Raw genomic sequence first — 57,671 nt, forward strand, 5'->3', positions numbered from 1 at the left:
ACTCTGCATGCCAATTTCTTTGCCTTTTTTCATCGCCTCTTTTAATCCACCAATTTCGTTTCTTTGGATAAGATCTGTTACTAACGGTGAGTTAAGCAATATTTCAATAGCGGCGACTCGCCCAGTACCATCGGGGGTTGGAACCAACTGCTGGGCAACAATTGCTCGCATGTTTAAACTTAAGTCAAATCGTAATTTTTCATGTTGATCGGGAGGAGCTAGATGCATGATACGTTCAATGGCTTGGTTGGCATTGTTCGCATGTAAGGTCGCGACACATAAATGCCCAGTATCGGCAAAAGACATCGCATATTCCATGGTCTCCATAGAACGAATTTCCCCAATTAAGATCACGTCAGGAGCCTGGCGCAATGAACTTTTTAAGGCGTCGTCGAACGACTTCGTATCGATACCTACTTCTCTTTGGGTCACCACACAATTACCATGTTCATGTACAAATTCTATTGGATCTTCAATGGTTAAAATATGCCCTTTCGAATTTTGATTTCTGTGGCCCATCAGGGCTGCCAGTGACGTTGATTTACCTGTACCTGTCGCCCCGACAAATAACAGCAATCCTCGCTTTGACATAATCACATCTTTTAATATTTCTGGTAATCCTAACTCTGCAACTTGGGGAATTTGCGTCACAATACGTCTGACAACCATACCGGCCATGTCTCGCTGCCAAAAGGCACTACAACGAAACCGTCCTATTCCTTCCCGCGCTATAGCGAAGTTGCATTCTTTACTTTGTTCAAACTCATCCCTTTGTTTATCACTCATGGCATCATGCACTAAAGCTAACGCGTCCTCTTCTGTGAGACTACTGCCACCAATGGGTGTCATCTGACCGTTCACTTTGGCACTAACCGGAAAACCAACGGTGACAAACAAATCCGATGCGCCTAAACCTTCCATTTCTTCCAAGTAAGGGGTGAGTTCCATAGTAAATTCCTAAAAACTAGAGGTTGGTTTTTTGTCAGTTGACTTAGCCGCGGCGTCTTGCGCAGTAATTAACCCTTGCGCCACTAACCTTTGAAGACATTGATCCATAGTCTGCATTCCGTGGGCTTGACCTGTTTGGATTACCGAGTACATTTGCGGCACCTTGTCTTCTCGAATTAGATTTCGAATCGCTGGGATACCTAACATGATTTCATGAGCAGCCACCCTTCCCCCACCCACTTTCTTCAACAAAGTTTGAGAAATAACCGCACGTAACGACTCTGACAACATTGAACGTATCATAGACTTTTCAGCTGCGGGGAAAACATCAATTAATCTATCTATGGTTTTAGGTGCCGAGTTGGTGTGTAAGGTGCCAAATACTAAATGGCCTGTTTCAGCGGCCGAGATAGCTAAGCGGATAGTTTCCAAGTCACGTAACTCTCCCACCAAAATAATATCTGGATCTTCACGTAGTGCTGAACGTAGCGCATTATTAAAGCTATGAGTATCCCTGTGCACTTCACGCTGATTGAGAACACAAAGTTTGTTTTCGTGGACAAATTCAATGGGATCTTCGATGGTTAAAATATGCTCACGTTTTGTCGAATTTATATGGTCAATCATGGCTGCTAAGGTGGTACTTTTACCGGAACCTGTTGCGCCAGTGACTAGAACAATGCCAGTAGGTTGATTAATAATATCTTTAAATATTTGTGGTGCGCCTAGGTCGTCTAGACTTAGGATATCACTTGGTATGGTTCTCAACACTGCAGCCGCACCGCGATTTTGCACAAAAGCATTGACCCTGAAACGAGATAAATCTTTTACTTCAAATGAAAAATCAGTTTCAAGGTTTTCTTCGTATTCCTTACGCTGCTGATCGTTCATAATTTCGAATATTAAAGCATGTACTTCTTTATGGTCGAGAGCGGGTATATTTAATTTTCGCATTTCGCCGTCAACCCTTATGATTGGGGGTAAACCAGCAGAAAGGTGTAAATCAGAGGCTTTATTTTTAACACTAAAGGCTAAAAGTTCGGTAATATCCAAGCAATATTCTCCGTATATCAAGTTGCAATATGGAAACCATAGCAGAACGACTCAAAAGCGTACAAAATACCGTCGAGCAATCTACCTTAGATGCACATCGTCCATCAAATTCGGTAAAATTGCTAGCAGTGAGTAAAACCAAACCCGTATCTAATATTGTGCAAGCGTATGAAGCGGGACAATATTGCTTTGGTGAAAACTATGTGCAAGAAGGTGTTGAGAAAATACAACATTTACGGGCACTTGATAAAATTGAGTGGCATTTTATTGGTCCATTGCAATCAAATAAAACCCGTTTAGTGGCCGAACATTTTGACTGGGTGCAAACAATCGACAGACTCAAAACAGCACAACGACTTAATGATCAAACCAGTCCGTTTAAAAAACTCAATGTTTGTATCCAGGTAAATATTGACAATGAGGAAAATAAAGCAGGCATAAAAACAGAGCAACTCAATGAACTAGCCAAAGCGATATCAGCTCTGCCTAACCTTATATTGCGCGGGTTAATGACCATACCAATGGCTAATCAAACATCGGAAAAACAAGCGGCTAGCTTTGCTCAAATGAGCAGTCTTTTCAAGAATATGCAAAAGCATTACCCAACAGTAGATACATTATCGATGGGTATGTCGGGAGATATGCATAACGCGATATTAAACGGTAGTACTATGGTAAGAGTAGGTACAGCAATTTTCGGCGCACGTAACCAGTAATGAACACAAGGACAACTATGCAACACAGAAAAATAGCCTTTATTGGGGCAGGTAACATGACAAGAAGTATTATCAGTGGCTTAGTCAATAATGCTTACCCTGCACACTTAATAACCGCTAGTAACCCATCACTTGGTAAACTCACTGCGCTTCAATCGGACTTTGGGATTAACATCACCCAGCAAAACTCAGAAGCCTTAGAGGCTGCTGAGGTAATTGTGTTAGCAGTTAAGCCACAATTGATGGAACAAGTCTGTAAAGAATTGCAGCATCAAATTCTAAACGACAAGCTTTTTGTCTCTATTGCAGCGGGTATCACAACCAGTAGGCTACAGCAGATGCTTGGTGGCGATTTTGCAGTGGTGCGAACTATGCCCAATACCCCCAGCGCTTTAGGTAAAGGAATGACAGGCTTGTTCGCCGATAATAGTGTCGAAGCGTTGGATAAAACCTATGCAGCAGACTTAATGGCTCAAGTAGGTGAAATTGCATGGGTTGAACATGAATCAATGATAGATGGGGTTATCGCTGCAGCTGGCAGCAGTCCCGCCTACTTTTTCCTATTTTTAGAAGCGATGCAAAAAGAATCACAGCGCCAAGGGTTTGATCAGCAAACCGCGCGATTAATGGTGCAACAAGCAATGTTGGGTGCAGCGGAAATGGTTTGTCACAATCCTCACCTTGAATTAAGTGAGTTACGCACCCAAGTTACCTCTAAAGGAGGCACTACTGCTAAGGCCATCGAATCGTTTCAACAGCAAGATTTAGAGAAAATAGTCGCCAACGCCATGCAAGCAGCCGTCACACGAGCCGAAGAAATGGCGCAACAGTTTTAGTCGGTAAAGTTAGATATCATAGATAAAACCGAGGAAAGTCGAGAATATGAGTTCAGTACAGTTTTTAATTGATTTTGTTTTTAACATTTATTTGATGGTGGTGTTATTACGACTGTGGCTACAATTTGCCAGAGCCGATTTTTATAACCCTTTCAGTCAGTTTGTGGTCAAAGCCACACAGCCAATTGTGGCACCAATGCGCAGGGTCATACCAGCAATTGGGCGTTTAGATACCGCAACCTTAATACTAGCGTTACTGGTAGCAGGACTGAAAATTGTGGTTCTGAATTTAGTATTGGGTGGTACGGGATTAAACATAGTGTCTTTAGTCATAGTCTCATTTGTTATTGTACTAAAAGAATCACTCACCCTAGTGATGTATGTACTGATCTTACGGGCTATTATGAGCTGGGTAAGCCAAGGAAGAAATCCAATGGAAATGGTACTCGCTCAACTCACCGAACCTATGCTCGCACCGATACGTAGAAGAATGCCTGATATGGGAGGATTAGATTTGTCAGTAATGGTGGTAATTGTGTTATTACTGTTTATTCAAAAGCTACTCGGTGATTTATTTGGAATATTTTAAAGTGAAGATTAACAAAGGCCTCTCAGCAATTATTTGCTTAACCTTGGGTTGGCTCTTTTTAAGCTCAGCTAGCGCCGAACAAAAGCAACAACTGGGTGGCTGGGATGTGCACTATATGGCTTTGAATAGCACATTTTTAACGCCCCAGGTAGCCAAGGAATATGGCATTGTACGTAGCAAATTTAATGGCTTAATTAACATTTCGGTACTAAACACAGACGACCAATCTGCACAATCAGTGGTACTAACAGGGCAAGCCAAAAACTTACTTGGCGTGGTTAAAGAGTTAAAGTTTAAACAGGTAACCGAAGGCGAAGCCATCTATTATTTAGCCACATTGCCATTTAGTGACCAAGAGCAATACCGCATATCAGTTGACATTAATAATGGGCTCAAATCGAAAACTCTAAAATTTCAACACAAATTTTATGCCGATTAAATCCAGAATTGTAGACTTATGGCTAATAGCGAATGAGGTATTGATGTTTTAAAGTTATGAGCTAAATTTCTTCTATAAAAACTTTTTGAGATATGGCCACCAACAACTTGTCTGCAAAACAGTCCATAAAAGTGAGTCGCCGCCAAGCTCTTAAATCGATTGGCCAAGCGGTCGTGGGTGCGACTGCAATTACCCAAGCCCCTTATGTATTTGCAAGACAACGCACCCAACTCAAAGTTTTGGGTACCCATGTTACCTTACAAAAAGAAATCCGCCACAAAGCAATGGAAGACTTGGGTATCGATTTGATTTTCGAACCTAGAGGCAGTGCTGCAGTTTTGCAAAAAGCATTGATGAACCCTAGTTCGTTTGATCTTTATGAGCAGTGGTCTAATAGCATCAGACCTCTGTGGGCAAGTCGCTCAATACAACCTATCGAAAAGAAGCGATTACAGTATTGGGACGAAATTAACCCTTTATGTAAAACAGGACAAGTCGCTGCCAATGCAAAGTTTGGTGCTGGTGACGCGCCATATAAAATTTTACATGTGCAACCCGATGGCAAATTAGGCACACAACATACCGAAAAAATCAGTTTTTTACCCTATGTCCACAATGTGGATTCATTTGGTTATAACACCAATGTAATTCAACCAGAAGAAGCCTATAAAACCGAAAGCTGGGGTTGGTTACTTGACCCAAGATATACAGGTAAAGTAGGTATTGTAAACGCCCCTACCATAGGTCTATTTGATTTAGTTCTTGCCACACAAGCCCAAGGGTTAGTGAAGTTTGAAGACATTGGTAATTTAACTAAGATAGACTTAGATCGCCTTTTTGATGTACTCATTGATTTTAAACGACAGAACCATTTTGGCGGTTTTTGGAATTCGGTACCTGAATCTGTTGATTATATGCGCACTAATCGTGTGGTAATCGAAAGTATGTTTTCGCCGGCTGTGTCAGCATTAAATGAACAAAACGTCCCCGTTAGATTTGCAGCCCCGAAAGAGGGTTATCGCGGCTGGCATGGAGTCATGTGTCTGTCCTCAGCGTGTAAGGGTAAAAATATCGATGCAGCCTATGATTATATGAATTGGTGGTTATCTGGCTGGCCAGGCGCGTTCGTCGCTAAACAAGGATATTATATCTCCAACCCTCAACGCTCAAAGCCGTTTTTAAGTTCGCCAGAATGGGATTATTGGTACCAAGGAAAAAGAGCCTCTCAAGACCTGCTAGGGGCAGACAACAAAATTTCAGTGCGAAAAAATGATAAACGCAGCGGAGGAAGTTACACCAAACGTTTTAGTAATGTTGCAGTTTGGAATACAGCTATGCCTACCTACGATTATAGCGTGCAGAAGTGGTATGAGTTTATTAGTTCTTAATCAAGTCGAGGGATAACGTGTTCAGAACAATAAAAGCGCAAATACTGATAATTTTAGTCACTTTAGTGTTGTTGTTGTTATCTCAAGTATTTCTATCTAGAAACAGCCAATCCACTTTTGTAGAAGTACTTGATTTAACCCAACAAGCGGTGGTTAAGGTGGGTTTGGTACGAGAGTTAGAAAGAGACGTTATCGATTTACAGCGCAACGTACTCATCTATAAAGAGTCAGCCAGCGGTTCAGCCATTCGCCGTTTTAATATACTTATTGAACAAATTCAAAGCAATTTAGTACGCTTGGAAAGTCTCATTGTGGAAGATGAAAGCAATGAAATGTATTTCGACTACATCACTCGAATGCGAACACGCCTGAATGATTACAATGAGAATTTTAACAGTGTCGTTGCTGGCAGAAGTAAACAGCAAACACTTTATAACTCCGGACTATCTAGCGAGCTTGAAACCCTATTTACAAACATTAAAGATACTCCAAACGAGACACAACCGAGCTTGGATAGCATTGAAAATTCCAAGTACCATATAGCGCGAGCAGAGATTTTTCTGTTGCAGTATTTGCAAACGCCAGACCAACAACTGGTTGAGCCTTTTCAGCAAGAAATTTTAATGGCTAAAATGCAAATTAACCAACAGCTTAGCGTAAATGAAAAATACCAAGCTGTTATCGATCGGCTTAGTCAATTGGAAAATAACTTTTTGCAATTAACTCAGGTCACGCGAGGTTATTTGTTTTTGGTTAATGTAGTAATGGCTGGCACAGCCAATGAATTTTTGTTTTTAGCCAGAGAGCTAAATAAGCTCGTTACCGAGCAGCTCATCGAAACCAATTTGGGGGTGAAGTTGACCCTCGATAATACAAGCTTAAGTAGTAACCTGTTTTCAGCGGTTGGCATAATTCTAGCTGTCGGCACTGCATTGTTTTTAACCTACAAAATAATGTTACCTATCAACATCATTACCGATGTTTTCCAACGCTTAGCCAATGGCAAAGATGTAAAGCGTATTCCTAGCCAGCATCGCAAGGATGAAATAGGGCAGTTGGCGAAAGCTGCCAACGTATTCCACAACAAAAACAAACAAACTGCCAGTTTATTAGAGCAATCACAATCCCTTAATGCTCAACAAGAAGCGCTGAATTCTCAGTTGGTGGCCTCTAATCAAAAAGTTGAACAAGCGACGGCTTCTAAGAGTATGTTTTTAGCTAATATGAGTCATGAAATTCGTACACCAATGAATGGCATTATTGGAATGTTGGAGATTGTTTTACGTTCGAAATTGACCGAATCCCAACGAGAGCAACTAACTAAAGCAGCCCACTCTGGTCAAATATTAATGAGTTTAATTAATGACATTCTTGATTTTTCCAAAATTGAGGCTGGAAAGTTAGATATTGAAAGTACTGAATTTTCAGTCGAGTCATTGTTTGCAAACGTATTAGCCAATATTGGTAATCGAGCTCAAGAAAAAAATCTAAATGTGCGCTTTAACGCCAACCCGAATATGCCCGCAAAATTGATTGGCGATCCGTTAAGGATCAGTCAAGTATTGCTAAATCTGTGTAGTAACGCGATCAAGTTTACTCGAAATGGGCTTGTTTCCATTAACGTTGATTTTGAATTACACGATGATACACAGTTCGTTAGTTTGTTTATTGAAGTAACTGACAGCGGCATAGGAATGACGCCAGAACAAGTCAGTACAATATTCGATTCATTCACTCAAGCCGATGGTTCTACAAGTAGAAAATTTGGTGGTAGTGGACTAGGACTTTCAATAGTAACCCAGCTAGTCGAACTGATGGGCGGCACTGTCACGGTTAACTCTGAAGAGAATAAAGGTAGCACCTTCAAAGTGAACCTATTACTAAATAGCTCACAAAGCCTAGACCAAGTCATGTCAAGGTTACCAGCTCAAAAGGGCAAGCTATATTATTTTAGCGCAGGCCGTAAAGGGTTCTTTAACACTGAATATATCGAAAAATCAGGGTTAAACTACCACCATTTTCCACTGGGCCAGATGTCTGCCACGCTTAAAGACATTGGTGGCGACGACACTATTTTACTCGACATAGAAGATCAAACCGTATTTAGAAGCAACCATGAAACTATCGATAAACTAATCAGAACATCAGCAAACGTAGGCTTTATTACTAACTCTCAACCCAGCAACTTACCCAAGCAATTATTAGCCACATGGCCTGCTAAGTGTTTATCTCACCCTTTTACACCACAACAAGCCAGTACCTTTTTGAAACATTTAATAGACACTAATTTAAACGTCGAACCTGCTGACGTTATCTCCAAACACAACCAGCAAACTGCCCCCTCTCAATATGAGGGACACGTATTATTAGTTGAAGATAATAGTATTAATCAAGCTGTTGCTAGCGAAATGCTGAAATTGATGGGCCTCACCTACGACATTGCCGAAAACGGTTATCAAGCGGTCACTAAAATAGTTAACTCACCGCAATATGATTTAGTTTTAATGGACATACAGATGCCTGTGATGGATGGCTACGAAGCAACACGTACCTTAAGGCAGCGGGGCCACAACAATCTGATTATTTGTGGTTTGTCGGCAAATGCTATGAAGCAAGATTATGCTAAAGCCAAAGAAGCAGGAATGGACGATTATATAGTCAAACCAATAAAACAAGTGGTTTTAGAAGAACTAGTTGCCAAGTATCTATCCAAAAAAGCCATGGTAGATAATGACATTGTTGGCCTAGAACAGTAAACAAATACCTGCGCCTAAGCCAACCTGTCACCCATTCCTTGTGAGAGCGATGAATGAGCCAAAATATTAATGCCGCGTTTGATTAACCTTGCATTTCTTCCAATTCTTTTCCTTTGGTTTCATACACAAATTTAATCACAAAGAAGATTGAAAGTACGGCACATAAAGTATAAAAGCCGTAAGCTCCGGCCAAACCAATACTCGCGAGCATAATAGGGAAAGTCATGGTAATAGCAAAATTTGCAAGCCATTGAGCTAAACCCGCAACCGCTAATCCTGAACCTCGGATTTGATTAGGGAACATTTCTCCCAACATAACCCACATCACAGGTCCCCAAGATAAATTGAAGAAAAACACATAAGCATTAGCTGCTACTAGGGCTAACGTACCCAGCTCACCTAAATCTAGGTTGCCATTTGCGTCTACCACTGCATTACCAAACGCATAAACCAATAAGCCTAACGTCACTGCCATGCCAATTGAGCCAAGGGTTAAAAAAGGTTTACGGCCTACTTTATCGATTAGATACATAGTCAACACTACTGCCGCTATACTCACTGCGCCACTGATAATATTGATAAGCAGTGCATCACCTTCTGAAAAGCCAACAGCTTGCCATAACACCGCACCGTAATAAAACACCACATTGATACCCACTAGTTGCTGAAAGATTGCTAGACCAATGCCAACCCACACAATAGTACGTACCTTCCCGGTTGTTTTTTCTTTTAAATCAGCTAATTTCGGCTGATGGGGTTCCGCCGACAACGACTGCTGAATTTCAAAGAGTTTTTGCTGACCAGCGTTATCACCATATAACTTTCCAAGTACAACTTGCGCTTCATCATTTCGAGCATCTAACACTAAAAATCTTGGGCTTTCGGGAATAAATAACAAAGTGACTAGAAACAGTGAAGCTGGCAGTAACTCTATCCAAAACATCCATCGCCACGCTTCGAACTCCATCCAAAATGTAGCAGTAGAAGCGCCTGCGAAATTAACGATTAAATAGTTACTCACAAATGCAGAGAATAATCCAATCACTATGGCAACTTGTTGAATTGACGCTAGACGGCCACGCAACCTCGCGGGCGCAATTTCGCTTATGTAAGCCGGAGCCATAACCGATGCAGCACCGACTGCTAGCCCCCCTAAAAACCGATATATGATAAACTCTGCTGAAGACTCAGAGACTCCTGAGCCCCAAGCACTGATAATGAAAAAAACGGCGGTAGCCAATAATAACGACTTACGTCCATACTTATCCGCTAACCTCCCTGCAGTAAACGCCCCAACGGCGCACCCTAACAACATACTGGACACGTTAAAACCTGTGCCTATATCTTGCGAGTTAAACGCAGTTCTCAAACCATCAACAGTGCCATTAATGACCCCGCTATCAAAGCCAAATAAAAACCCGCCTATAGTGGCAACACAACTGATTAAAACAATAAACAGCATATTCTCGTTATTCTGCGCCAAAATTATTTCCTCTTGTGCAATTCGTCCAGTTTTTGGTTGGATATGGTGACCCAATAAGATATAAATGTAAACGTTTGCACATTACTATGTTAATTTTTTGTATTACTGTTTTTTGTATAGGGAGCAGCTATCAAAGTGTATTGCGGGAATTGGCATATTTTGAAGTAGCCTTTGGGAAATTAACATTCATATAACACTATCGATATAAAACATGACACTTGAATATTGGTGATAACTATCAAACACTTGTATTCTCGTTGCTATTAATTTGCACTTACCTTTAACTTGAGAAAATCATGCATCCTAACCTTAAACCTAACAACCCTAACTTTTCATCTGGCCCTTGTGCTAAAAGGCCTGGTTATGATGTCAGTAAACTGGATTTATCTGTGTTAGGAAGATCTCACCGGGCGACCATTGGCAAAAAAGCACTAAAAAGTGCCTGTGTCGATACCGCAAGAATATTAGGTTTGCCACAAGGGTATAGAGTTGCAGTGGTTCCTGCTTCTGATACCGGTGCAATGGAAATGGCTATGTGGTCAATGTTAGGCGAGCGCCCCGTGGATGTCGTGTACTGGGAATCCTTTGGTCAAGGTTGGGCCACGGACATCATCAAACAGTTACAAATAGAAAATACCCGCGAGTTCAAAGCAGACTATGGTCAATTGCCTGTGTTAGCAGATGTAAACTGCGACAATGATGTGGTATTTACATGGAACGGCACAACTTCTGGAGTCAAAGTACCTAACGGTGATTGGATTGATGCGAACCGCAAAGGATTGACGTTTTGTGATGCGACTTCTGCAGTATTTGCGCAAAATATGGATTGGGAAAAACTTGATGTGATCACCTACAGCTGGCAAAAAGTGCTAGGTGGAGAAGGTGGACATGGCATGTTAATTCTAAGCCCACGCGCTGTTGCCCGCCTTGAAAGTTATGTCCCTCCTCGTGCGCTACCTAAAATTTTCCGTATGACTAAAGGCGGTAAATTAATTGAAGGTTTATTCACAGGAGCCACGATCAATACTCCTTCCATGTTATGTGTAGTGGATTATTTAGACGCCTTAAATTGGGTAGAATCATTGGGGGGCGTACCGGCCACTATCGCTCGAGCGAACCTCAACTTGGCCACCATTGAAGCATTTGTGGCACAACATCCGTGGATAGAGTTTTTGGCACAGGACAGTAATATTCGCTCTAATACAAGTGTATGTTTAACCCTAGATATGCCCCCTGAGCAAGTTAAATCCGTTATCAAACTACTTGAAGAGCACCAAGTAGCCTATGACATTGGAGCCTATCGAGATGCGCCTGCTGGATTAAGAATTTGGTGCGGAGCAACCATCGAAAACAGTAATTTAGAAGCGCTATTGCCTTGGCTAGAATGGGCTTACCATAGTGTAAAAAAACAAATTCTTTAAACAATCCACCTTGTAAATTTACGCCGAAAAATAGTTAAGGAGCAAGATGTTTAAAATTAAAACCTTTAATCAAATATCAGTCAAAGGACTGGACCGCTTTAGCCGTGAGAAATACGAAGTGAGCTCAGATATAGGTCATCCTGATGCCGTATTATTGCGCAGTCACAAACTACACAATGAAATACTCGCCGACTCAGTTCTAGCGGTAGCAAGAGCTGGAGCCGGCGTAAACAATGTGCCAGTTGAAGATTACAGCAACAAAGGCATAGTGGTATTTAACACTCCCGGTGCCAATGCTAATGCCGTAAAAGAGTTGGTATTAGCCGGACTACTGCTAGGCTCTCGCGGGATAAAGTCAGGTATTGACCATGTCACGACTTTACATGATGTCCATGATGCGACCGAATTGCATCAGACCTTAGAAACTCAGAAAAAGCAATTTGCAGGCAATGAACTCAAAGGCAAAACTTTAGGCATAATTGGGTTAGGCGCAATTGGCTCTTTAGTGGCTGATATGGCACTTGCATTGGGGATGAATGTGGTGGGATTTGACCCTGCTTTGTCTATTGAAGCCGCATGGCGTTTGTCCAGCGACGTACAAAAAGCTGAAAACATGCACGCCCTACTCGCGCGCTGTGATTATGTGAGTCTACATGTGCCGGCTATCAAACCTACCCATCATATGATCAATCAAGATGCGCTGGCTCAAGCCAAACCTGGCATGATTTTAGTGAATTTTGCACGGGAATCTATTGTCGATCCCCAGGCCATAGTCGAAGCACTCGATAGCGGTAAATTAAGAGGTTATGTATGTGACTTCCCAGAACCTGTTTTTTATGGTCGCGGCGACGTGATTGCCATGCCACATATAGGCGCTTCTACTGCAGAAGCCGAAGAAAACTGCGCCATCATGGCGGCAGAACAAATTATGGATTTTCTTGAAAACGGTAATATTAAAAATTCGGTCAATTTTCCTGAAGTCAGCATGGCGAGGTGTGAAGGCCAGCGCATCATTTTTGCAAATGAAAACGTCCCTAAAGTACTTGGCAGCGTGTTATCTGTGTTAGCAGATCACAATGTGAATGTACTCGACATGATGAACAAAAGTCGCGGTGATTTAGCCTACAATATACTCGACGTCGAAAAAATGGAAAACGGACATGTGATTGAAGCAATAAGAAATATTGAACATGTGACCATTGTCAGGTTGATTAATTAACCTGAGCTCGGGTTAAGACGTGCCGCGTCCTATGAAGTAAATCCTATAAAAACAATAGGTTATAATCTTACTATTTATCTAGCCGCCAATTTAATGCATCCAGTGCTGATATTATTGTGTTTATCAAGGCGAGCTTGTGAAGCAATAGCCAGCTATTGAGAGCAAGTTCAACGAAGATAGGCGCAATAATAGCGGTGCTGGACGGTATGGCTTATCCCGAGTTCAGGTTAATTAGTAACGCATTGTGGTTAGTGTGCAGTACTGAGCTAACCATTCGTTATTATTTTTTAGCTACAACACAGACCATTGTTGTTTCAACCCAATCAAATGCACCATTCCAATAATTAAACAAATTACCGAACTCCAAATCCAAAATTCGGGGCTTCTGCCTAAAGGGTGAGTCACAAAATAAAAACCAACTAGGCCTCGCATAAAATAAATACTGGTTATAGCAATTAACACTAGCCGCTTAAAAGGTAAACTCATTAGTATTCCAGCAGTTGACAAAGCATAAAGTGACCAGCAAAGTAGCACAGCTGTGATAAACAAGGTAATAATTGTAGGCTGCAGCAATCCTTGTTCGGCCATCCTTGCCATATGTTCACCGGCTCCAAAAAAGCGATACCAAGGTGCACCAAAAACAATACAACCAATATGTATTATTGCAGCCATGCCGCTCAAACAACCTGCTACTACCAGATAATAATTCACACCTTTCTCCGATTAACACTCTCAGTTCATTGGATCAGCTTACGATGAAAAGATCCAGCCATACACCATAACAAATTACACTAAAGACTAAATTGAATTTTGATAAAGTGTGACCTCTTGCAAGTTCAATATTCGGGTAAAGCCTCATGACGATACAAACAGCAACACTTTTTGCCGATAAGTCAGATTTATACGCATCGGCTCGCCCTCAATACCCTAGCGCTTTATTTACCTTTATATCTGACTTGGTCAAAAACTATGATCAAGCGTGGGACTGCGCTACTGGCAATGGTCAAGCCGCAATTGGATTGGCCCAAAAATTCAAAACAGTACAGGCAACAGATATTAGCCCACAACAAGTTGCTAACTCTCTCTTAAAAAGTAATATCCATTATTCAGTTAGCCCCGCCGAGCAAACTACTTTTACCAATAATCAGTTTGACCTAGTTTCTGTTGCACAAGCTTTGCATTGGTTTGATTTCGAAAAGTTTTGGCCTGAAGTCAATCGCGTTCTTAAACCCGATGGCCTATTTGTGACGTTTGCTTACGCTTGGTTTACAGTCAGTCAAACGATTGACCTAGCGGTTGAAAAATACATAAAACACGTTATCGCTCCATACTGGCCAGTAAACAATCAATTAGTATGGAACCACTACCAAGATGTAGATTTTCCTTTTGTTAAACTAAAAACACCCGAATTGACACTTCAAAACCACTGGGATTTGCAGCAATTTATGGATTACATGCATACATGGTCAGCCACAAGGCGCTGTATTGAAGCCAAGGGAATGGACTTTTTTGAACAAGCTAAAATCCAAATAGGCAACCAATGGGGACCCCCCAAAAAAAAGCGCTTGGTAATATCACCTTTGACAGTCATTGCGGGGAAAAACTGGTAACTAGTTGGAACCTAGTGCAAGGCGCAACTAGGATTTATCTTTATGTTTGAACAAACTCTAACGTCAAATTTTCACTAACAATCGCGAATACCCACTAAATGACTTTTCTGTGAAGCAAGGTCTGTTGTATACAGCGGGGATAGTGTTTATGCTCCACCAAGAAAGTGAACTCGTTTGATGAGTGCTCTTGGCAGTTTACATCCGTAATAAAATAACACGCTAACCATGCAATCTGAAAGGTGACTCGAATTGAAGCGCTACATCATTAGGGTGACCCAATCCATTAAACGTCAGAATACTGTGATTAAACGTAAAGCCTTGATCCCTCTGAAACTCGGTTTGTTAACGGTGAAGCGCGGTCTCGCCCAAGAAAGCCGAGAAACAAAGGTTATGCTCATTACGTATAAACGATTCACCAGAGGCCAAGCCAGCAAGGTAGAAATGCAAGAAGCCAATCGACAATTTATTGATGTCATTCGCGGGCTAGGTTTAGGTGTATTGGCGGTATTACCTTTTGCGCCCATCACATTACCTTTCGTTGTCAAATTAGGTGAAAAAATAGGAATAAACGTATTACCCAGTGCATTTATGAAAGATTTGCAGGAGGAAGACGTGATTGATATTCAGCAGGAAATTGAAGTGATTGTAGAGTCTGATAGTGATACTCCTCCTACTGATACCAATCCGCACTAATGTTTAGCCACATTTGCCCAGTCACGATTACATAATTTTACTATCCGTTTATTGTTTTCAATAAAATTGTTCCAAGCTGCGCTACACGCGTTAAGTATATCGTCATATCCTTCGAAACAATGGTTCGCTAAATGATTTTGACGTAGCCAAAACCATACTTGCTCTATGCGGTTAAGCTCTGGTGAATAGGGCGGCAGTTTATTAATGCTTACGTTGGCAATATCCTTGGCTGTGTCATCAGAGTGCCAGCCTACTCCATCCACGATGACTGCCGCATGACGGCCTGGCTCGGTCGCTGCTGAGATCAACTTTAGATGCTGGCACATAATGTATTTATTTACCCAAGGCGCTAAAATTGCCTCGGTTCGTCCAGTACTCCGACAGACTGCACCAAAAAGATAGGCATATTCAAAATGTTGCTGCTTAATTGCACGGGCGAGAGCCTGTTTGTGCCCACAAGGGAGTTGTTGTATTTTGTTGCCCGAATCGCGCTTCGTCCTGAAACCAGATATCAACGTAATCCAATGACATTTGTTCTGGGATCAACTTGACCGTTTCAATCTGCAGTTCTTTTAAACCGGTCTTGAGCCTTTCGAGACTGTTAATGATGCTTGGAGTGACTCGTTATCCAGCTATATAGTATTTGATGTGTTAGCCGGTCAGACGTTCTCCTTCATCTGATTGTGATTGTGATTGCAAGTCAATAAAGCTGACCAACTGAGCCTGTTGTGTTTGTGTCAAGAGAGGTTGCCTACCTAAACGTGTTTTATCTTCAAGCCCTAATAAACCTGGCGTCAGGTAGTGACAGACCCACTTATTCTCACTGGCCCTGATGACATTAAGTTGTAGGGCAACATGGGCGCGGTTTTGACATTCGACAAAAAAAGATATTGCCAGCAAACGTACCCGCCTTGCGACGGTTTTCTCTAGTTTTAGATAAGAGAAGAAGTTATTCAGATGTATATGTATTCACAACAAATTAGGATTTAGTTAAACAGAACACAATTAGATCATACTTCTTTGCGGATTGGTGTTATTTCGGGCCTGCGCACTAAAACCATTTTATTTAAAGTGGAAAATGGTCAACTTAGGTTGGCTTTTTATGTCTGGATTTTGGGTTTAAAAAAATTTTAGGCACGTCAATCACGCGTCCCAGATGATCGGCTGCCAATCTCAGCGTCCTTGCTTAGATAAAAAGCTAGGCGCTTCTGCGTAGCTTAATAACTTAGTTTTCCCCCTGATGTTCGGCACCCTAAGCATCATTGCTTGTTTATATGCAAGCAGCTACGATGTATAGCCTTGTAACACATCATCAATGATGATTTTAAGAGAAGTAACTCCAGCACCTGTGATATACCAAGCCTCTGGATCGACAAAGATGACCTTATCGTTTTTCCACGCATTAGTTTCGCGCAGCAAAGGATTGTCTATAGCTTGCTTGTCTAATACAGGGCTATGTTCCATCACAGCCGTTCTGTCTACCAGATAAATAATGTCAGGATTATTTTCAAATATAAATTCGCTGGAAACAGGTTGACCGTGTAAGCCCATTTGTTCTGATGAATTAACCGCTTTTACACCTAGAAGGTCGTAGACAAACCCGTAGCGAGAGTTAACGCCTAAAAACCGAAAAGAGCTATTATTGTGTAGTACTACCATAGCCTTTTCAGGTCTATTTTGAATAATCTGTTTAGCAGTTTGGACTTTATTTTCTAACTCGATTACCTTACTCTGTGCCAAGGTTTCTTTATCAAATATCTTTCCTAAGATTAGTAAGTGTTGCTTTACCGCATCAAAATATTCACTACTACTATCTTGATAATTAATATCAAAATGGATTGTCGGTGCTAAATCCGACAGCGCTTGGTAATGGCTAGCTTGAATAGGCGACATCAATACTAAATCAGGTTTTAATGCATAGATACGCTCCATGTTTGGCTGTACTATTGCACCTAAATCAACAATATTACTGTTGTTGCTATAATCCTCTAGATAGTGCGGAATAAAATCCTTTGGCATACCGGCTACAGGCACACCTAGCTGGTCAAGATAATCCACTTCATTCATATCTAAAGCAGCAACACGTACAGGACGTTTTTTAATAACCGTACTGCCGAGTTTATGCTGCACGTCAAAAGGGATGAAATCTGCGTTTGAGCCTGACGTTGCGACAGTCGAGTTGGGCACTTGTTCAGCCTTGTTGTCACAAGCTTGTATAAAAACAGACACCAATAAAAGTATACCAATGCTTTTATTTCTGTTGTTAAAATATAATGTCATTTTGGTTTTCCTAGTTGATTAAAATAATTACACACCACTCCTTGGCTGGTTTTGAGGATCTCAAAATTCAGTTCATAAAGATCTTGCAGTGTGTCAGCTGTCACAACGTCTTCAACTGAGCCAGAACTGTGAATAGCCCCTTGCTTCATGGCAATAATGTTGTCTGAATAGTTAGCTGCAAAGTTAATATCATGAACGACCAAAATCACCGTACGTTTATGTTCATCACACAAATGGCGCAGCGCTCGCATAATGCTGACAGCATGTTTCATGTCGAGATTATTAAGCGGTTCATCCAGCAACAGATAATCTGTTTGTTGTGCAATGGACATGGCTAAAAATGCCATTTGTCGTTGGCCACCACTTAACTCGTCAATAAACGTATTTCCTAGAGGCTGTAAAACCAGAAATGACAACGCCTCGTCTATTATTCGGTGATCATCCTTTGTAAGCGCACCTTGACTATAAGGAAAACGACCAAATGCAACTAACTCCCTCACGGTAAGACGTAAGTTGAGGTTATGAAATTGGCGCATGGTAGCCACCCGCTTCGCATAATTTTTCAACGAAATATCGCGGATAGATGTGTTTCTCAGTAATATTTCGCCCTGCTCAATATCCAACAATCGGCCAATAGACATTAGCAGGGTGCTTTTCCCAGCGCCGTTTGGACCAATTAACGAAGTGACCCGACTTTCAGGAAAGTCAACGCTGACATTTTTTAGCACCGGCTTGGTACCATAAGATTTACATACATTATTGACGCTTATCACGCAGCGCTCCGAGGTTTGAGAATTAGTACAAAGAAATAAACACCACAGAACAGGTTAATTAATAACCCAACACTAGTTTGGTAATTAAATACATGTTCCACAAGGATTTGTGTAAGCAAGAAAACAGAGATAGCGATTATACTGGCTGCGACAAAAGTAAATTGATGAGTCGGGCGTTTGGCTAGTAGATAGGCCATATTCGCGACAAAAATCCCCATAAAAGCAGTGGGCCCGAGTAAACTGGTTGATACCGCAACGAGGATCGCAATAAGCCCGAGCTGTATACGTACTACTTTTTGATAATTCACCCCAAGTGATATGGCTTGTTCTCGGCCCATAAGCAATACATCGAGCACAGCGCGAGTATTCCAAACAGCCACACATACCAAACTGACAAGGGCGAAAGAGGCGATTAGCTGTTCTGGTCTAGCACGGTTAAGAGAAGCTAAGCTATAGCTTTGGAAAAGTGAAAACTCTCCCGGACTAATAGAATATTGAATAAGTAAGGTAAAACTACCTAACATCACAGTAAGCACTAAACCAACAAGTAAAAGAAAGAACACATCATGCCGCTCTCCACTAAACAACCAGCGATGAATAACCAATGAATAAAGCAGCATCACAACCATTGATATGAAGAAATTCATATCAGCGCTGATTAGCAGACTACTAGCGGTTCCAAACGTAAGTACCAGTAGCGCTTGAAGGATCAAGTAAACGCCTTCGTATCCCATCACCGATGGCGTTAAAATCCTATTTCCGGTGATCGTTTGAAATAGAATCGAGGAAAACGAAATACATACACCTCCCAAACAGATAGTGCCTAAGCGTAGTAATCGATTAGGTATCACATATTCAAAATCAAAGCCTGAATCCATGAATAGAAATATCATGACCAAAGTAACAGGCAGTCCTAAAGTTAAGATGCGCCACACTATATTCTTCATCTTATTTTCCAAACAACAGCTAAAAACATCAATCCACCTAAACAACTGGCCGTTATGCCAATAGGTATCTCAAAGGGATAGATAATCAAGCGCCCTAATAAGTCACACACTATAAGCAATACGGCACCAGCAAAAGCGATGATAGGCAAGGTACGTTTCAAATTATCGCCATAACGCATAGCAACAAGGTTAGGAATAATTAAACCGATAAATGGAATACTTCCCACAGTAATAACAGTAGTTGCAATAGTGAGAGAAACCAATATCAGTCCTAGGGCTACAATATTGAAGTAACTTAGCCCCAGAGTGGTGGCTAAACCCTCCCCCATCCCCACTATCGTTAATCGCTGGGCATAGAAATATGTCAGTATGACAACGGGCAGGATTAAATAAATAATTTCATAATTACCCTGCACTATTTTTGAAAAGTCGCCAAGCATCCAGCCCTGCATATTTTGCATCATGTTATTTTGATAGGCATAAAGTTCGGCAATAGCACTGAGAACACCGCCAAACATAATGCCGATAACGGGAACAAGTACGGGGCTCTTATAGCGAATACTGCGAATAACCAGAGTAAAAATACAGCAAGCGAAAATGCAGAAAATCAAAGCCCCAATCATTCGAGCTGTCATCCCCATACTGGGTGCATAGATAATTGAAATTAAAATACCTAATTTAGCTGCATCAAGTCCACCGCAAGTGGCTGGCTCAACAAACCTATTTTGCACAATTTGCTGCAATATAACACCGCACACTGCCAACCCCACACCTGAACAAATCAAGGCGAAAAGGCGCGGTAGACGACTAGCAGAGAAAACCAACCATGCATCATCAGAAAACGTTAAAAACTGCGTAACAGATGTGTACTTTGCCCCCAACAATAACGAGGCTAAGCACAGCATAAAAAGGCACAGGAGTGCATACACCACTTTCAAAATTGATACTTCCTAAATACTAAATCGCTGCTGCGATGACATTGTCGGTCTCGACTCGCTAGGTTTGGGCCTTACCCAACATTTTGCTGTTTTGTGCCTGCGTGACCATAATTCCCTCTAGTACCAAATCTCGCTTACTTTCCCACCAGCTGCGCCTTCCCCCTTGCATAATGTCAATCATGGCATTTATCTGCTCGGCTTTTTCAGGGACATTACGTGCTTCAGCTTGCCAAATGGCGATAATTCGCTCTTTACGTGTTCGGCCATCTTCTTCGGCTTTATCTGTGGACCACCAGCCTAAAAAACACTCCCCAACCATATCGACTAAGACGTCAACGGCAACCACAGCATCTTTAAGGGAAAAACCTTTTTGCTGAAGCTTTTTTACCGACTCTGCAAAAGACAAAATACCAGATGATGGCGTAATGTTAGCTTGACGAATAGCTTCCGCTAAACCTGGATTACGATCGTAAAGAACCCAGATTGCATCAGTCAGTATTATTAGCTCGTCTCGCCAATTAGTCGCTTCAGGCGCTCGCCAGTCAAGTTCGTTGATAGCTAGATCCGCAGCCATAGTGACCACCTCATTCCGGCCTTTTACATAGTGATAAAGAGAGGAGTGGTCTACCTTTAAATGTGCGGCAATGGCTGGAATAGTTGCTTGACCAACGCCCATATCTAAGGCGGCTCGCGCAATCGCTTCACGAGAAATGCGACTAGGCCGGCCACGCTGACGCTTTTGATTAGGTGTTTGTGTCATATGAGTAAGTCTTCCCATGCAAAAAAGCTAATTCTAACCGCTCTTTATCCCTGCTGCATATGCAGCAGGGAGTTTTAGCAACTAAAATTTGGCTCTCACTCCTAAACCAATCTCTCTAGGCTCAAGTAGGTAAGCATTCACCCCACCGGTACCTCTGTCTGACATTTTTGCCAACGGCGCTCTGTCATCCAAAAGATTACGTACATAAGCAAACGCTTCGATATGTTGGTTGATTTGATAAGACGAATTAAGATTAACAGTGGTGTAAGAGTCCACTCGTAAATTTACCTCATTCGTATCTGATGAAAAATATCCATCGGTATGACGTGCACCAGCATTCATTTTAAACTTGTCAGTTATGGCGTAGTCGAAGCCTATATTGAACATATAGCCTGGCGCTTTGCTAAATTCCGTACCAACAAACTGTTCGCCTCGGTAATCATTAAATTCGCTTACTTCAGTCTCAAGTAAACCAAGCCCGCCATTTAAGCCAAAATTGTCTGTCACTTTAAAATTAAAATCTAATTCAAGACCATAGCTTTTTGCCTCATCAGCGTTAATAATCACCGAACCAAATGCACGTCCATCTAAATAGTCAGTAACCGATCGTTGCGAATCACTCAAACTAGTGTAAAAAATGTTGCTGTTAATAATTAAACGTTTTTCAAGCAAATTAATACGCGCAAAAACTTCATAATTCCAAGCATATTCAGCATCGAATGTATAATATTCACCACCTCTAAAATTAACACCCGTACCGCCAGGTATATATCCTTTACCTATCATGGCCCCCACAACGACATTTTCACTAACGTCATGGGATAATGTGGCCTTAGGCAACAAAGCAGTAAACTCTTCGTCGTACTGTTGGAACACATCAGGCACGTAACTATTCATGCCCTCGTGACTAATATTATCAACCTGATAACGTAAAGCTCCGGTAAGTTGCCACTGTGAGGAAAAACGCCAAATTATCTCACCAAAAGGCGCAAAACTATCGTGTTGAATATCAGCATCAGCATTGCCAAGTGTGTTATTTAATTTATTGTTTGACTTATCCTGCGAGTAAAATATCCCTACAACGCCACTAAAAATAGAATATTGATCACCAACGTTAAGCCTTAGCTCATTAGATAAATTATTATTATTTCGTTCTGCAATCCCCTGATAGGGGGCAGCAAAGAAGAAATCATAATCACCTTCAGAATATTGCAACTTATTGTGCAACTTCACTCCATTGTCAAACAGATATTCAAGATCCAAAATACCTACATCATTGTTTACTGTTTGATTGTCTTGATACACCGAATGATTTTCTAAGTCATCATAAGGCTCTGAGACCACTTCGTTACTGGGGCGTTCCGCTTCAGTCATTGAATAGGTAAACATAGCTGAAAAATTACTATATTGTTCAGGCTCCCATAACAATTTTGCCCGTAAGTTCTTATTCATAAAGCCAAAATCGAAATCATGGGCAGTAAATTCAGAATTAACATAATCAACATATGTATCTCTACTGCTGTAGTCCGCGCTAACCCTTGCAGAAAAATCATCACTCAGCGCACCTGATGCCATAAACGACAGACGCTTCTTATTACGGCTTCCGTAAAGGGCTTGAACCGCAAGTTCAGGTGTGCTTGTAGGATTATGAGTATTGATCACAATCGCACCAGCAATACTATTTGCACCCTGACTGGTAGTTTGTGGACCTCGGTATACCTCTATAGACGATACATCCCAAATTCCTGCCGCCCCCAAATTCAGTTCAGCTGGACTCAGGTATTTACCATCAACACTAATTGTTGCACCAGGAACAGGTTTTGCTAAGTACGCATTACCTGCTGTCACCGGGCCTTTCGTATCAGTTCCACGAATAATAGGAGCGTCAGTACTTCCTGCATAAATTATGTTCGGAATACCATTAATTATTTCCGAGATAGTTGACTGGTCAGAATTTTTCCGCAATTGCTCTTCACCAATCACCGATAATGAACTAGCAGTATCTTTCATTGTTCGTTCAATTTTTTGGCCATAGACAACTATCGACTCGATACTCTCGCCAGCTTCTTTTTCTTTGTATTGTTTATCGTTAACGGTTCCACTATCAGCGATAGCTAAACCTGAAATAGCGCTTAGTCCCAGCGCAATAGAGCCTACAACTAACTTAGGATGAAACTTACGAAAATGGGTCATTTATACTGACTCCTCAATGATTATTAATGATAATGAGAATACTTACCAATTAGATTAACAAGCATGATATTATTTATCAACACCATGTTGATAAATAAAAATATCGCCCTGATAATAATGTAATGAGAGTTAACTTCAGTGATAATGAAATAAGGAACTTAAACCGTGGATTTATATTTCTCCATAAAACTGGCTTTTCAAGCAGCATCAACGCACCTGTATCAAGGCGTCTTTGCTCCGCTTATCGATTCTATAATTGATTCGATGAACTACGCAGTTGCCATCAGCTTTATTGAGGGGGAATTAAAGTGCTATTAATGTCCAAATCAGGTTCAAAGCTAGCGTTTGCATTGCGCCCTTCCATTCCCGCATTAATTGTTGCGGTAATTTTAGCGACAGTATCGAGTGTTGCTGCACTTGGGGCTTTGTGGTGTATTGTTCAGCTGATTGCTACGCATAACTATTCTTTACTCGTTGCAGCATCATTACTCTGGGCTGCCTCAGCGTTAATATCTGGTAGCGCCTCTTGGATAAGCCATAACGCTGAAGCTAAATTCTCTGGCCGTTTAAGGCGCATGATCGCAAACCATTTTGTGAGGTTACCTTCAAGTACCTTGGCAAAATATAAAGGTGAAAAATTGCAGCAATTGATGGTCGGCGATATTTCTTCACTGCACCATATGGTCGCGCATTTACCGTCTGAACTGGCGACTTTTATACTTGTCCCTGTTATCACCATAATTTTACTTGTATCTAACGCAGATGCTATGGCTTTACTTGCGCTTATTCCTGGAGTAGTTGCCGCACTTTTCTATTTGCTAGTTATTCCTCGGCTTGCGGCAAAGCAAGGCGAAGCACGGGTTAATGTGATGGGTAATATTATCGCAACAGTGGATGACTACTCACGTGGCGCAGCTATATTTCGTATCTTTACGACCCAAGATGGGGCAATGGAAAGATACACAAAGGCCACACAAGACTTTATGCAAGAGATTGTTGAACGTGTAAGAAAGGTATCAAGTTCGGTGGCCTTAGCAACAGCATTGCTTCAGGCCGTCAGTACCTTTGCCATCGTTTATGCCATTGGTTATGAATGGCCTACGGAAAAACTTGCCGCAGCCTTATTTTTTAGTTTGGCTATTGTCACCCCCGCGTTAAAATTAGGTCACGGACTTGACTATGTAACGGCAGGTCGTTCTGCAGCCAACAGACTAAACGACTTTCTGGGACAAACGAAACTCCCGACCGGAACGACTCAAGTTAACAGCATAAGCAATGCCACTTTAACACTGACTAATGTTATACCCTCATTATCTAACACAAGTCGGCCAAAACCAATTAACTACAAATTTCAAGCAGGTCAAGTAACCGCGATTACAGGGCCAAGCGGTATTGGAAAATCCACATTACTTGGTTTAATAGCAGGTAATGAACTCTTAGTTTCAGGTGCTATTTTTCTAGGTGATGTGGCACTAAATGAAATGGACGAAGCCACACGGCATAAATCCATTATGCTAAACCCACAAAATGTAGGCATTCTAACAGCCTCTATTGCTGACAATCTCGCGCTTACCGCCCCCAACGAGACAGACCAAAGCTACAAAGAGGCATTGAGTGTAGCTGAACTAGATAAACCATTGAACACTATTGCAAGTAATCTATCTGGCGGTGAAATACAACGTATTAACCTTGCCCGAGTATTTCTCTCTGTAGCCCCCGTTATATTACTTGACGAGCCCACATCAGCACTAGACGACACGACAGCCTTAAAGATATTCGATGCATTACGTCACGAAGCAAAAGTTAACCATAAAACGATAATAATTGTGACCCATGATTTGGCGCTTGCCGAATTGGCTGATCAGGTTCTTTCACTTAACACATCACACTCGGAAGAAAATAAACGATGATAAATCGCCCACAAAAGAACACTGCTATCCAACACCTCATTCCAGTTGCTTGCACATGGGCATTAGCTGCCATACTAGAAGCTGCATGTTATGTACTGTTAGCTTTAGGCATTATTCATCAGCACTCTCCGTTTAACCTCATTGTTATATCAATTGTCACAATACTCTTAACTCTATTTGCCTCGCGCTCAGGTTTTTGGGCGGGAGCCAAACTAGCTAATACACTGTATATCTCAATTGGGGAAACCATGAAACATGCCAAGATATCTTGGTTTACTGCCACTAACAAAGCCCTACTTAAGGAAACCGTATCTCGGAGCATTCCTGGCTTTATGAGTATTCCTGCACATCAATTTCAGATATTTATTCATGCGCCACTTATCCCACTATGTATAACCTTGGGTATGGGCTATATCATGGGAACAAACTTAATGTTTGTTTTGGCTAGCTTGTTGTTCTTATCATTTGTTATCCAAAGTTTTGCTCAGCGTACCCTTGCCCATGCGGATGCCAATCGCAACGACATTGAACTCTCCGTTAATCAAGCAACCAATGAATTAATAGAACATGTTGAATTATTGCGAACGGCTTCTGGATCACAAAATTCGACTAACAGATTAGAAAAAAACTGGTTCACACAAGAAAACTCTCTGAGTAAAACTAACACTAGTGCATCAATCGCCACTTTACTTTCTGCTGTAGCCCGTTTTTTGCCTGTAGCGGGTATTGCTCAATACCTAGCGTTAAGTAACATTGATAGTACTGCAATATTGCTTGCGGTCTTGCTTCTAAGCATACAAGCAACCGCACCGCTCGAAGCTCTGGCTGCAGCAGCCATATCTATCAACGATCAGTTGGCGGCAGTTAAACGTTATCAGCAAACCAATAACGCCCCTTCTTTAAATCAACCAACAACAGCACAAATAATGACACCGGCAAACCATACTATAGGGCTGAACAATGTATCCATCTCCTCTTCTGTGCAGAATATCAGTGCACTCATCACAAAAGGGGAACGCGTGTTAATTTCTGGTCCCAGTGGCTCAGGTAAAACTAGCCTACTCAATCTATTAATGCGCTTTGACGATCCTGAACAAGGTCAAATTACTTTAGGTAATGCACCGCTTACATCTATATCTCATGACCAACTCAGCACATTCTTCGCCTACGTCACACAAGATCCTTTGATTTTTACAGGCACAATTGCAAGTAATATTCGTATTGGAAATCCTGATGCCGACGATGTAGCGATTGATAAGGTCGCCCGTCAAGTCTTACTTGGAGAGGTGATTGATAGATCAGAACTAGGTATCAATCAAGAGGTTGGCTTACAAGGAGCGGGATTATCTGGAGGTGAACGTCAACGACTTGCCTTAGCACGAGCTTTAATAAAAAACGCCCCAATCTTAGTATTAGATGAGGCAACGTCTGCATTAGATGACGAAACCGAAAAGCAAGTGGCTAAGGCTTTTTTCGAACAAAACTGCACACTTGTGTTGACCTCGCACCGAAATCAAGAAGTTTGGCAGCCCACTAATGTTATCAATTTATTACCCGAGTACACGATTGAATGTTCTGCAGCGCCACATCCATAACTTCAAGCTCGGTATATCACCAAGTATACTCTGCTAAGGTATTTAAAAATCCGAGTCTGACAGATAGGGGAGGAGTAGTTAAAGCAGAGGCTAGATTTACCGATCACATAACAACGCCCCCGATATTCCAGCCCTTTGGGAATACTTCTTTAATGGGATTAATGGTATGGACCCTCTCCTCCCATAACGGCTTCAAATGAGCCAAGATAGAGGTTGTTTAAATCAACTATCAAAAAAGAGAGGGTCACATGAATAAAGTAACAATAGGATTGGATACTGCTAAGTCTGTTTTTCATTTAGTGAATAAAAACAACCAAGGTCGAGTACTAAATAGGAAGAAACTTAAGCGTGCACGAGTATTGGATTTTTTTGCCAATTTACCGCCCAGCATTGTGGTTATGGAGGCGTGTGGTATTAGTCATTACTGGTGCTGGGTTATTAGTCGTTTAGGCCATGAGGTTAAGGCTATTCCTCCTCAGTATATCGTGCCTTATCGTAAAGGTAATAAGAATGACTACAACGATGCAGAAGCGATTACAGAGGCAGCGCAGCGGGAGAATATGCGGTTTGTGCCCTTCAAATCACAATCGCAGCAAGATGTTCAATTAGTACACCGAGTACGAGAACGATTGATAGGTCAACGTACCGCCTTAAGCAATCAAACGCGAGGCTTATTAGCAGAGTATGGCATTGTGCTGACCAAAGGTTTGGCTCAATTAACCAAAGGCTTACCGTACATCATTGAAGACGCAGAGAATGAGTTGAGCATAATGACACGTCATCAGTTTAGTGGTTTATTGGAAGAGCTGAAGGATTTACAAATCCGCATAAAGCAGGTGGATAGCCAGATTAAAACATTAGTGACAAATTAGCTAATTTTACCAAGCCACCCATAACAATTTGACTAAATAAAAAGACCCAGCTTCAAAGTAGAAGTGCACCACCTTTACTAACCTTTTATTTACGGAGGTGCACCATGGGTATTCATATTTTCTGCTAACTTCTAAATAAGGGGCGCTGGCATGTGGGCCAAAATCCGAGCGAAGCGAGTCAGTCAGATTGTTTGCGTCCCAGAGTGCGGAGCGGGCGAACTTGATTTATTTGTTATGTGCCTTTTCTAGAAACAACCTTTCTAAGCCCTAATGAGACACCTGCAAAGGCAAACACAAATATAAAGAAAATGAACACTAGAGCACTGGAATTTAAAGTATCTATACCCGGGCTGACGATTACGGCAAACGTGTTGACGCAAAGTAAAATTAAGCTTGTTTGTAAGTAGCCTTTATAGCCTACAAATGCCGTAAGCAGAAGCATAAAAAACGATACTCCAATTGCCGGAGTAAACGGTGCGGCTGCTAAAACCATACAACCTACCGATATCAGGACTGAGATCGTCAAAAATAGCTTTGTCATAATTTTATTCCTAGCACATGAATAATAGTGGTCAGATTCAAATTAAGAATAAGAAGGGTCAGCTTCAGATTAAAAGGAGTCGCTCGTTTTCGCGATTCAAGTAGACGAATATTATAGTCCGCTTTGAGTCGAAAACTGACCTTAAACCAGACTATCAAACAATGTCCAATATGTCTGCAGATCGCTCCATCAAGCTAGTCAGATTGGTCCACTCACTAGATGACTAATCTAGTCCTGTTGTATAGGCAAGATATAACGCTTATCCTTCCTTTAATCACAGTATTCGGATCATACAAATGCAAGAAGTTCCCAATAATCATGCTCGTTGGCCACTTATTCGCCAAGGCATTATTTTTCAATTTAAACTAGGTTTAGATGCGCTGCGGGATATCTTGATGAGCCCAGTATCAATAGTATTGGTAATAGCTGATGTCGTGATGGGGAGCCATCAACAGCAAAGTTATTTTAATAGGTTAATGCGCCTCGGAAAAAAAAGTGATCATTGGATAAATTTATTTGCGGTTGATTCACCTACCGCTGAGCCAGAGGGCAATAAGGTAGCAGCAGACACCAATGTTGATTATTGGATCACTAAGATTGAAACTGTGGTCAAAGAACAGCAGGTTGACGGCAAGCTTACCCAATCAGGCAAAGAAAAACTTCAGCAATACTTTGGGAAAATCATGCAAAACAACAACAAATCAGAAAGTAAGGACTAACTTACAAGCAATATTCAAAAACTCAATTAATTTGACTTAAAGTGTTCGTCAAGAAAAACAAAATGGTAATTAATGGATTTCTGCCAGTACGCTAAAGTGTGGCCACCAGGCATTTCAAGATAACTATGGGGGATGTGCATAGACTCTAAGGTCTGATGAAATTCTTGGTTAGCGTTATAGAAAAAGTCATCCACTCCTATATCAAAAAATAACGCTAAGGACTTGTTCTTAAGTAAAGCGGCCATGTTCACCACAGAGTAATTCTCCCAATTCGCTGGGTATTGTGCCTGGCTACCGATGCGTTTGGCTATATCCCAGTTATTTGGAAAAGGTCTTAAATCAAAACCACCGCTGGTACTTGTCGCTGCGCTATAAACATTGCTGTTGCGAATGCCTAAGTAGAATGCACCAAAACCTCCCATACTCAAGCCCATAATTGCCCGCGAAGCCTTATCAGATTGAGTATTAAAATGCTTATCTACGTAATTAACCAGCTCTTGCGTAATGTAAGTTTCATATTGAAATTTGGGATCTATGGGGCTGTCGATATACCAACTGGTTTTTGCACCGTCAGGACACACAACAATGATGCCATATTGATCTGCTAGCGCTTTTATTTTTGGAACGATTGTTGGCCAAAATGTGTGATCGTCTGTCGCACCATGCAACGCGTACATCACTGGTAAAGGCCTTCCTTCTGCACTATATCCCTTAGGCAAAATGATGGAATTAGGGACACTCTTGCTCATCGATTGACTGTAAACCTCAAATGTCGCCACATTAGCCGATAAAACCTGTGGTACTAGAAAAATAAAGGATAGTAATAACGATAACCGCAACATAATGCCTCCTTATTGCAATATTGAATGATTAAAAACTGAGTGAATGATTCCCACAAAAAGATAATAAGACATTCTTTGTAATAAGTAACATTTAGTCAATTCTCACGACAGTCATACAAAAGTAACATCTAGATAGTTGAGAGTTGCCCCTAAGAACTTTATTTAGTAGTGTTGAATGCAACTTAAAATACAATTTTTGCAATTAAAACAATAAATTAGTAAAGTTTCGCAACTGTTTTTTGTTTTGTAATGACTAGGAAACGTTATTGTGTTCTTTATAGACATTAATGTTTATTGCCATAAAATATTACCGATAGTTTGTAGTCAATGGGCAAAGTCTTATGACTAGCCTGCGTATCATCCTAAGTTTTAGCTTTCTAAGCCTATTGTTTACTGCACAAGTAAGAAGCGAGTGTATTAAAACTATGGCATGGGATGACGACTATCCCTATGCATTTATGTTAAACCCCGATGACATCCAACCTAGAGGTTTAAATATCGAATTGGCATTGGCAGTGTTTGCAGAATCTAAGTGCCAATTACGCTTTTTAAAAATGCCTTGGGCAAGAGCCCTAGTCGAATTATCACAAGGCCGAATAGACATTATTGGCGGTGCCTACTCCAATCAAGAACGACAACAATATGCTCGGTATTCAAAGATAAGCTTTCATTTTGAAAACGTGCTTTTTATCCGAACAGATATTTCCAATAATGTTGTTTTACGTACCCTAAGTGACATCCAAAAGAATCAACTTAAAATAGGGGTACAAATCGATGTTTATTATGGTGATGCTTTCGAAACCTTAAAGTTAACCTCTGATTTTTCTCGATTGATTTACCCTAACACTAGCAGAAAAGCCTTGTGGGGAATGTTAAGTTTAGGCCGAATTGATGGAGTCATTGCCGACGCTCGCTCTGGACAAAACGAATTAAAACGACTGGGTTTAAGCTCAGTTATTGTGCCCAGTGGACTGATTATTTATGATCAGGCTTCGCATTTCATTTTCTCGAAAAAGTCAATTAAACCAGAATTTGTGGAAGAGTTTGATAGGACACTAACTAAGTTAAAAGCAAAAGGTTTAATCAACACTATTTTAGAAAAATACTCTCCTTCAAAAAGAATCGATAAAAACTTTCTATAACAACAACTAAAGAGATTTTTTTCTACTGCTGTAACTCAAAGCCAGATAGATAAACTGTTTCACTACGTCAGTTTGTACCTGCTCGCGACTGTCAAATATCACGCCGCGATTTTTGTCGTATTTCAACTCAGGGTACACCAGTCTAAACTCTTCGATTAAAGATGTTTGGCAATGCACAAACAAACCATATTCGTAGGGGTTAGATTTAAGTTGTGAGAGTCTTAACGTTGTACCTGATTTAGGTGTATGCGTTACGTAACTAGGCTCACCCCACTTTAGGCATTCTTCAACTTGACCTATTTTTTCTGTGTTTGCCGCCACCTCAAAGATCCATTGACGAATCTTCAGCAAAATTTGTTGAGTTGACGCCCTATACTGGGTAAATACTTGCTCTACTTCCGAGTTATTAAATTCCATTAGGATAGATCTTCTATAATATTGTAACCATATATAGCATCGAGGTTATTAGCAGCGATTGCATCGCTTAGACCTAAATTGGCTAGTCCCGACAGCACTGCCAGCTTGGTTTTGTCGATTGTTGTACTCATATGATACAAGCCCGCATTCTTGCGTGCACCACGCTGAATACCACTTGCTCGGGCTAAACGTATTTGCTGATATTTATACAAAGCGTTTTGTAAGTGATTTTGATTGACAGAGCTTTGATCCGTGAGTGTTTGCTCAGCCAAACAGTGTGCAAGAGCATAACTATCTTCAATCGCCATGGCAGCGCCTTGTGCCAAAAACGGCAACATCGGATGGCACGCATCACCCAATAGAGCCACATTTTTATCGGCCCAGTGACTCAAAGGTTGCCTGTCAAATAACGCCCAAAGAAAACACTGCTCAGTTGCAGCCAATAACTCCGATACTTCAGGATGCCAGCCAGCAAAGGTCTGCCGCAATTCCTCAATGTCGCCAGCCTCATGCCATGATTCTTTTTGCCAATCAGAACGCTCCTGTACGGCAACAAAGTTGACCAATTCCCCACCTCTAAGGTAGTAACTCACAAAATGTTTGCCCGGCCCGACCCATAAGTTGGCATTGGGTTTAACTAACCCTTGAGGCAATCTATTCGCATCGACCACACCTCGCCACGCGACTTGTCCAGTAAACTGAGCTGGAGTCTGACCCAACATACAAGCCTGAACTTTTGATTTGATGCCATCCGCACCAATGAGTAAATCCGCTTCCACGCTCTGGTCGTTGTCAAATTGTATACTGAGTTTATCAGCGGCGTGCTGATAACTTTGCAGCTGCTGCCCTAAATAAATGCTGATATGCAAATTCTTACATTCTGTATATAAAATAGTATGAAGATCAGCGCGGTGAATGTGCAGATAATCAGCGGCAAATTTACGTGTCGCGATATCACCTAGAGGAACAGTAAAATAGGTTTTTCCACTTTGAAAATGACGCATTACCGCTGATTTGGGGCGAAATCCTTTAGCCTTGACTTGCTCTACAATTCCAAACGCGTTCAGAACATGCATGGCGTTAGGACTAAGCTGTAACCCTGCTCCTACTTCAGCAACCTGTGAGCTTTGCTCATAAACCGCCACTTCGAAACCACGTTTAGCCAATGCCAAGGCAGCACACAAACCACCAATACCCGCTCCCGCAATTACAATTTTTTTACTCAACAATAGTATCCAGTGATTTAGACTTCTTTGCAGCAAATAGTAATACGCTTGTAAGCATTTTGGCTAGTGTGTTGAATACATTCAAACTGGCGTATGCACTTTATTGTGATTAGCCACAAAAAAATGAAATTTTTAGATCTAGAAAATCACTTTATCAGTAATACTTAACTCAACTTATGATATTTACAGGTTTTTTATGGTCGCCTCTACTCTTATGTGGTTTCGCCAAGATTTGCGATTAAGAGACAATCCAGCCCTGAGCTATGCCTGCGAAAAGGGTGCGATTATTCCACTCTACATTTTTGATAATGAATGCGAGCAACATTTTATTCCCGGCAGTGCCAGCAAGTGGTGGTTGCATCACTCTCTTAGTGCCTTAAATAATTCCTTAGGAAACCAACTTCATTTTTCAAAGGGTGACGCTAGCAAGGTAATAATTGAGTGGATTGAAAAACACAACATTAAAAGGGTAGTGTGGAATCGCTGTTACGAACCATGGCAAATCAAACGCGATGCGCAGCTGAAACAAACGTTGTTAGCGGCGGGTGTAGAGGTCAAAAGTTTTAATAGCAATTTATTGTGGGAGCCATGGCAAGTCTTAAAAAAGGACCAAACACCCTACAAAGTATTTACGCCTTATTATCGTCGCGGTTGTTTGTCAAAAACCGCCCCTCGAATGCCGATTGCAACACCTAAGAATATGCAGTTAGAATATTATCCACAATTTGATCAAGGCCTTGATACACTTGAGCTGCTGCCAACTATTGATTGGCATACTACAATCGAAAAAATGTGGACACCTGGTGAACAAGGCGCCGCAAAACACCTTAGCGAATTTCTGCCCGATGGCGCTAAAGCATACAAACAAAAACGCGACTTTCCTGACCTAGGTGCTACATCCAAGTTATCGCCACATCTACATTTTGGCGAGATATCTCCAAATCAAATTTGGTACAGTGCTATCCATGCCTTAGACGGTAACACTGAAGATGCAGGTTTAGATTGTTATCTTAGTGAATTAGGTTGGCGAGAGTTTTCTTACTACTTATTGTTTCATTTTCCGCATATTCCTCAGGAAAACTTCAGCCCTAAATTCCAACACTTCCCGTGGCGTAACGATCCTGACTCACTGAAAGCTTGGCAACAAGGCCAAACAGGCATTCCCATAGTAGACGCTGGAATGCGTGAATTATGGCAAACCGGCACAATGCATAATCGAGTACGTATGGTGGTGGGCTCGTTTTTAGTCAAAAATCTTTTAATCGATTGGCGTCAAGGTGAACGTTGGTTTTGGGATTGTTTGTTAGATGCGGATTTAGCAGCAAATAGTGCGAGCTGGCAATGGATAGCGGGCACTGGCGCTGATGCAGCTCCATATTTTCGGATCTTTAACCCCGTTACTCAGGGGCAGCGTTTTGATCCCCATGGAGATTACGTTAAACGGTATTGTCCCGAGCTCAGTAAAATGCCAGATAAATACATCCATAATCCTTGGGATGCACCACAAAATATTAAAGAGTATGCGGGTGTAGAACTAGGGTCTAATTACCCTAAACCTATTGTTGACTTAAAAGTCTCGCGGCAAAGAGCGCTTGACGCCTTGGCTTATTCAAAGCAACAACCCCATGAAGAACCTGCATAAACATGGGCACCTTACGTCTGATTTTAGGTGACCAACTAAGTCATTCTTTGACAAGCTTAGAAAACTGCGACCCTAAACGTGATTGGTTATTGATGGCCGAAGTACGAGAAGAAGCTTCATACGTCAAACACCACAAGAAAAAAATTGCTTTTATATTCTCAGCGATGCGCCATTTTGCCGAGGAGTTACGTGCTCGCGGATTGAATCTGCACTACACAAAATATCACGACCAAGACAACCAAGGCAGCTTTTACGGCGAAGTCGCTAGGCTATGCCAGCGACAAAAGATCACCAAAATAGTCGTCACTCACCCAGGTGAATATCGAGTTTTAGCAGAGATACAAAGTTGGCAGCAAAAATTAAATATTGCCGTTGAAGTTCGCCAAGACGATCGCTTTTTAGCGAGCTTAGAAGAGTTTTCAAATTGGGCGTCGGGTCGTAAACAATTACGCATGGAATACTTCTACAGAGAAATGCGCAAAGCATGGCATTTTTTGATGGATGGTAACAAACCTGTTGGGGATAAATGGAATTTTGATAGCGCTAACCGTAAAGCTTTACCCAAAGAAATGTCACCACCACAACCAACAAAATTCGAAATCGATACCATTACCCAAGAGGTACTGGAGTTAGTAGCAAAAGAATTTGACGATCACTTTGGGCAACTGGAAAATTTTCACTTTGCTGTGACCCGCGATCAAGCCTTAGTGGTGTTAGATGAATTTATCGCCCAGCGCTTGGTTAACTTTGGCGATTACCAAGACGCCATGGTGCAAGGTCAACCTTGGATGTATCACTCGCACATTAGTTTTTACTTAAACTGTGGATTGTTAACTCCCAAAGAAGTGATTGAGCAGGCCGAATATGCCTATCGAAATGGTGATGCGCCACTAAACGCAGTAGAGGGATTTATTCGTCAGGTATTAGGTTGGCGTGAATATGTGCGCGGTTTGTACTGGCTGAAAATGCCTGATTATAAGAGTGAAAATTTTCTTGAAGCAACGCGTTCTCTGCCTAAATTCTTTTGGGGCAGCCACACCAAAATGAACTGCCTACATCAGTGCATCAAAGAAACCTCAGAAAACGCTTATGCCCATCATATCCAGCGCTTGATGATATTAGGCAATTTTGCCTTATTAGCGGGGCTGCATCCTGATGAAGTCAACGAATGGTATTTAGTTGTCTACGCCGACGCTTATGAATGGGTCGAAATGCCCAATGTCACTGGCATGATCTTATTTGCCGATGGCGGTTTACTGGCCAGCAAACCTTATGCCGCCAGCGGCAGCTATATCAACAAGATGTCCGACTACTGCAAAAGTTGCGACTACAAGGTTAAAGACAAAAATGGCCCACACGCTTGTCCTTTCAATTATTTATATTGGGATTTTTTAGACCGCAACAAAGAAAAGTTAGGCAACAACCCGCGTCTGGGTATGCCCTACCGCACCCTCAATAATATGTCTGATGAAAAACGTCAAACTATTCAACGAGATAGTCAGATATTTTTTAAAGCCTTAGAACAAGATGAAAAAGTCTGACCTACCCAGTAAAACTTGTCCCATTTGCCATCGCCCCTTTAATTGGCGTAAAAAATGGCAACGCTGTTGGGATGAAGTAAGGTATTGTTCAAAACGTTGTGGCCAAAACAAACAAACCACCTAAATATAGATTTGTACTAACCTTATCGAGTTACAACACCAAAAAAAATTGGAAACACACTTATTAGGAGAAAGATATGTACCCCCCAACCCACTCTATCCATTCCTTATTTGATCAACTCGGCCTAGATAGTTCACAACAAGGAATCAATGAATTTGTCAGCAAACATAGTCCACTTGCAGCTGATATAAAGTTACACCAAGCCGACTTTTGGAATACCTCACAAGGCGCATTTTTACAACAAATGATGAATGAAGATGCTGATTGGGCAGAAATCGTCGATGAACTAGACGCCATGCTTCGTTAGTTTTTCAACGTCTAGCGAAAGTAGCCATAAGGCTTAGCATTACTCAGTACTTCACTTTATTGCTCTTCACTCATCATTGCCGCTAAAACAGGGCGCTGAGCACAACGTGCAAACCAAGCCTCTACATGTGGGAAGGCGGACAAGTCCAATTCCATAAACAGTGTCCAAGCAACTAACACAAACATATGAGTATCGACTAAAGAGTAATCATTCAACAAAAACTGTCGTGCGGCTAACGCGTCATTTAAAATTTCGAAACAGTGATGCAAAGTCTGCCGCGCCTTTGGCAATGCGTCTGGGCGCCGTTGTTCGATCTCTACAAAATCTTGTGAGCCCTGCTGTACGGCACCTGGAGCGCTAGGAGGTAATTCAGCTGCCAGTTTACCTGCTGCATCGGCCAAATTAAGGTTTGACCATACAACCCATTTCATCGCCTCACCACGACCGGGGCCAGACTCTGGAAACAAAGCCTTTTCTGTACCAAATGTTTCACCTAGATACAAAGTTATAGCAACCGACTCCCAAATAATGACGCCGTCATGCACTATTACAGGGACTCTGCCATTCGGATTGAGCTTTAAGAATGCTTCTGTTCGTGTATCACCCGCATCGATATTTATTTCAACACCTTGGTAATCTAAGCTTAGCTCTGCTAATACCGCCTCTGTAATACTAGATGTAGACATAGGTGCATGATAAAAAGTAATGCTCATTTTTTTCCTTGTAAAAATAGTGATTGTATAGCGCCTAATGGGCTATCTGTTAGTCAGAGACGGCCCACTCACTTAGCGACCGCCTTCAACAGTTTACCCCGTCCTCGCTAAAGCAGGGACCTGATCACATATTGCAAAATACCACCGTGTCGAAAATACTCAAATTCATTAGGCGTATCGATACGGATCTCGGTTTCAAAATCAATACTGCTACCGTCTGCCCTTTTAACGTGAACTTTTACTTGTTTCTGGCCAGCCTCAATCGCTTCAATTGAATATTGCTCTGTGCCATCTAACTCATAAGTATGCGCCGATTCACCCGGCTTAAATTGCAATGGCAATATGCCCATTCCGATAAGATTAGAGCGATGTATTCGCTCATATGTTTCAGCGATTACTGCTTTGATACCCAATAATAATGGCCCTTTGGCTGCCCAATCACGGGAACTCCCAGTGCCGTATTCTTTGCCAGCTATAACAATAGTGGGTATTTTGTCAGCAATATACTGCTGAGCAGCCGCAAAGACGGTGGTTTGTTCACCACCCGGTTGTTTGCGGGTAAAACCGCCTTCTGTACCAGGGGCGAGTTGATTCTTAAGCCTAACATTGGCAAACGTACCGCGCATCATAACGTCGTGATTTCCGCGCCTTGAGCCATAAGAATTAAAGGCTTGTTGCTCAACATGATTCTCGCGCAAGTAATCAGCTGCAGGCGTATCTTTGCCAATAGAGCCCGCTGGGGAAATATGGTCAGTAGTCACGCTGTCTGATAATTTGAGTAAGCAGCGCGCTTCTTTGATGGCTTTAGTTGGCGCGGGTTTTTCTGGCATATTTTCAAAAAATGTCGGCTTTTTCACATAAGTACTTTCAGGCCAGTCGTAAATATCTGAATCAACTGTTTCCAAATTTTCCCAAATATCCCCTCCATCATATACAGAGCCATATTTCTCTGTGAACATCGACTTATTGACAACACGTGTCACTATCTCTTGAACCTCGTGCTGGCTTGGCCATAGATCTTTCAAATAAATAGGCTGGCCGGCGCTACTGATACCAAGAGGATCACTAGTAATATCTATTTTCATATTACCGGCCAACGCATAGGCGACCACTAGAGGAGGCGATGCCAAATAGTTAGCTTTTACATCAGAATGTATTCTTCCTTCAAAGTTTCGGTTACCTGATAAGACTGATGTCACCGTTAAATCAGCTTTTCTAATCGCCTCGGAAATGGCCTCTGGCAATGGTCCTGAATTACCGATACAAGTGGTGCAACCATACCCAACTAAGTTAAACCCCAGTTTATCCAATTCTTTAGATAATCCTGCCTTGTTGAGGTATTCGGTTACCACTTGTGATCCCGGAGCAAAACTGGTTTTAACCCAAGGTTTCACCGTCAATCCTAATGCGTTGGCTTTTTGCGCCAATAGAGCCGCAGCGACCAACACTGAGGGGTTCGATGTGTTAGTACAACTAGTGATAGCAGCAATCACCACGGCTCCTTCGTGAAGTTCTAAGTCTTGTTGATTATGACGATAAGAAACCGTGGTTTTGGAACCAATATTTTCTACGCCACCTTCACTATCAAAGCGCTCTTTCTGCTTACTATGGGACGAGACAGCCAGTTCATTTTGTTGAGTTAACCAATCTTGAAATGAAGTGGCGGCTTGATCTAAATTAATTCTATCTTGGGGGCGTTTCGGCCCAGCAATAGCAGGAACAACAGTATCCAAATCAAGGGAAAGTGTTGCATGATACTTAGCATCTGCTTGCGCTTCACTGCCCCACATACCTTGGGCTTTTGCATAAGCTTCAATAATTTCAATTTGTAGTTCACTACGGCCTGTTAACGCCAAATATTGAGTCGTTTGTTCATCAATCGGAAACAGTCCACAGGTTGCTCCATATTCAGGAGACATATTAGCAAGTGTGGCTCGATCAGCCACGGTTAGGTGTTGCACCCCAGCCCCATAAAACTCTACGAACTTGCCAACAACGCCAAATGCACGCAATTGTTCTGTCACCGCTAAGACCAAGTCGGTGGCCGTCGCACCTGGTAGCAACTGGCCTTTTAATTCCATTCCAATCACTTCTGGTATTAGCATAGTGACAGGCTGGCCTAACATCGCCGCTTCAGCTTCGATACCGCCGACTCCCCATCCTAAAACACCTAGGCCATTTATCATCGTAGTGTGTGAGTCGGTGCCAACTAGGGTGTCAGGATAAAGCAAAGGGAGGTCTTGCTGCTCATCAACAAAGGTAACTCGCGCCAAATATTCTAAATTGACTTGGTGCACTATACCTTTACCTGGGGGCACTACTTTGAAGTTATCAAACGCACTTTGTCCCCATTTCAAAAACTGATAGCGCTCTTTATTGCGCTTTACCTCAACCGCAGTATTATGTTCAAAGGAATCAGCCTTACCAAACTCGTCTACCATTATTGAATGGTCAATCACTAAGTCCACAGGTTTAAGTGGGTTAATTTTATTAGGGTCGCCACCCAAATCCAACATAGCGTTGCGCATAGCAGCTAAATCAACAACTGCCGGCACCCCTGTAAAATCTTGCAGAATTACCCTAGAAGGAACAAATGCAATCTCGGTATCAAAAGAGGATGCAGTATCCCATTTCGCTAGGGTTTGAATATCTTCTGGCTGAACATACATCTCATCGCTATGGCGAAGTAAGTTTTCTAACAAAATTTTTGCGGTAAGAGGGAGTCGTCTAATTTCAGTTTTCACCGTGCCTAGATCAAAATATTGATATTCTTTTCCGCGCACATTTAAGATGGAAATATGTTTATTTGATGCTGTCATTTGGCTCTCCTTTTGACCCCAATGGGCCTTTTCTAGGGGTGTGTTTCTTTGCGTATATTGATTTCGTCTTTTTTAATCTGTTTGTTGTTTCTTAATAACATAATAAACAACAAACAAAATTGTGGCGGCAACGATAGAGGTTACTGCCAACCCAGACGGTTCTTTCATTAGTTCTAGCGCCCCTTTCCCAAAAAATACCGCGCCTAAACCCAAGGGTGCGATGCCTATTGTTGAACCCAGCATAAACCTGAAAATATCAATTTTAAGGGACCCTGCCAAAATACTTGTTGCCGTAAAAGGCGGAGTGGGTGCAAGTCGCAGCGCTAAAATAGCCCAAGCGCCTTTGTCATCCATCTTTTTCTTTATTGTTTCAGTGTGTTTTTTGACTCCTTCCCCAAAGAAATCCGCGCCTATAACCCGGCCAATACCATATCCGCTTAAACTTGCTAGAAGGAAACCAAAGATGCAAATTAATACACTAATCCAGAGATTAAACACCAAGCTAACTGTAAATGCCATTAGCGGAACGGGGATCAGTATTGAGCCACCGACCAGGAAAACAACTAAAAAAATTAAAGCGGTTAATGTGGTGTCGGGTATATCACTAGCTAACTCGGTGAGTTTATCTATTTCTAGATAATCACTAAGAGGTGTAAAGAAATACAAGGCAATAATAGCCAGTACCACACAAATGAATATGCCTAACTTGATGATATTTTCCTTCTTCATTTTTTTGCCTCGCAAATCAACCAACTAAAAATGTTCCGATGTGCCTTCATATAAAAAAGATATTCGGGATGCCACTGTACGCCCAGTACCTTATCGCCGTTGTTACTTTCGATAACTTGGTTAATGCCTGCATCTTCTTTAGCCGTAACAGTTAAACCGTCCGCGGGTTCTGCTACTGCTTGGGAATGTATTGCGTTCACGTGCAACGGATCGTCGCCGGCTATCTCTGCAATAAGTGAATCGTTAGTCGTATAGAGCACTGTTTTTCGAGGGAATGGGCTACGGATCCTCATATCGTTTTTTAAAAGCGGTAAAGTTGATTCATACATTGAACCGCCCAACTCAGCATTGAGTAACTGATGCCCTCGACAAATCCCTAAAATTGGCAAATTATTATCCAGCGCATAATGGATAAACTTTATCTCCATATCGTCTCGGTCTTTGTCGTATCCAGATGAGCCTAAACGGCTCAACAACTCCATGGGATACAGCACACACTCTTTTAATCTGATCCACAGAGTGCGCTTTACCTCTGGGGCGTCTTCCTTTATGTAATTATCAGGGTGAATATCTGAGCCGCCACCGATAATTACACCGTCGTAATCAAGTGTGCCGTCAAACGAATCGGATGTAACGCGAATCGGTTTTCCACCAGCTAGTCGTACATTTAGTGCAGTAAAAAACCAAGCGGTTGTACCAGATTTATTTGGCCCTGTTATCGCAATTTTGGGTTTCGTATTGGTAGACAAAATTTCTCCTTTGGGTGCCTTAGCCGCCCATGTATTTACCTGTCGCTCTGCGGTTTGTTAAAACTTTGAGGTCCTAAAACCGGTACAGATAAGCCACACTTAAAAAGTCTAATCCTGGATTTTTGGTATTGAGTCCACCATTTGAATAGTGAATATAGCGAATGGCTATCTCAGAATTTTGGCTCTCATCTAAACCAATAAGTAATCCCAAGCGATCTTCAAACTGATAAAAACTACCAATATCAACACCACCAAATTTTTCCTCATGTACATAGGCAACACCTATGCCGAACTCAAGGGTAAGTGGATAATTATTGGATAGATTAGGCAAAGCCTTTGAAAAAACGGGTGAAACAGACACCCCATAAGTCGCTTCATTACGCGCACTACCGTGCAAATCAAAAAGATTAAGGCTTGTTTCCCAAGACAAACGAGTTGCGCCAATAAGTGGGATCTCTAGATCGTAGTTAAAGTCCGGTCTATAAGCGATCCGCATACCATGCATATCACCAGTGCCAGTCATATATTCCACGGCCACGACTTGTTTGTTTTTATTTGGTAATTGAGCCGCTGCAACTTGGAAACTTAATAATACAATAGTGAACAACAGCACTGGTTTTACTAAGATGATAGTGCGAAGTATTGATTTATCGATAATGCCAGTCGTACTTTTGCTACTTTTCATGGTTTTCCTTGTTTTTAAAGAGTGAACGATTTATTAACCTAACTTCACTCGAATATGATTAATAAATCATATGTAGCAAAGAACAGACCAGCCACAAAAACCCCAAAATACCCAATAAAAGCAACAACTTAACCAAATCTAAATTCGTAAAATTCCGGAATGAGAGAATTAATTTGTAAAATTTACTCTCTACTTAGTAATATTTTACTTAGTAGTGTCGTGACCATTCATCATAATGTTTACAGACTTAAGTCACTCTGTGTGAAGGACCAATCCATACACACAACAATACTCAACATTGGCTACATAAACTGAAACCAGTTGACAAAAAAAGCCCAATAGCGCTTAGCACTATTGGGCTTTGTTATTTTTTATTCGATGAGTTTAGTGTTTTGTTTGTTCCTGAAGCGCTTTCATCTCATCATGCAACAGTTGTGCATCAGCTCTAATATACGTCAGGGTATTCAAGGCTTGAACGGGCTGCTCTTGGTTTAAGGCATCGTCTAATACTTCAAGCACCTTGTCTTCGACTTCTTCAAGTTGTTTGACGTAGGTGTAATCCTCGTCGCTGGCAAACAACGCTGCAAATTTGGTATACATTTTACGTGAATCGACAGCTAAAGATGTGCCATCTTCAATCTCTCCTTGCTCGTCAATGGCAAGTGGTTGCAAAGCTTGTATCGCAGCTTCTTTGTTTGTCACCATTTTTCTGAAGGTATTTTTGACAAATGTATCGTTCACTTGTTCAATTGCGTCATTGTAAAACTCAACGCCTGCTTTCATAACTTGAATGACGTCTGTTACTTTCTCTACACTTGTTGTCTGATTTAACATATTAACTCCTGTTTTGATTGTACCACTAGCCATTGCTAGCTTATGATACAATAAGCAACTGACATTCCATTATTAAATAAAAGTCTAATCCACTGATAAATAAAGATATTTTTTATTTTCAGATTCACAGAATGGTATTTCACTTAATGTGTGATGAATGATTTACAAGAAATCGTGAAGATTTTACAAATCAGTTTTACTGACCTAAGTTGATAAAATGATTAATCTACTTTTTAATGTGTCTGTTTGTTTACCAATACCTTGAATAATAAATAGTTAGGCCGCAGTTAAGTCTCGATAGTAATGTACTCGCCTACACTATCTTTCACTATAAAATCGATCAATTCGATGACCTAACTCTGCATGAGGATAACCATTGTTAAACGTATTATTAGTCGATGACGACAACGAATTTACTGATGTAGCAGCTAACATTATTGAATTTTTAGGGCACCATGTATCAGTTGCCGCTAATTTAAAAGAAGCATATGAGTGGCTTGATAGCCAACCTTTTGAGCATATATTGTTGGACTTTATGCTACCAGATGGCAGTGGCTTACATTTAATCGATCATCTCAAAAAAATACAATCAAAGGCACAGGTTACTTTTATTACAGGTCACCCGTCAGTGAAGGGTATTCTTGCTGAAATAAGTGGTCCCCAGATGGGCTATTTAGTAAAACCACTGCAACGTGAAGATATTGAAGGGGTGTTATCTAAGCAGCCCAAAATTAAACCTCAAGCCAAAACTTCATCAATTAAGCGTCACTTTGGATGTTTAATTGGTGAATCTGCACCCATGCAAGAATTGTATTTGATGATAGAGCGGGTCGCTAAAACCTCTGCCAATGTCATGCTGATGGGCAGCAGTGGTGTGGGTAAAGAAGTGGTAGCCACTGCTATTCATAAAGCGAGCCAAGTAAAAGGTCAACTAGTGACGACTAACTGCGGCGCGCTGTCCAAGGAGTTGATTGGTAGTGAATTATTTGGCCATGAAAAAGGTGCGTTTACCGGGGCCGTGGCTAAAAAAGAAGGAGTATTTGAACGAGCCGAGGATGGCACGCTGTTTTTGGATGAAGTAACCGAAATGCCCATTGATATGCAGCCTAATTTGCTCAGAGTATTAGAAAGTAAAAAAGTCATAAAAGTTGGTGGAACGAAAGAGATCCCGGTTAATTGTAGAGTGGTTTCAGCCAGCAACAGAACAATGGAGTCAATTGCCACAGACAAAGTATTACGTGAGGACATTTACTTTAGATTAGCAGTATTTCCGATTCACATACCTTCGTTACGAGAGCGTAAGGAAGATATCCCTCTTTTGGCAAAAGCATTTTTAGAAGAACTTAACTCAGAAAATGGCTGTGAATATGTGTGGACCGATGCGCAACTAGAGAGGTTGAGCAAGTTCGACTGGCCAGGCAATGTACGAGAACTCAGACATAGCGTACATCGCGCATTTATTATGAGCGATCCAAAGGGTAATGAAATCCAGTTACCGCACACATTTGAGTCGCCTTTTTCACAGACAAAAAAACAAGACAATAACGTCACGGCTGGTCAAACAATCGAAAATGTTGAAAAAGAATTGATCCGTATCACCTTAGAAAAAGTAGAGGGTAATAAGACCGCTGCGGCAGAAATGTTGGGGATTAGTACTAAAACACTCTACAACCGCTTACACGCTTATGGTGACTTTGCGGAATAGACATCCGTTACATTTGCTAAGTTAATAGTCTCTTAAATTCTGTGGAGAAAACCATGTCATCTGATGAAGACCAGTCTGTAAATCAATTAGTGCATGACGCGAGGTCGCCACTGAATCGTATTTCTATGAATGCAGAACTCATTAAACTGATTTTGGAAAATGATATGCCAAAAGAAAAAGGGATAGAGGCTATCGATAAAATCATCAACGCCTGTCAAGAATGTAGCGATACGCTGCAAGTGCTAAGCAGCCAGCACGGTAACAAATAAGATGGTTGAACAGTTAAGAAAAAAAAGACTACTTGATAACTCGTTGCCTACTTGGTTGTTGATTGCGCTCATTGTACTGTGTCTAATTGCCGGAAACGCCTATTTGGCGATCAGGACAATCAGCGCTTTATCCACTACGCAACATCAATTATTTCAGACCTCTGAGTCAGTTATGGCCCTAAACAATCTACATATTTCTGTACTGTCAGCAGAAACCGGACAACGGGGCTATTTATTAACCGAAATAGATGATTACCTAAAACCCTATAGAAGAGCGCTAGAGGAAGTATCTGCGCAAATGGATATTGTCAAAAAACAGACCTTTCAACATAAACAGGCTCAGTCAAAAATAAGCGACTTGTTAGAAATCAGCGCCAAAAAAATAAGTGAGTTGGAAACTACGGTAGGGCTGGCGCTAGTTAACAACGAAAAACGCGCAATTGGCTTAATCATGACGGGACGCGGCAGAAATTGGTACACAGAAATACTGTCACTGATTAACGAATTACAACAAGCTGAAATTGCCTTCAGAGATAGCCAATATGAAAAGCTTCTTAAGATTCAAAAGGAAGCCAAAATTACCTTTATCATTTCAGGATCCATTAGTGCTTTGCTGTTACTTGGCATGTTAGTACTCGCAAGGATTAATATTGGCAATGAGGGCAAACTTCGTAAATCCTTAGAACAACAAAACGATAGACTCGCTGAACAAGTTAAAATCAGAACCAAAGAGTTAACCGTATATTCAGAAGAGTTGACTCGTAGCAACCGAGAGCTGGAAGACTTTGCTTTTGTTGCATCCCACGACCTACAAGAACCGCTACGTAAAATCCGCGCATTCGGTGACAGGCTCATGACAACCTACGGTGAAGAACTCGAAGGTAAAGGTATTGACTACATTACTCGAATGAAAATAGCCGCTGAGCGCATGTCGAATTTAATTAACGACTTGTTAGAGTTCTCACGTATCACGACCCGAGGCAAAGAATTCAGCGACGTAGACATGGCAGCGCTTATTGATGATATTTTGAGTGATTTAGAAATAGCGATTGAAGAAAGTAACAGCCAAATAACCGTAGGCACATTACCTGTTGTGAAAGGTGACAAAGGGCAAATGTATCAGTTGTTTTTAAATTTGTTATCGAATGCAATCAAGTTTCGTAAAGCTGAAGTATCGCCAAAAATATCCATTAGTTACACGCAAAGTGAATCCTACGATGAACTAACCGAACGCTCAGTTCAATGGCATGTGATTACATTAACGGATAATGGGATTGGTTTTGAGCAAGAGTTCGCTGACAAGATATTTGTGCCATTCCAACGTTTGCATGGTAGATCTGAATATAAAGGAACAGGTATAGGATTAGCCGTTTGTAGGCGTATAGTTGAACGACATGGCGGCACAATTTCGGCTAAAAGTGAATTGACCAAAGGTTCTGTATTTACAATTAACCTCCCAGTTGGGGCCACACTATTTAAAAATAACGGATGAATACATGAACACAATAATTAAAAAACCTATCACAATATTGATGGCGGATGACGACGAAGATGACAGGTTGCTTACCAAAGAAGCCCTAGAAGAAAGCAAAGTACTCAACAATCTACTTTGTGTAGAAGATGGAGTGGAATTAATCAGTTACCTGAAACGCGAAGGTAAATATGCAGATGTTGAAGCTTACCCTTGGCCGGGCATAATTTTACTGGACCTTAATATGCCACGAAAAGACGGCAGAGAAGCGCTAAAAGAATTAAAGTCAGATCCAGAATTAAAAGCCATCCCAGTGGTTATCCTCACAACATCTAAACAAGAAGAAGACATGGCCAAAGGTTATGGCTTAGGTGCCGCATCTTTTATCACTAAACCGGTCAATTTCGAAGGTTTAGTTGAGTTAATGAAAGCCCTTGGGAAATACTGGATCGAATTTGTAGAATTGCCTAACCACGATTAATGATAACCAAGTCTATTCTGAGATCACTATGTTAGAAAAAAAAGCGCGGATTCTAATTGTTGAAGATGATGAAGATGATTACGTCATCGCTAAAGATTATCTAGAAGAACTCGACGAATATATATTTAAAATAGACTGGGTATCAACCCCAAATGAAGCACTTGAAAAACTTAAACTAAATCAACATGATATCTGCTTATTAGATTATCAACTGGGTGCCCACAATGGCTTAACAGTTTTATTAAAAGCCACAGAAATGCAATGCCGCGTGCCTATCATCATGTTGACAGGTCAATCAGACAAAGTATTAGACAAAGCGGCTTTAGATGCGGGAGCCGTAGATTTCATTGTCAAAAGTGAACTAGACGGTCCAAGATTTGCTCGTGCAATTCGTTACGCCATAGCCCGTCAAGAAGTGCAAAAAGAGCGTTTAGAGAGAATTAATGTAGAAACCCAAATTCGCTCTAAAGATCGATTTTTAGCCCACCTTAGCCATGAATTACGCACCCCTTTAACCTCGATTCTCGGTTATACAGAGCTACTCCTAGACAGCGACAAAGCTCAACCTGTTTGCCACGAACTCAATATCATTCTCAACAACGGTAAACATCTACTGAGCTTACTGAATGATGTTTTAGACTTGTCCAAAATAGCCGCTAAAAAACTTGAGTTAACCCCCACTACTTTTAACTTAAATAGTTTTATGGCTGATATATATACGCTGATGCAAGTAGCGGCAAACGATAAAGGCATTGAGCTGACTTTAATTTCAACTACTGCGCTTCCTGAAGAAATTCACTGTGACCCCACACGCCTGAGACAAGTGTTGATCAATTTAATCCACAATGGCATAAAGTTTACCGACAGTGGCAAAGTAAGCGTGTCTGTTAGTGCCAAATTGGACAATAACCAATACACCTTATTTTTTGAAGTAGTCGATACGGGAAAAGGCATTCCAGCTGAGGCCATTGATAAAATTTTCCAACCATTCGAACAAGTAGAAGACACCATCTCCCGAAAGGAAACTGGCAGCGGATTAGGTCTCGCCATTTCTTCAGAACTTGCTAATAAACTTGGTGGAGGTATCGCAGTAAAATCCACCGTAGGAAAAGGCAGCTGTTTTACTTTAAGTATTTCATGCCCCAACCTAGCTGGCACTAAATTGTGTTATTTGTCGTTACATAGAAAAGTGACGGGAGAAAAAAATGCCGCAACTCCCCCGCTTTCAGGTCGGGTTTTAGTGGTAGACGATGTAGCAGATATCAGGATGCTGATTGGTCACACCGTAAAAACATTTGGCCTTAATGTAGACTTTGCTGAAAACGGCAAGCAGGCGGTCGAAAAAACCCTATCCAGCATTGAAAAAGGTGATCCGTATGCCGCGATCTTAATGGACATTCATATGCCCGAAATGGATGGAAAAGAAGCAGTCGTAGAAATCAGAAAACGCGGTGGTAAACAACCTATATTGGCGCTAACCGCTGCCAATATGAAAGGTGTTAAGGAAAACTTACAAACCTTAGGGTTCGACAATTTAGTGTCAAAACCCATTGATAAGATGCTGTTATATAAACATCTGTCCTTAGTGATTAATGCTAAGGCTACAACAACATCCGCCCCACAAGAACAAGCGAATATTGAGCAGATGGATCAACAAGCACAATATTTTATGCTAGTTGAAGATGACGTTGACGCCGCACAGATCACCCAAATATTACTTGAATCACTGGGAGTGAAAGTCGAAGTGGCGCATACAGCTCAAGCGTGTAAAGAGAAACTCACTAGTCGTAAGAACTGGGATAAAATTTTAGTCGATGTACATTTACCCGACGGAAACGGATTGGAGTTGGCAAAGTACCTCTCTACTCAAAGCAGGTCCACAGAAATAGTGATCGTTAGTGGTGCAGAAATAGACAAGGCTGCAATCACTGGTCATGGCGCTAGTCGCGCCATTTTGAAACCTCTTAATAAAGAGAAACTACAAGAATTAACACATTAAATATTTGTGTTTCTATGGCGCAAAAATAATTTTCCTTGTTGCTCTAATGGCCTCTTAGTTTTGGGTTTTATTACAGTAGTGACGGTTCTCAGAGTGATTCGTTGAGCCCATTTCGCTAGCCTTATCATAGCGGGCAAACCAATTAAAATGGCTGATTGATTTACAAACCGAAGTGTTGATAACGCTGGGTGTCGAAGAACGAAAAAATCTTGTGGGGTTTAGATTAAATAAGTGAATAACCAATACTCCTAAAATGAAGAACCGCGCCATAAAGGCGCGGTAGATTTTAAATGATATAACTTAGTTACGTGCTACAAGTTCTTTAAGTTCAAGTTTATCGATAACACTTGTCACGTCATCAGTGTTTTTGGCAATGGCAACCGCTAGATCTCGTTCTGAGTCAGAATCAACACTACCTGTAAGCGTTACCTCACCAGCGTTAACCTCTACTTCGATGTCTAGACCACTCACTTGTGATTCAAACAACAATCTAGTTTTAACCACAGTTTCAACTTTAGAATCTTTGAGCGTTTGCATCATCTCATCATCTTGTTTTTCGTCTTCGTTTGAAACTATAGATAGTTTGTTGTCAACATCAGTCACACCTTCAAGAGAAGCAACCAGCTCTTCCGCTAAGGCTTTATCTACAGAGTTGTCAACTTTACCCGTCAACACTACTGTTCCATTTTTAACATCGGTATTGATGTCGAACGAATTTAGGTTGCCGTTAAATAGTAATGTTGATTCGGCTTTACCATCTATCCATGCGTCTTTAGCACCGTCTTTCCAAGTGTTTTCTGCATGTACGTTTAAAGAAGCGGTACTAATAGCAGTTGCGATAAGAATTGAAATAGTTGTACGTTTCATAATTTTTCTCCTGTTAAAAGTTCACAGGAACTAATGCCAGTTCGATGCCAAAACATAACCAACTGATATTATTGATTTTTTTCAAATTATTCTAATTCAAGATCAGAAAAAAGCTTGTAACTGTTGCTTAGTACTATGTAAAAATTTCACATCATCAGCAGTTACAATGATTAGAAACTATGAATATCAAACTCAATAAAAACTCATTCACGCCCTAAGAACTGGATTAAAGGCTATCCCCTGCTAGCTATTTTGATATAGGTAATTGACACACTGGCATGAAAACACGGTAAAGTAAGTTGTCTAGGCAGCGTTGCGCAGCACCAGCCGACTCAATTATTTATGGGTTATTTTAAACAGATTATCTTTCAGGTTTATCGACAAATTATGAATACACGTTTGCTCGCAGTTATTTTAGCGTTAGTCTCTGTTGCCGCCATTATTATCGCTACACAAAGCTTTATGAGTGAAAGTGACACGGTCGTTGTGGTTCCTCAAAACAACTTACATACAAGTTACACCGATGATGTGCGGCCGATCCTTGAGAATCGATGTGTGGTTTGTCATGCCTGCTACGACGCGCCGTGTCAGTTGAAGCTAGGCTCTTTTGAAGGTCTAACAAGAGGCGCTAATAAGGAGCGTGTTTACGATGGAGAGCGCCTACTTGAAGCCAATCTCTCTCGGCTTTTTGAAGATGGTCATTCTGTTGATCAATGGCGTGAAAAAGACTTTTTCCCAGTTGTATCTGATCAACCGGGTACCACTAAACACAATCAAGAAAATAGTCTCCTAGCCCAAATGTTGTTACTAAAGGAGGCTAATCCCCTTCCGATTCAAAAAATACTACCTAAAGAATTTGAACTAGATTTAAACCGCGACTACCAATGTCCGACTGACAAAGAGTTTGACGATTATGCATCAGATTATCCCTTGTGGGGCATGCCATACGGATTACCGGCTATTGATAATCTAGAGCATCAACATCTTATTGATTGGATAATTCACGGTGCCACTCAACCGCAACCGCAGCCAATCAGCCCAGAGACTCAAGCTCTAATTAATAGCTGGGAGTCGTTCTTAAACCAGGACAGTAAAAAAGCTCGGTTAATGAGTCGTTATTTGTTTGAACACTTATTTTTGGTCAATCTTCAGTTTAGCGACTCCGAAAACAAGCAGTTTTTCAAACTGGTTAGATCGAGCAGTCAACCTGGTCAGCCAATACAGGGAATTTTTACGCGCCGCCCATTCGACGACCCTAAAGTGCCTCGAGTTTATTATCGAATACAACCCGTGTTGGAAACTATCGTGCATAAGTCTCATATGCCAATAACACTAGACGCTGCTAGGATGGAGCGTTGGTCAAAATGGTTCTTAGAAGCAGATTACACCGTTGATAAACTCCCCTCTTATCAACCTGAAGAAGCATCGAATCCCTTTATCAGTTTTGCGCAAATACCACTGAAAGCCAGATACAAATACATGTTAGACGAAGCGCAAAACACCATAATGCAATTTATTAAAGGACCAGTTTGTAGAGGGCAGTTGGCATTAAATGTGATTAACGACCATTTCTGGGTATTCTTTGCGTCTCCCGACTTGGATGTGGTTGAAAATAATAATGAATTTATGCAACGGGCTAGACAAAAAATATCCTTGCCAGCAGAAGCACAAAGTAATGCATTGCCCACGTCTTGGTTAACGTATGCGGCAAAAGAAAAGCAATATTTACAAGCTAAATCCGAATTTATTGAACAACACTTGAAAGACAAAATAAAGGTAACCCTAGACCTTTTGTGGGATGGGAGTGGAGATAAGGCTGAAAAAAACGACAACGCAACCCTAACTATTTTTCGTCATAACGATGCGGCAACTGTTGTAAAAGGTCTGATTGGTGACCAACCACAAACGGCGTGGGTGTTGACTTATCCGCTGTTCGAAAGGATCCACTATCTGTTGGTTGCTGGATTTGATGTATACGGTAATGTTGGACATCAGTTAAATAGCCGAATGTATATGGATTTTCTACGTATGGAAGGTGAGTTTAACTTTCTGAGTTTTTTGCCCAAAAAGAACAGGCAAGAAGTTAGGGAAAAATGGTATCGCGGCTCAGTCAGTGAAGTCGAAAAATATGTATATGATGCAAATCAAACGTCTGTAGAATCCGACCTTAATTACAAAACCGAACAACCGTTAAACGAGTTGTACCAAAGATTACGAAATCATTTTGCTGACGTTAGCAATCAACAACACCATCTAAAACGCGGTCTAAAACAAAAATCTGTCTTGGATTCACTGCAACAAATTAACAAGGTACAAGGGATAAGTGCTTCACTGATCCCACAATCTTCGATTGTACGAGTGGTAGACACCGAGAGCCAAAACGCTCACTTTTATACTTTGTTACGCCATAACGCCTACAACAACATTTCCCATTTATTTGGAGAAGAAGACAGACGATTACCAGCAGAAGATACCATGACTATTGCCCCAGGATTATTGACGTCACATCCCAACGCTTTCTTTACAGTAAAAACAACTGAACTCGCAGATTTTGCTAATGGTATTGAAGGGTTAAGTTCCGAGCAAGACTACCAGGCACTCAGAGAAAAATATGCGGTATACCGGACTTCAACAAACTTTTGGGAATTTGCGGATGCAATGCATCAGTATTTTAAACAACTCAATCCCTTAGAATATGGTGTCCTAGACTTTAACCGATTAGAAAATCGATAATTCGCATATGAATTTAGCGGTTTTGAACGCTTGGTCGCAGTCACTCACATCTAACCTAACAGCCTGAGATGTTTAACTTTGATTTATTCTGACTGTCAGATAAGAGCGCAGATTATATGAAAACTATTTTCAAGCCATTATTTAACCGAGAACTGATGTAAATATGTGTCTTACTCAAAAATATGACTTAGTTTTCACACAACCTGAGCGAATTATAGTCTTTCAACCTCAAAGAAATCAGTCTCGATTCGCTTTTTTAGAGATCAAAATAGGGCTACGCAAGCAGCCCATCTAAATTCAAAGTCTTAAATCACATATTGATAAATTGATAGTCTGTGTAGCCGATATGATTTCCACCAAAAAAATAGTCCGTTTGAGGTGTGTTCAAGGGTAACCCTTTAAAAAGTCTCAAGGGAAGATCAGGATTTGCAATGAATGGTCGACCAAAACCAATTAAATCTGCCCAGTTATTTTGAAGAGCATGCTGAGCCTTGGCTAAATCATATTTCCCTGAATAAATGATCGTACCCTTGTAAATCAAACGAAGCGCCTCTTTAAAGCCTGCAGGCATAATCGGTGCATCTTCCCAATCCGCTTCTGCAATGTGAATGTACCCTACATTTAACGCTTGAAGTAAAGAAGCAACGGCTAAATACGTCGCCTCTGGCGTAGTGTCTATAGTACCTTGCAGCGTTGTTAGCGGAGCCAGACGAACACCAATTTTCTCTGGAGGAGTTTCCTTGCAAACAGCATTGATTACTTCGCGCAGGAATCGCAGTCGTTTTTGAAGAGTTCCTCCGTATGCGTCAATCCTTTTATTCGCCTCAGAATCAATAAACTGATTAATCAGATACCCATTAGCCCCATGCAGTTCAACACCATCAAAGCCAGCGATATTTGCGTTTCTCGCTGCTAACCTGAATTCATTAACAACGCTTTTGATTTCCTCTAATGTCATCGCCCGAGGCATTGAGTGTTGAACCATCTCTCCGACACCTTTCTCAGGTCCGGACATTTTTGGGTCGATGAATACACTCACTCCGTCAGCCTTGATAGCTGACGAACTAATGGGTGCCGAATTACCAGGTTGTAATGAACTGTGGGATACCCGGCCGACATGCCAGAGTTGCGCATAAATAATCCCTCCTGATTGATGTACTTCACTCGTTACTTTCTTCCATCCTTTTACCTGTTCGTTTGTATAAATTCCAGGTGTCCAGGCATACCCTTGACCTTGCTGACTAATTTGGGTCCCTTCTGAAATGATGAGGCCTGCTGATGCTCGCTGAGCGTAATACTCAGCCATTAGCGGTGTGGCAATATTTCCAGTGCCAGCTCTCGCTCTCGTCATTGGAGGCATAACGATACGATTTTTTAGCTGATTGCCATTTAGCTGATATTTTGAAAAAAGCATTATTCCTTCGCTCCCTCTTCAGTTAGCTTTAGTCCGGTTTGGTTTGTAAACATCTTTAAATCAACGCCATAAGCCATAGCTTTATTCCCAGCATCACTAGGATGGAGGTGGTCGCCAGAGTCAAATTCCTTTTTTATCTTATTTGGGTTGTTCTCAGACTGAAGTATCCTATCAAAGTCGATGACACCATCGAAAACATCTGCGTTTCTGATCCAGTTATTTAATGCCAAACGAAGTGCATTTTTTTCTTCGTTATAGTAATCATTCAACGCCGTATTGGGTAATGCACCTTCAAATGGAGGAAGAGTGGCAACATAGATTTTAATTCCATGAAAATGTGTTTGTTCTGCAAGCTGAGTGAAACCTGCAATCAGCTTTTTGAGACTGGGTCTTTCGCTGCTTGGCGCAAAAAGAGTTCCTGGCCAGGCAATGTCGTTTATTCCTAGCAACACAATAAGACTTGTAGCGCCGGGTTTTGAGATAACGTCTCGGTTAAGTCGACTTAGGGCATTACTTCCCATCCCATCAGATAATAATCTTGCCCCGGAGATCCCGGCATTAAATACCGCGATATTCTGCCTTTTCATACGCTCAGCAAGAAAGTCAGTCCACCGCGCATTATTATCAAGACTCGCTGTCGCACCATCCGTAATCGAATCTCCGATTACGGCGATAGCACTAGCTCCTTCGTTTCTAACAAACAGAGCACTGATTAACAAGCGGGCTGTAGTTGCATATCTTTTTGAACTTAGAACTGAAGCCTGACTCTGGTCACCGGAAACGATAAAATTTGTCTGTCTTCCATCCCAGTGGAATGCCCCTAACTCTGTTTTTTCAGGGAGGTATGCCGATATCACAATGCTTGATAAAGGCGGTATTTGAAGCGGAATTATATCACTCAGTAGCACAGCTCCGGGCTGGATAGTGGCCTCTACTGCTCCACCGAAAGTGACCGTGCTGGTCTGCTCTAGTGCATAATTGTCTTTCTCACTTACGGGAAGTCCAACCGTCACTCTACCTAATTTAACAGGGTTGCTCCCGTAGGCATTTGACATTTCTATTCTAAAGCTATCGCCTCCTAAACTGACCCTGACACTTTGCCTTATCGTTTGATTTTCCAGTTTGGGCGGAATATTTGTGGGGAAAATGAAGTCTTCGCCCCATATAGCTTGCGGACTAGATGTCCAAGAAGTGACAAAGTGAGAAGGCAAGTTACTTGCCAAAACAGGCTCTAATAACAGAACCAAAAGGAGACCAATTATTAATTGATAAACTGAAACACTATTTGTTTTTTCCATAACTACATGCCTATTAAATTGAATGCAGTCATTGTTAAATAATTAAATAGTGTGAAAAATATTCAAAGAGGAATATTATATGTGCCATAAAGTCAAAGGTCGGATTTAAATAGATGGCGAAAAACGAATTTAATCGTTCTGCAGAGCTAGAGGTCTTCTTGAAAGTAGTTGAGTTTGGAAACTTTTCTGCAGCAGCCCGTTTTTTTGATAATACTCCATCTTCAGTTAGTAAAACTATTTCAAAGTTAGAACAGCGCTTAGGCGCAAGATTGTTTAACCGCTCTACTAGGAAACTCACACTAACGAGCGAGGGTTGTGTCTTTTATGAACATGGATTGGAAATTATAGCTGCTTTAAATGAAGCCGAAAGCATAGTTGGGAGACAAACCAAGCCGTCAGGAAAAATCAGAGTTAACTGCAACATTCCGTTTGGTAAGAAGTATGTTCTACCCCTGCTCCCAGATTTTTTGGCAGCTTATCCAGAAATTAGTATTCACCTTGAATTAACAGACAAGGTAATCAATGTTCTGGAAGAAAGTGCAGATATTGCTATCAGAACGGGAAATCTGTCAGATTCTAACCTTATATCAAAGAAACTTGGTACCGCTAGGATGGTGGTCGTCAGTACCCCAACTTACCTGAAAATCAATGGTAATCTGCAATCACCCGAGGAGCTAAAAACTCACAATTTACTCGACTTTACATTCTCCCGGGTTACTCGTGAGTGGCCTTTTATAGTCGATGGAAAAGAGAGAATGATAGCGCCCCAAGGAAATATCAAAGTGAGCGATGGTGATACTTTGCGCCACCTTGTGTTGTCAGGCTTGGGTATTGCCAGGTTAGCGTATTTTCAAGTCGAAGACGATTTGGAGAAAGGGCTACTCGTTTCTGTTCTAGAAGACTACACGCCAAGCTCCACAGAGGATGTATATGCTGTTTATGTCGGTCAAGGAGGGATACTACCTAATAGAATTAGAGCCTTTATTGATTTTTTATATTCACGGGTAAAAATAAAGTAATCAAATAAAATACTACGTACGAGTCTGCCCCATTGATTTGGGCTATTCAATGTGTTGATACAGACTATGATTTACCCGCGATCTACAATCATATTGAAACTAACAGTATGCAAGTTTCTACGTTCAAAACAAAGTACCAAGCCCCCCATGTTAAATAGACATAATAAGAAATGTTACGAGTGACATTGGCCCCAATACTTTTACCCATAAAAGTAAACGAAACATCAAAATTGAGAAGGTAAATACTAGCAAACCGAATTGTTTTACGCAGAGCGTTTTTGTGCGAAAAGACAGAACAGCGGAGTGCACAAAAACGAACGTAGTTAAACTATTCCCAGTGCAGCTTTTTGTTAGCATTTTTATACCACTGTACTGCATGCTTTTCATGCGTCTTCACAAACTCGTCTTTGCCGTCACAGTACACTCCAATATCATTATTGCAATTTTTAGCAGCATCCAGTTTAATCCCTGCATACTCTTGTGCGACCGCCGGATGTGTAATTAAATACTCTTTAAAAGCTAGATGTCTAATGGAGTTCTCTGAGGCCTTACTGAATGCATGAATTTGGTGAGACCGCTTACATCCACCCTTCTGAAAATATCGACGCCCAGAAATACCAAATTCACCCTTACACTCGTAACCGATGGACTCAAATATTTCATTGCACCCATCCAAAGCTTCTATTTCTTCGATTTCTAACAATATATCAATAATTGGTTTAGCGGCAAGTCCACTTACAGCTGTACTGCCAATATGATGAACCCATAAATTTTTAATAGGTAGGCTTGAGATTATCAATTGCTTTTCTATTTCAAATAGACGAGGCCAATCATCGTTATATTCAACAACTTCTATAATTCGCATAATCTGCTTTCTACCTAACTTTAAGCTAACAGGCAAAAACACGATACAATAAAGCGAAGCAGCATTGTGTTTTTGTCCCAGCGACCGAAGGGAGCGAGCTTAGTACCTTATTAGCCGTTTTTCGAAAGTGCTAATTTAGCGCCAAACCCAATAAATACTAGCCCTGTGATTGAATTTAACCATATTTTAAATTTTGGATTATCTGTAGCACTTTTTACTTTTGATAAGGTAAAGACCATGCCTATAAACCATAGAGAATTGACTACAACATGGGCTGATACAAGCGAATAAGCATTCAATGCACTACTATTTGCCGACAAAAATTGTGGGAATGCTGCAAGGTAAAACATGGACACTTTAGGATTAAGCATGTTAGTGAGAAAACCTTCCAAAAAAGCGGCAGTGAGCGAGATTGGTCTTTCTGCGATTTGGGCTGCATTCATTGGAGGTTTTGCAGAGTGAGCTAAAGCATTCTTCAGTGCTTTTATTCCTAACCAGACTAGGTAAGCAGCACCCAGCATTTTAAATATGAAAAAGGCCTGTCCTGATTGCAAAAGTAAAACAGATATCCCGAAAACTGAAAGCGTGCCATGCACATAGAATGCTGCGACAAAACCGCACACATTTAAAATGCCAGCTTTATGACCCGCAAGCGGCACTGTCTTTGCGATAAGCATACCGTTTGGACCTGGAGAAATGACGAGAAGCGTAGCAACCGCCATGAATGCCAAGATGTTGTTTATATCCATAGTTTTTCTCCGACAAAAGTAGTGTTACCAAACGAGCAGCTAACGCCATAAGAAATAATGGTGAAACCGTTCGTTTACTTTCTTGTAAGGCCATGTGGGGCTGGTTTTTTAGGATAAAACATATACCCCATCTATCCTTAAGACTGCACCTCCACCAAACCAGACCTGACAATTTTCAATATCAGTTTCTCTCGAAAAAAGCTGCACGTAATTCGGGGAGTCTCGGAAACTATTTTGCTCTATTTTAATCATCTCGCCATCCCACTTACCGTGCTTTAAGAGATAATAACCTAAAGCTGAGTTTCCTGACCCTGTTGCTGGATCTTCAAGGTAACCAAATGTTGGTGCGAAGACT

Annotated in this window: 51 protein-coding genes and 2 pseudogenes (2 of these 53 cut by a window edge); 26 read left to right on the forward strand and 27 right to left on the reverse strand. The window is 41.3% G+C overall.

The window, feature by feature from the left end; all coding sequences use genetic code 11:
- Nucleotides 1-948 carry the 5' portion of a PilT/PilU family type 4a pilus ATPase gene (locus ABJK37_RS02360; protein WP_348349714.1) on the reverse strand. The gene continues 165 nt to the left of window position 1, outside the view, so 948 of the gene's 1,113 nt are visible here — the first part of the coding sequence; its start codon is at nucleotides 946-948; its stop codon lies beyond the left edge, outside the window.
- A gap of 9 nt (nucleotides 949-957) precedes the next feature.
- On the reverse strand, nucleotides 958-2,001 hold the full coding sequence (locus tag ABJK37_RS02365) for a type IV pilus twitching motility protein PilT (protein ID WP_215930331.1): 1,044 nt from the start codon (nucleotides 1,999-2,001) through the stop codon (nucleotides 958-960).
- 29 nt (nucleotides 2,002-2,030) lie between these two features.
- Here ABJK37_RS02365 and ABJK37_RS02370 point away from each other — a divergent pair, with 29 nt between their 5' ends.
- The 6 genes from ABJK37_RS02370 (at nucleotide 2,031) to ABJK37_RS02395 (ending at nucleotide 8,725) form a co-directional block, all read left to right on the forward strand.
- Complete coding sequence (locus ABJK37_RS02370; RefSeq protein WP_348349717.1) at nucleotides 2,031-2,717, forward strand: YggS family pyridoxal phosphate-dependent enzyme; 687 nt, start codon at nucleotides 2,031-2,033, stop codon at nucleotides 2,715-2,717.
- Nucleotides 2,718-2,734: 17 nt separating this feature from the next.
- Complete coding sequence (gene proC, locus ABJK37_RS02375; RefSeq protein WP_348349719.1) at nucleotides 2,735-3,553, forward strand: pyrroline-5-carboxylate reductase; 819 nt, start codon at nucleotides 2,735-2,737, stop codon at nucleotides 3,551-3,553.
- 46 nt (nucleotides 3,554-3,599) lie between these two features.
- A complete protein-coding gene (locus tag ABJK37_RS02380) occupies nucleotides 3,600-4,142 on the forward strand; it encodes a YggT family protein (protein WP_348349721.1) in 543 nt (180 codons plus the stop codon).
- Nucleotides 4,143-4,149: 7 nt separating this feature from the next.
- Entirely contained in the window at nucleotides 4,150-4,581 is a 432-nt protein-coding gene (locus tag ABJK37_RS02385; RefSeq protein WP_348349956.1) for a DUF4426 domain-containing protein, read from the forward strand.
- A gap of 92 nt (nucleotides 4,582-4,673) precedes the next feature.
- On the forward strand, nucleotides 4,674-5,969 hold the full coding sequence (locus ABJK37_RS02390; protein WP_348349723.1) for an extracellular solute-binding protein: 1,296 nt from the start codon (nucleotides 4,674-4,676) through the stop codon (nucleotides 5,967-5,969).
- Nucleotides 5,970-5,986: 17 nt separating this feature from the next.
- Entirely contained in the window at nucleotides 5,987-8,725 is a 2,739-nt protein-coding gene (locus ABJK37_RS02395; protein ID WP_348349725.1) for an ATP-binding protein, read from the forward strand.
- Between the two features lie 82 nt (nucleotides 8,726-8,807).
- On the opposite strand, the gene ABJK37_RS02400 is transcribed toward ABJK37_RS02395, so the two are convergent.
- The gene (locus ABJK37_RS02400; protein WP_348349727.1) at nucleotides 8,808-10,208 is read right to left on the reverse strand and encodes a sugar porter family MFS transporter; all 1,401 of its coding nucleotides are present in this window, start codon (nucleotides 10,206-10,208) and stop codon (nucleotides 8,808-8,810) included.
- A 296-nt stretch (nucleotides 10,209-10,504) separates the two neighbouring features.
- On the opposite strand from ABJK37_RS02400, the gene ABJK37_RS02405 reads away from it, so the two are divergent.
- Nucleotides 10,505-11,629 carry a phosphoserine transaminase gene (locus ABJK37_RS02405; RefSeq protein WP_348349729.1) on the forward strand — a complete coding sequence of 375 codons (1,125 nt, stop codon included), beginning with the start codon at nucleotides 10,505-10,507 and terminating at the stop codon, nucleotides 11,627-11,629.
- Between the two features lie 46 nt (nucleotides 11,630-11,675).
- Nucleotides 11,676-12,848, forward strand: coding sequence for a phosphoglycerate dehydrogenase (locus ABJK37_RS02410; protein WP_348349731.1), 1,173 nt, complete (start codon nucleotides 11,676-11,678; stop codon nucleotides 12,846-12,848).
- Between the two features lie 291 nt (nucleotides 12,849-13,139).
- On the opposite strand, the gene ABJK37_RS02415 is transcribed toward ABJK37_RS02410, so the two are convergent.
- A complete protein-coding gene (locus tag ABJK37_RS02415; protein ID WP_348349733.1) occupies nucleotides 13,140-13,559 on the reverse strand; it encodes a hypothetical protein in 420 nt (139 codons plus the stop codon).
- Between the two features lie 146 nt (nucleotides 13,560-13,705).
- On the opposite strand from ABJK37_RS02415, the gene ABJK37_RS02420 reads away from it, so the two are divergent.
- Together ABJK37_RS02420 and ABJK37_RS02425 are read left to right on the forward strand one after the other, a co-directional pair.
- On the forward strand, nucleotides 13,706-14,458 hold the full coding sequence (locus ABJK37_RS02420) for a class I SAM-dependent methyltransferase (protein WP_348349735.1): 753 nt from the start codon (nucleotides 13,706-13,708) through the stop codon (nucleotides 14,456-14,458).
- 249 nt (nucleotides 14,459-14,707) lie between these two features.
- On the forward strand, nucleotides 14,708-15,151 hold the full coding sequence (locus ABJK37_RS02425; RefSeq protein WP_348349737.1) for a hypothetical protein: 444 nt from the start codon (nucleotides 14,708-14,710) through the stop codon (nucleotides 15,149-15,151).
- On the opposite strand, the pseudogene ABJK37_RS02430 reads toward ABJK37_RS02425, so the two are convergent.
- The 7 genes and pseudogenes from ABJK37_RS02430 to ABJK37_RS02460 form a co-directional block, all read right to left on the reverse strand.
- Nucleotides 15,148-16,114 (reverse strand): annotated as a pseudogene (locus tag ABJK37_RS02430) (IS630 family transposase). The gene ABJK37_RS02425 and the pseudogene ABJK37_RS02430 overlap by 4 nt on opposite strands.
- A 321-nt stretch (nucleotides 16,115-16,435) precedes the next feature.
- Nucleotides 16,436-17,431 carry a siderophore ABC transporter substrate-binding protein gene (locus tag ABJK37_RS02435; RefSeq protein ID WP_348349739.1) on the reverse strand — a complete coding sequence of 332 codons (996 nt, stop codon included), beginning with the start codon at nucleotides 17,429-17,431 and terminating at the stop codon, nucleotides 16,436-16,438.
- Nucleotides 17,428-18,204 carry an ATP-binding cassette domain-containing protein gene (locus tag ABJK37_RS02440; RefSeq protein ID WP_348349741.1) on the reverse strand — a complete coding sequence of 259 codons (777 nt, stop codon included), beginning with the start codon at nucleotides 18,202-18,204 and terminating at the stop codon, nucleotides 17,428-17,430. Before ABJK37_RS02440 ends, ABJK37_RS02435 begins: the two co-directional genes overlap by 4 nt.
- A complete protein-coding gene (locus ABJK37_RS02445; RefSeq protein ID WP_348349743.1) occupies nucleotides 18,201-19,151 on the reverse strand; it encodes an iron chelate uptake ABC transporter family permease subunit in 951 nt (316 codons plus the stop codon). The genes ABJK37_RS02440 and ABJK37_RS02445 overlap by 4 nt, the downstream gene beginning before the upstream one ends.
- Complete coding sequence (locus ABJK37_RS02450; protein ID WP_348349958.1) at nucleotides 19,148-20,083, reverse strand: iron chelate uptake ABC transporter family permease subunit; 936 nt, start codon at nucleotides 20,081-20,083, stop codon at nucleotides 19,148-19,150. Before ABJK37_RS02450 ends, ABJK37_RS02445 begins: the two co-directional genes overlap by 4 nt.
- A 64-nt stretch (nucleotides 20,084-20,147) precedes the next feature.
- Nucleotides 20,148-20,849, reverse strand: coding sequence for a TetR/AcrR family transcriptional regulator (locus ABJK37_RS02455; protein ID WP_348349745.1), 702 nt, complete (start codon nucleotides 20,847-20,849; stop codon nucleotides 20,148-20,150).
- Between the two features lie 81 nt (nucleotides 20,850-20,930).
- A complete protein-coding gene (locus ABJK37_RS02460; RefSeq protein ID WP_348349747.1) occupies nucleotides 20,931-23,042 on the reverse strand; it encodes a TonB-dependent receptor in 2,112 nt (703 codons plus the stop codon).
- A gap of 317 nt (nucleotides 23,043-23,359) precedes the next feature.
- Between ABJK37_RS02460 and ABJK37_RS02465 the strand changes: the two genes are divergently transcribed.
- The 3 genes and pseudogenes from ABJK37_RS02465 to ABJK37_RS02475 all read left to right on the forward strand — a co-directional run.
- Complete coding sequence (locus ABJK37_RS02465) at nucleotides 23,360-24,952, forward strand: ABC transporter ATP-binding protein (protein ID WP_348349748.1); 1,593 nt, start codon at nucleotides 23,360-23,362, stop codon at nucleotides 24,950-24,952.
- Complete coding sequence (locus ABJK37_RS02470) at nucleotides 24,949-26,547, forward strand: ABC transporter ATP-binding protein (RefSeq protein WP_348349750.1); 1,599 nt, start codon at nucleotides 24,949-24,951, stop codon at nucleotides 26,545-26,547. Before ABJK37_RS02465 ends, ABJK37_RS02470 begins: the two co-directional genes overlap by 4 nt.
- A 248-nt stretch (nucleotides 26,548-26,795) precedes the next feature.
- A pseudogene (locus ABJK37_RS02475) lies at nucleotides 26,796-27,407 on the forward strand (IS110 family transposase); the annotation flags it as partial.
- A gap of 244 nt (nucleotides 27,408-27,651) precedes the next feature.
- Here the strand turns inward: ABJK37_RS02475 and ABJK37_RS02480 are convergent.
- Nucleotides 27,652-27,960 carry a DUF6419 family natural product biosynthesis protein gene (locus ABJK37_RS02480; RefSeq protein ID WP_348349752.1) on the reverse strand — a complete coding sequence of 103 codons (309 nt, stop codon included), beginning with the start codon at nucleotides 27,958-27,960 and terminating at the stop codon, nucleotides 27,652-27,654.
- A 296-nt stretch (nucleotides 27,961-28,256) separates the two neighbouring features.
- On the opposite strand from ABJK37_RS02480, the gene ABJK37_RS02485 reads away from it, so the two are divergent.
- Nucleotides 28,257-28,679 carry a hypothetical protein gene (locus ABJK37_RS02485; RefSeq protein WP_348349754.1) on the forward strand — a complete coding sequence of 141 codons (423 nt, stop codon included), beginning with the start codon at nucleotides 28,257-28,259 and terminating at the stop codon, nucleotides 28,677-28,679.
- A 26-nt stretch (nucleotides 28,680-28,705) separates the two neighbouring features.
- Here ABJK37_RS02485 and ABJK37_RS02490 read toward each other — a convergent pair whose 3' ends face one another.
- The gene (locus ABJK37_RS02490) at nucleotides 28,706-29,521 is read right to left on the reverse strand and encodes an alpha/beta hydrolase family protein (protein ID WP_348349756.1); all 816 of its coding nucleotides are present in this window, start codon (nucleotides 29,519-29,521) and stop codon (nucleotides 28,706-28,708) included.
- Between the two features lie 341 nt (nucleotides 29,522-29,862).
- Here ABJK37_RS02490 and ABJK37_RS02495 point away from each other — a divergent pair, with 341 nt between their 5' ends.
- Nucleotides 29,863-30,663 carry a transporter substrate-binding domain-containing protein gene (locus ABJK37_RS02495; protein ID WP_348349758.1) on the forward strand — a complete coding sequence of 267 codons (801 nt, stop codon included), beginning with the start codon at nucleotides 29,863-29,865 and terminating at the stop codon, nucleotides 30,661-30,663.
- Nucleotides 30,664-30,669: 6 nt separating this feature from the next.
- On the opposite strand, the gene ABJK37_RS02500 is transcribed toward ABJK37_RS02495, so the two are convergent.
- A complete protein-coding gene (locus tag ABJK37_RS02500) occupies nucleotides 30,670-31,080 on the reverse strand; it encodes a DUF1801 domain-containing protein (RefSeq protein WP_348349760.1) in 411 nt (136 codons plus the stop codon).
- On the reverse strand, nucleotides 31,080-32,306 hold the full coding sequence (locus ABJK37_RS02505; RefSeq protein WP_348349762.1) for an FAD-dependent monooxygenase: 1,227 nt from the start codon (nucleotides 32,304-32,306) through the stop codon (nucleotides 31,080-31,082). Before ABJK37_RS02505 ends, ABJK37_RS02500 begins: the two co-directional genes overlap by 1 nt.
- Nucleotides 32,307-32,502: 196 nt before the next feature.
- Between ABJK37_RS02505 and ABJK37_RS02510 the strand changes: the two genes are divergently transcribed.
- From ABJK37_RS02510 to ABJK37_RS02525, 4 genes are all read left to right on the forward strand, one after another.
- Nucleotides 32,503-33,948: a deoxyribodipyrimidine photo-lyase gene (locus ABJK37_RS02510; RefSeq protein ID WP_348349764.1), complete on the forward strand. Its 1,446-nt coding sequence runs from the start codon at nucleotides 32,503-32,505 to the stop codon at nucleotides 33,946-33,948.
- A gap of 2 nt (nucleotides 33,949-33,950) precedes the next feature.
- On the forward strand, nucleotides 33,951-35,489 hold the full coding sequence (locus tag ABJK37_RS02515; protein ID WP_348349766.1) for a cryptochrome/photolyase family protein: 1,539 nt from the start codon (nucleotides 33,951-33,953) through the stop codon (nucleotides 35,487-35,489).
- A complete protein-coding gene (locus ABJK37_RS02520; RefSeq protein WP_348349768.1) occupies nucleotides 35,476-35,613 on the forward strand; it encodes a DUF2256 domain-containing protein in 138 nt (45 codons plus the stop codon). Before ABJK37_RS02515 ends, ABJK37_RS02520 begins: the two co-directional genes overlap by 14 nt.
- Nucleotides 35,614-35,686: 73 nt before the next feature.
- Nucleotides 35,687-35,917, forward strand: coding sequence for a DUF2789 domain-containing protein (locus tag ABJK37_RS02525; protein WP_348349770.1), 231 nt, complete (start codon nucleotides 35,687-35,689; stop codon nucleotides 35,915-35,917).
- 56 nt (nucleotides 35,918-35,973) lie between these two features.
- Here ABJK37_RS02525 and ABJK37_RS02530 read toward each other — a convergent pair whose 3' ends face one another.
- From ABJK37_RS02530 to ABJK37_RS02555, 6 genes are all read right to left on the reverse strand, one after another.
- Nucleotides 35,974-36,630: a glutathione S-transferase family protein gene (locus ABJK37_RS02530; protein WP_348349772.1), complete on the reverse strand. Its 657-nt coding sequence runs from the start codon at nucleotides 36,628-36,630 to the stop codon at nucleotides 35,974-35,976.
- Nucleotides 36,631-36,737: 107 nt separating this feature from the next.
- Nucleotides 36,738-39,449 (reverse strand): aconitate hydratase AcnA, encoded by a 2,712-nt coding sequence (gene acnA / locus ABJK37_RS02535; protein WP_348349774.1) that lies wholly within the window; start codon nucleotides 39,447-39,449, stop codon nucleotides 36,738-36,740.
- Between the two features lie 72 nt (nucleotides 39,450-39,521).
- Entirely contained in the window at nucleotides 39,522-40,178 is a 657-nt protein-coding gene (locus tag ABJK37_RS02540; RefSeq protein ID WP_348349776.1) for a VTT domain-containing protein, read from the reverse strand.
- Nucleotides 40,175-40,927 (reverse strand): gamma-glutamyl-gamma-aminobutyrate hydrolase family protein, encoded by a 753-nt coding sequence (locus ABJK37_RS02545; RefSeq protein WP_348349778.1) that lies wholly within the window; start codon nucleotides 40,925-40,927, stop codon nucleotides 40,175-40,177. Before ABJK37_RS02545 ends, ABJK37_RS02540 begins: the two co-directional genes overlap by 4 nt.
- 73 nt (nucleotides 40,928-41,000) lie before the next feature.
- Nucleotides 41,001-41,612 (reverse strand): acyloxyacyl hydrolase, encoded by a 612-nt coding sequence (locus ABJK37_RS02550; RefSeq protein ID WP_348349780.1) that lies wholly within the window; start codon nucleotides 41,610-41,612, stop codon nucleotides 41,001-41,003.
- A 384-nt stretch (nucleotides 41,613-41,996) separates the two neighbouring features.
- Nucleotides 41,997-42,446 (reverse strand): PA2169 family four-helix-bundle protein, encoded by a 450-nt coding sequence (locus ABJK37_RS02555; RefSeq protein ID WP_348349782.1) that lies wholly within the window; start codon nucleotides 42,444-42,446, stop codon nucleotides 41,997-41,999.
- Between the two features lie 376 nt (nucleotides 42,447-42,822).
- Between ABJK37_RS02555 and ABJK37_RS02560 the strand changes: the two genes are divergently transcribed.
- Genes ABJK37_RS02560 through ABJK37_RS02580 form a run of 5 tightly spaced genes read left to right on the forward strand, consistent with a single transcriptional unit; the run spans nucleotide 42,823 to nucleotide 48,371 of the window.
- Nucleotides 42,823-44,151, forward strand: coding sequence for a sigma-54 dependent transcriptional regulator (locus ABJK37_RS02560; protein WP_348349784.1), 1,329 nt, complete (start codon nucleotides 42,823-42,825; stop codon nucleotides 44,149-44,151).
- 53 nt (nucleotides 44,152-44,204) lie between these two features.
- Nucleotides 44,205-44,420 (forward strand): histidine kinase, encoded by a 216-nt coding sequence (locus ABJK37_RS02565; RefSeq protein WP_348349786.1) that lies wholly within the window; start codon nucleotides 44,205-44,207, stop codon nucleotides 44,418-44,420.
- Between the two features lies 1 nt (nucleotide 44,421).
- On the forward strand, nucleotides 44,422-45,912 hold the full coding sequence (locus ABJK37_RS02570; protein ID WP_348349788.1) for an ATP-binding protein: 1,491 nt from the start codon (nucleotides 44,422-44,424) through the stop codon (nucleotides 45,910-45,912).
- Nucleotides 45,913-45,916: 4 nt separating this feature from the next.
- Nucleotides 45,917-46,372, forward strand: a complete 456-nt coding sequence (locus ABJK37_RS02575; protein ID WP_348349790.1) for a response regulator — start codon at nucleotides 45,917-45,919, stop codon at nucleotides 46,370-46,372.
- Nucleotides 46,373-46,400: 28 nt separating this feature from the next.
- Nucleotides 46,401-48,371 carry a response regulator gene (locus ABJK37_RS02580; RefSeq protein ID WP_348349792.1) on the forward strand — a complete coding sequence of 657 codons (1,971 nt, stop codon included), beginning with the start codon at nucleotides 46,401-46,403 and terminating at the stop codon, nucleotides 48,369-48,371.
- Nucleotides 48,372-48,671: 300 nt separating this feature from the next.
- Here the strand turns inward: ABJK37_RS02580 and ABJK37_RS02585 are convergent, their stop codons facing one another.
- Complete coding sequence (locus ABJK37_RS02585) at nucleotides 48,672-49,238, reverse strand: BON domain-containing protein (protein WP_348349794.1); 567 nt, start codon at nucleotides 49,236-49,238, stop codon at nucleotides 48,672-48,674.
- 387 nt (nucleotides 49,239-49,625) lie between these two features.
- Here ABJK37_RS02585 and ABJK37_RS02590 point away from each other — a divergent pair, with 387 nt between their 5' ends.
- Nucleotides 49,626-51,971, forward strand: a complete 2,346-nt coding sequence (locus tag ABJK37_RS02590) for a fatty acid cis/trans isomerase (RefSeq protein ID WP_348349796.1) — start codon at nucleotides 49,626-49,628, stop codon at nucleotides 51,969-51,971.
- A gap of 310 nt (nucleotides 51,972-52,281) precedes the next feature.
- Here the strand turns inward: ABJK37_RS02590 and ABJK37_RS02595 are convergent, their stop codons facing one another.
- Both ABJK37_RS02595 and ABJK37_RS02600 read right to left on the reverse strand, forming a co-directional pair.
- Nucleotides 52,282-53,385, reverse strand: a complete 1,104-nt coding sequence (locus tag ABJK37_RS02595) for an alkene reductase (RefSeq protein WP_348349798.1) — start codon at nucleotides 53,383-53,385, stop codon at nucleotides 52,282-52,284.
- Nucleotides 53,385-54,683 (reverse strand): SGNH/GDSL hydrolase family protein, encoded by a 1,299-nt coding sequence (locus tag ABJK37_RS02600; RefSeq protein ID WP_348349800.1) that lies wholly within the window; start codon nucleotides 54,681-54,683, stop codon nucleotides 53,385-53,387. The genes ABJK37_RS02595 and ABJK37_RS02600 overlap by 1 nt, the downstream gene beginning before the upstream one ends.
- Nucleotides 54,684-54,796: 113 nt before the next feature.
- Here ABJK37_RS02600 and ABJK37_RS02605 point away from each other — a divergent pair, with 113 nt between their 5' ends.
- A complete protein-coding gene (locus ABJK37_RS02605; RefSeq protein WP_348349802.1) occupies nucleotides 54,797-55,702 on the forward strand; it encodes a LysR family transcriptional regulator in 906 nt (301 codons plus the stop codon).
- A gap of 328 nt (nucleotides 55,703-56,030) precedes the next feature.
- Here ABJK37_RS02605 and ABJK37_RS02610 read toward each other — a convergent pair whose 3' ends face one another.
- From ABJK37_RS02610 to ABJK37_RS02620, 3 genes are all read right to left on the reverse strand, one after another.
- A complete protein-coding gene (locus ABJK37_RS02610; RefSeq protein WP_348349804.1) occupies nucleotides 56,031-56,567 on the reverse strand; it encodes a GrpB family protein in 537 nt (178 codons plus the stop codon).
- Between the two features lie 110 nt (nucleotides 56,568-56,677).
- Nucleotides 56,678-57,316, reverse strand: a complete 639-nt coding sequence (locus tag ABJK37_RS02615) for a LysE family translocator (protein ID WP_348349806.1) — start codon at nucleotides 57,314-57,316, stop codon at nucleotides 56,678-56,680.
- 108 nt (nucleotides 57,317-57,424) lie between these two features.
- Nucleotides 57,425-57,671 carry the 3' portion of a PhzF family phenazine biosynthesis protein gene (locus ABJK37_RS02620; protein WP_348349808.1) on the reverse strand. Its footprint extends 650 nt past the window's final position, so the window shows 247 of its 897 coding nt (coding positions 651-897); its start codon lies off the right edge, out of view; the stop codon is at nucleotides 57,425-57,427.

It is taken from the genome of Paraglaciecola sp., from assembly GCF_039964565.1.
In the GTDB taxonomy this organism is placed as follows: domain Bacteria; phylum Pseudomonadota; class Gammaproteobacteria; order Enterobacterales; family Alteromonadaceae; genus Paraglaciecola.

Bases quoted from the DNA above. Each gene is read 5' to 3' on its own strand.
- ABJK37_RS02370 (WP_348349717.1), top strand. From the start codon at position 2,031: ATGGAAACCATAGCAGAACGACTCAAAAGCGTACAAAATACCGTCGAG.
- proC (WP_348349719.1), top strand. From the start codon at position 2,735: ATGCAACACAGAAAAATAGCCTTTATTGGGGCAGGTAACATGACAAGA.
- ABJK37_RS02380 (WP_348349721.1), top strand. From the start codon at position 3,600: ATGAGTTCAGTACAGTTTTTAATTGATTTTGTTTTTAACATTTATTTG.
- ABJK37_RS02390 (WP_348349723.1), top strand. From the start codon at position 4,674: ATGGCCACCAACAACTTGTCTGCAAAACAGTCCATAAAAGTGAGTCGC.
- ABJK37_RS02405 (WP_348349729.1), top strand. From the start codon at position 10,505: ATGCATCCTAACCTTAAACCTAACAACCCTAACTTTTCATCTGGCCCT.
- ABJK37_RS02410 (WP_348349731.1), top strand. From the start codon at position 11,676: ATGTTTAAAATTAAAACCTTTAATCAAATATCAGTCAAAGGACTGGAC.
- ABJK37_RS02420 (WP_348349735.1), top strand. From the start codon at position 13,706: ATGACGATACAAACAGCAACACTTTTTGCCGATAAGTCAGATTTATAC.
- ABJK37_RS02435 (WP_348349739.1), bottom strand. From the start codon at position 17,431: ATGACATTATATTTTAACAACAGAAATAAAAGCATTGGTATACTTTTA.
- ABJK37_RS02445 (WP_348349743.1), bottom strand. From the start codon at position 19,151: ATGAAGAATATAGTGTGGCGCATCTTAACTTTAGGACTGCCTGTTACT.
- ABJK37_RS02455 (WP_348349745.1), bottom strand. From the start codon at position 20,849: ATGACACAAACACCTAATCAAAAGCGTCAGCGTGGCCGGCCTAGTCGC.
- ABJK37_RS02460 (WP_348349747.1), bottom strand. From the start codon at position 23,042: ATGACCCATTTTCGTAAGTTTCATCCTAAGTTAGTTGTAGGCTCTATT.
- ABJK37_RS02465 (WP_348349748.1), top strand. From the start codon at position 23,360: ATGTCCAAATCAGGTTCAAAGCTAGCGTTTGCATTGCGCCCTTCCATT.
- ABJK37_RS02470 (WP_348349750.1), top strand. From the start codon at position 24,949: ATGATAAATCGCCCACAAAAGAACACTGCTATCCAACACCTCATTCCA.
- ABJK37_RS02480 (WP_348349752.1), bottom strand. From the start codon at position 27,960: ATGACAAAGCTATTTTTGACGATCTCAGTCCTGATATCGGTAGGTTGT.
- ABJK37_RS02485 (WP_348349754.1), top strand. From the start codon at position 28,257: ATGCAAGAAGTTCCCAATAATCATGCTCGTTGGCCACTTATTCGCCAA.
- ABJK37_RS02490 (WP_348349756.1), bottom strand. From the start codon at position 29,521: ATGTTGCGGTTATCGTTATTACTATCCTTTATTTTTCTAGTACCACAG.
- ABJK37_RS02495 (WP_348349758.1), top strand. From the start codon at position 29,863: ATGACTAGCCTGCGTATCATCCTAAGTTTTAGCTTTCTAAGCCTATTG.
- ABJK37_RS02500 (WP_348349760.1), bottom strand. From the start codon at position 31,080: ATGGAATTTAATAACTCGGAAGTAGAGCAAGTATTTACCCAGTATAGG.
- ABJK37_RS02510 (WP_348349764.1), top strand. From the start codon at position 32,503: ATGGTCGCCTCTACTCTTATGTGGTTTCGCCAAGATTTGCGATTAAGA.
- ABJK37_RS02515 (WP_348349766.1), top strand. From the start codon at position 33,951: ATGGGCACCTTACGTCTGATTTTAGGTGACCAACTAAGTCATTCTTTG.
- ABJK37_RS02520 (WP_348349768.1), top strand. From the start codon at position 35,476: ATGAAAAAGTCTGACCTACCCAGTAAAACTTGTCCCATTTGCCATCGC.
- ABJK37_RS02525 (WP_348349770.1), top strand. From the start codon at position 35,687: ATGTACCCCCCAACCCACTCTATCCATTCCTTATTTGATCAACTCGGC.
- ABJK37_RS02530 (WP_348349772.1), bottom strand. From the start codon at position 36,630: ATGAGCATTACTTTTTATCATGCACCTATGTCTACATCTAGTATTACA.
- acnA (WP_348349774.1), bottom strand. From the start codon at position 39,449: ATGACAGCATCAAATAAACATATTTCCATCTTAAATGTGCGCGGAAAA.
- ABJK37_RS02540 (WP_348349776.1), bottom strand. From the start codon at position 40,178: ATGAAGAAGGAAAATATCATCAAGTTAGGCATATTCATTTGTGTGGTA.
- ABJK37_RS02550 (WP_348349780.1), bottom strand. From the start codon at position 41,612: ATGAAAAGTAGCAAAAGTACGACTGGCATTATCGATAAATCAATACTT.
- ABJK37_RS02555 (WP_348349782.1), bottom strand. From the start codon at position 42,446: ATGTTAAATCAGACAACAAGTGTAGAGAAAGTAACAGACGTCATTCAA.
- ABJK37_RS02565 (WP_348349786.1), top strand. From the start codon at position 44,205: ATGTCATCTGATGAAGACCAGTCTGTAAATCAATTAGTGCATGACGCG.
- ABJK37_RS02570 (WP_348349788.1), top strand. From the start codon at position 44,422: ATGGTTGAACAGTTAAGAAAAAAAAGACTACTTGATAACTCGTTGCCT.
- ABJK37_RS02575 (WP_348349790.1), top strand. From the start codon at position 45,917: ATGAACACAATAATTAAAAAACCTATCACAATATTGATGGCGGATGAC.
- ABJK37_RS02580 (WP_348349792.1), top strand. From the start codon at position 46,401: ATGTTAGAAAAAAAAGCGCGGATTCTAATTGTTGAAGATGATGAAGAT.
- ABJK37_RS02585 (WP_348349794.1), bottom strand. From the start codon at position 49,238: ATGAAACGTACAACTATTTCAATTCTTATCGCAACTGCTATTAGTACC.
- ABJK37_RS02590 (WP_348349796.1), top strand. From the start codon at position 49,626: ATGAATACACGTTTGCTCGCAGTTATTTTAGCGTTAGTCTCTGTTGCC.
- ABJK37_RS02595 (WP_348349798.1), bottom strand. From the start codon at position 53,385: ATGCTTTTTTCAAAATATCAGCTAAATGGCAATCAGCTAAAAAATCGT.
- ABJK37_RS02600 (WP_348349800.1), bottom strand. From the start codon at position 54,683: ATGGAAAAAACAAATAGTGTTTCAGTTTATCAATTAATAATTGGTCTC.
- ABJK37_RS02605 (WP_348349802.1), top strand. From the start codon at position 54,797: ATGGCGAAAAACGAATTTAATCGTTCTGCAGAGCTAGAGGTCTTCTTG.
- ABJK37_RS02610 (WP_348349804.1), bottom strand. From the start codon at position 56,567: ATGCGAATTATAGAAGTTGTTGAATATAACGATGATTGGCCTCGTCTA.
- ABJK37_RS02615 (WP_348349806.1), bottom strand. From the start codon at position 57,316: ATGGATATAAACAACATCTTGGCATTCATGGCGGTTGCTACGCTTCTC.